52 protein-coding genes (2 of these 52 only partly in view) are annotated in these 56,333 nt (G+C 72.6%); 19 read left to right on the forward strand and 33 right to left on the reverse strand.

Features of this window, described 5'->3' with window-relative positions; translation table 11 throughout:
- A protein-coding gene (locus tag ABZ321_RS18830) for a GNAT family N-acetyltransferase (RefSeq protein WP_344498139.1) crosses the window boundary here: on the forward strand, nt 1-24 show its end. It extends 570 nt beyond the left edge of the window; the window shows 24 of its 594 coding nt (coding positions 571-594); the start codon falls outside the window, past its left edge; the stop codon is at nt 22-24.
- Between the two features lie 5 nt (nt 25-29).
- Here ABZ321_RS18830 and ABZ321_RS18835 read toward each other — a convergent pair whose 3' ends face one another.
- The 6 genes from ABZ321_RS18835 to ABZ321_RS18860 form a co-directional block, all read right to left on the reverse strand.
- Nucleotides 30-1,403, reverse strand: a complete 1,374-nt coding sequence (locus tag ABZ321_RS18835) for an SPFH domain-containing protein (RefSeq protein ID WP_354892688.1) — start codon at nt 1,401-1,403, stop codon at nt 30-32.
- Nucleotides 1,404-1,454: 51 nt separating this feature from the next.
- Nucleotides 1,455-3,197, reverse strand: coding sequence for a 4-alpha-glucanotransferase (gene malQ, locus ABZ321_RS18840; protein ID WP_344498135.1), 1,743 nt, complete (start codon nt 3,195-3,197; stop codon nt 1,455-1,457).
- Between the two features lie 112 nt (nt 3,198-3,309).
- Nucleotides 3,310-4,134, reverse strand: coding sequence for an MEDS domain-containing protein (locus tag ABZ321_RS18845; RefSeq protein WP_344498133.1), 825 nt, complete (start codon nt 4,132-4,134; stop codon nt 3,310-3,312).
- A gap of 40 nt (nt 4,135-4,174) precedes the next feature.
- The gene (ppk2, locus tag ABZ321_RS18850; protein WP_354892692.1) at nt 4,175-5,062 is read right to left on the reverse strand and encodes a polyphosphate kinase 2; all 888 of its coding nucleotides are present in this window, start codon (nt 5,060-5,062) and stop codon (nt 4,175-4,177) included.
- A 57-nt stretch (nt 5,063-5,119) separates the two neighbouring features.
- Nucleotides 5,120-6,748, reverse strand: coding sequence for a VWA domain-containing protein (locus tag ABZ321_RS18855; RefSeq protein ID WP_344498129.1), 1,629 nt, complete (start codon nt 6,746-6,748; stop codon nt 5,120-5,122).
- The gene (locus ABZ321_RS18860; RefSeq protein WP_354892695.1) at nt 6,745-7,749 is read right to left on the reverse strand and encodes a hypothetical protein; all 1,005 of its coding nucleotides are present in this window, start codon (nt 7,747-7,749) and stop codon (nt 6,745-6,747) included. Before ABZ321_RS18860 ends, ABZ321_RS18855 begins: the two co-directional genes overlap by 4 nt.
- Nucleotides 7,750-7,896: 147 nt before the next feature.
- Between ABZ321_RS18860 and ABZ321_RS18865 the strand changes: the two genes are divergently transcribed.
- Together ABZ321_RS18865 and ABZ321_RS18870 are read left to right on the forward strand one after the other, a co-directional pair.
- Nucleotides 7,897-8,931, forward strand: coding sequence for a phosphatidylinositol-specific phospholipase C domain-containing protein (locus tag ABZ321_RS18865; protein ID WP_354892698.1), 1,035 nt, complete (start codon nt 7,897-7,899; stop codon nt 8,929-8,931).
- A gap of 196 nt (nt 8,932-9,127) precedes the next feature.
- Nucleotides 9,128-10,777: a substrate-binding domain-containing protein gene (locus tag ABZ321_RS18870; protein WP_344498123.1), complete on the forward strand. Its 1,650-nt coding sequence runs from the start codon at nt 9,128-9,130 to the stop codon at nt 10,775-10,777.
- Nucleotides 10,778-10,780: 3 nt separating this feature from the next.
- Here ABZ321_RS18870 and ABZ321_RS18875 read toward each other — a convergent pair whose 3' ends face one another.
- Together ABZ321_RS18875 and ABZ321_RS18880 are read right to left on the reverse strand one after the other, a co-directional pair.
- Nucleotides 10,781-12,217, reverse strand: a complete 1,437-nt coding sequence (locus ABZ321_RS18875; protein WP_354892701.1) for a M1 family metallopeptidase — start codon at nt 12,215-12,217, stop codon at nt 10,781-10,783.
- Nucleotides 12,218-12,234: 17 nt separating this feature from the next.
- On the reverse strand, nt 12,235-13,098 hold the full coding sequence (locus tag ABZ321_RS18880) for a metal ABC transporter substrate-binding protein (protein ID WP_354892704.1): 864 nt from the start codon (nt 13,096-13,098) through the stop codon (nt 12,235-12,237).
- A gap of 203 nt (nt 13,099-13,301) precedes the next feature.
- Here ABZ321_RS18880 and ABZ321_RS18885 point away from each other — a divergent pair, with 203 nt between their 5' ends.
- Nucleotides 13,302-13,937 (forward strand): dihydrofolate reductase family protein, encoded by a 636-nt coding sequence (locus tag ABZ321_RS18885; protein ID WP_354892707.1) that lies wholly within the window; start codon nt 13,302-13,304, stop codon nt 13,935-13,937.
- On the opposite strand, the gene ABZ321_RS18890 is transcribed toward ABZ321_RS18885, so the two are convergent.
- Nucleotides 13,924-14,400, reverse strand: coding sequence for a GNAT family N-acetyltransferase (locus tag ABZ321_RS18890; protein ID WP_344498115.1), 477 nt, complete (start codon nt 14,398-14,400; stop codon nt 13,924-13,926). The genes ABZ321_RS18885 and ABZ321_RS18890 overlap by 14 nt on opposite strands.
- Before the next feature lie 164 nt (nt 14,401-14,564).
- Between ABZ321_RS18890 and ABZ321_RS18895 the strand changes: the two genes are divergently transcribed.
- Together ABZ321_RS18895 and ABZ321_RS18900 are read left to right on the forward strand one after the other, a co-directional pair.
- Nucleotides 14,565-15,932: a cytochrome P450 gene (locus ABZ321_RS18895; RefSeq protein WP_354892710.1), complete on the forward strand. Its 1,368-nt coding sequence runs from the start codon at nt 14,565-14,567 to the stop codon at nt 15,930-15,932.
- Between the two features lie 71 nt (nt 15,933-16,003).
- A complete protein-coding gene (locus tag ABZ321_RS18900) occupies nt 16,004-17,506 on the forward strand; it encodes a DHA2 family efflux MFS transporter permease subunit (RefSeq protein WP_354892713.1) in 1,503 nt (500 codons plus the stop codon).
- A 489-nt stretch (nt 17,507-17,995) separates the two neighbouring features.
- Here ABZ321_RS18900 and ABZ321_RS18905 read toward each other — a convergent pair whose 3' ends face one another.
- From ABZ321_RS18905 to ABZ321_RS18915, 3 genes are read right to left on the reverse strand one after another with little or no spacing between them, the layout of a single operon-like run.
- Entirely contained in the window at nt 17,996-18,676 is a 681-nt protein-coding gene (locus ABZ321_RS18905) for a TetR/AcrR family transcriptional regulator (protein WP_344498108.1), read from the reverse strand.
- 10 nt (nt 18,677-18,686) lie between these two features.
- Entirely contained in the window at nt 18,687-19,145 is a 459-nt protein-coding gene (locus ABZ321_RS18910; RefSeq protein ID WP_354892717.1) for a hypothetical protein, read from the reverse strand.
- A 4-nt stretch (nt 19,146-19,149) separates the two neighbouring features.
- A complete protein-coding gene (locus ABZ321_RS18915) occupies nt 19,150-19,311 on the reverse strand; it encodes a hypothetical protein (RefSeq protein WP_354892720.1) in 162 nt (53 codons plus the stop codon).
- Between the two features lie 144 nt (nt 19,312-19,455).
- Here ABZ321_RS18915 and serS point away from each other — a divergent pair, with 144 nt between their 5' ends.
- Nucleotides 19,456-20,748 (forward strand): serine--tRNA ligase, encoded by a 1,293-nt coding sequence (gene serS / locus ABZ321_RS18920; RefSeq protein WP_354892723.1) that lies wholly within the window; start codon nt 19,456-19,458, stop codon nt 20,746-20,748.
- A gap of 626 nt (nt 20,749-21,374) precedes the next feature.
- Here serS and ABZ321_RS18925 read toward each other — a convergent pair.
- Nucleotides 21,375-21,965: a TMEM165/GDT1 family protein gene (locus ABZ321_RS18925; protein ID WP_344498102.1), complete on the reverse strand. Its 591-nt coding sequence runs from the start codon at nt 21,963-21,965 to the stop codon at nt 21,375-21,377.
- A 228-nt stretch (nt 21,966-22,193) separates the two neighbouring features.
- Complete coding sequence (locus ABZ321_RS18930; RefSeq protein ID WP_344498100.1) at nt 22,194-22,598, reverse strand: transcriptional repressor; 405 nt, start codon at nt 22,596-22,598, stop codon at nt 22,194-22,196.
- 101 nt (nt 22,599-22,699) lie between these two features.
- Between ABZ321_RS18930 and ABZ321_RS18935 the strand changes: the two genes are divergently transcribed.
- Together ABZ321_RS18935 and ABZ321_RS18940 are read left to right on the forward strand one after the other, a co-directional pair.
- Nucleotides 22,700-23,056, forward strand: a complete 357-nt coding sequence (locus ABZ321_RS18935; RefSeq protein WP_354892726.1) for a hypothetical protein — start codon at nt 22,700-22,702, stop codon at nt 23,054-23,056.
- Nucleotides 23,057-23,059: 3 nt separating this feature from the next.
- On the forward strand, nt 23,060-24,166 hold the full coding sequence (locus tag ABZ321_RS18940; protein ID WP_354892729.1) for a YafY family protein: 1,107 nt from the start codon (nt 23,060-23,062) through the stop codon (nt 24,164-24,166).
- A gap of 482 nt (nt 24,167-24,648) precedes the next feature.
- Here the strand turns inward: ABZ321_RS18940 and ABZ321_RS18945 are convergent, their stop codons facing one another.
- Both ABZ321_RS18945 and ABZ321_RS18950 read right to left on the reverse strand, forming a co-directional pair.
- On the reverse strand, nt 24,649-25,563 hold the full coding sequence (locus ABZ321_RS18945) for an SDR family oxidoreductase (protein WP_344498094.1): 915 nt from the start codon (nt 25,561-25,563) through the stop codon (nt 24,649-24,651).
- Nucleotides 25,564-25,639: 76 nt separating this feature from the next.
- Nucleotides 25,640-25,984: a hypothetical protein gene (locus ABZ321_RS18950; RefSeq protein ID WP_354892732.1), complete on the reverse strand. Its 345-nt coding sequence runs from the start codon at nt 25,982-25,984 to the stop codon at nt 25,640-25,642.
- Between the two features lie 55 nt (nt 25,985-26,039).
- Between ABZ321_RS18950 and ABZ321_RS18955 the strand changes: the two genes are divergently transcribed.
- Nucleotides 26,040-27,320 (forward strand): CoA transferase, encoded by a 1,281-nt coding sequence (locus ABZ321_RS18955; RefSeq protein ID WP_354892735.1) that lies wholly within the window; start codon nt 26,040-26,042, stop codon nt 27,318-27,320.
- Between the two features lie 204 nt (nt 27,321-27,524).
- Here ABZ321_RS18955 and ABZ321_RS18960 read toward each other — a convergent pair whose 3' ends face one another.
- Complete coding sequence (locus ABZ321_RS18960; RefSeq protein WP_344498088.1) at nt 27,525-28,868, reverse strand: condensation domain-containing protein; 1,344 nt, start codon at nt 28,866-28,868, stop codon at nt 27,525-27,527.
- A gap of 196 nt (nt 28,869-29,064) precedes the next feature.
- On the opposite strand from ABZ321_RS18960, the gene ABZ321_RS18965 reads away from it, so the two are divergent.
- A complete protein-coding gene (locus ABZ321_RS18965; protein WP_354892738.1) occupies nt 29,065-30,219 on the forward strand; it encodes a monooxygenase in 1,155 nt (384 codons plus the stop codon).
- A 37-nt stretch (nt 30,220-30,256) separates the two neighbouring features.
- Here ABZ321_RS18965 and ABZ321_RS18970 read toward each other — a convergent pair whose 3' ends face one another.
- The 4 genes from ABZ321_RS18970 to ABZ321_RS18985 all read right to left on the reverse strand — a co-directional run bounded on the left by ABZ321_RS18970 (nt 30,257) and on the right by ABZ321_RS18985 (nt 33,341).
- Entirely contained in the window at nt 30,257-31,249 is a 993-nt protein-coding gene (locus tag ABZ321_RS18970) for a universal stress protein (RefSeq protein ID WP_344498084.1), read from the reverse strand.
- Nucleotides 31,250-31,354: 105 nt separating this feature from the next.
- Nucleotides 31,355-31,708 (reverse strand): GlsB/YeaQ/YmgE family stress response membrane protein, encoded by a 354-nt coding sequence (locus ABZ321_RS18975; protein ID WP_344498082.1) that lies wholly within the window; start codon nt 31,706-31,708, stop codon nt 31,355-31,357.
- An 80-nt stretch (nt 31,709-31,788) separates the two neighbouring features.
- A complete protein-coding gene (locus ABZ321_RS18980; protein WP_354892742.1) occupies nt 31,789-32,322 on the reverse strand; it encodes a YciI family protein in 534 nt (177 codons plus the stop codon).
- Nucleotides 32,323-32,345: 23 nt separating this feature from the next.
- On the reverse strand, nt 32,346-33,341 hold the full coding sequence (locus tag ABZ321_RS18985; RefSeq protein WP_354892745.1) for a PAS domain-containing sensor histidine kinase: 996 nt from the start codon (nt 33,339-33,341) through the stop codon (nt 32,346-32,348).
- A 113-nt stretch (nt 33,342-33,454) separates the two neighbouring features.
- Between ABZ321_RS18985 and ABZ321_RS18990 the strand changes: the two genes are divergently transcribed.
- Nucleotides 33,455-34,678: an ROK family transcriptional regulator gene (locus tag ABZ321_RS18990; protein WP_354892748.1), complete on the forward strand. Its 1,224-nt coding sequence runs from the start codon at nt 33,455-33,457 to the stop codon at nt 34,676-34,678.
- Nucleotides 34,679-35,340: 662 nt separating this feature from the next.
- Here the strand turns inward: ABZ321_RS18990 and ABZ321_RS18995 are convergent.
- The 5 genes from ABZ321_RS18995 to sthA all read right to left on the reverse strand — a co-directional run bounded on the left by ABZ321_RS18995 (nt 35,341) and on the right by sthA (nt 44,204).
- Nucleotides 35,341-36,591, reverse strand: a complete 1,251-nt coding sequence (locus ABZ321_RS18995; protein WP_354892750.1) for a pyridoxal phosphate-dependent aminotransferase family protein — start codon at nt 36,589-36,591, stop codon at nt 35,341-35,343.
- Between the two features lie 23 nt (nt 36,592-36,614).
- Complete coding sequence (locus ABZ321_RS19000; protein WP_354892752.1) at nt 36,615-39,677, reverse strand: EAL domain-containing protein; 3,063 nt, start codon at nt 39,675-39,677, stop codon at nt 36,615-36,617.
- A 1,192-nt stretch (nt 39,678-40,869) separates the two neighbouring features.
- Nucleotides 40,870-41,028 (reverse strand): hypothetical protein, encoded by a 159-nt coding sequence (locus tag ABZ321_RS19005; protein WP_354892754.1) that lies wholly within the window; start codon nt 41,026-41,028, stop codon nt 40,870-40,872.
- Nucleotides 41,029-41,196: 168 nt separating this feature from the next.
- Nucleotides 41,197-42,696, reverse strand: coding sequence for an NTF2-like N-terminal transpeptidase domain-containing protein (locus tag ABZ321_RS19010; protein ID WP_354892757.1), 1,500 nt, complete (start codon nt 42,694-42,696; stop codon nt 41,197-41,199).
- A gap of 104 nt (nt 42,697-42,800) precedes the next feature.
- Nucleotides 42,801-44,204 carry a Si-specific NAD(P)(+) transhydrogenase gene (gene sthA / locus ABZ321_RS19015; RefSeq protein WP_344502329.1) on the reverse strand — a complete coding sequence of 468 codons (1,404 nt, stop codon included), beginning with the start codon at nt 44,202-44,204 and terminating at the stop codon, nt 42,801-42,803.
- Nucleotides 44,205-44,266: 62 nt separating this feature from the next.
- Here sthA and ABZ321_RS19020 point away from each other — a divergent pair, with 62 nt between their 5' ends.
- On the forward strand, nt 44,267-44,782 hold the full coding sequence (locus ABZ321_RS19020; RefSeq protein WP_344502328.1) for a type II toxin-antitoxin system PemK/MazF family toxin: 516 nt from the start codon (nt 44,267-44,269) through the stop codon (nt 44,780-44,782).
- A 25-nt stretch (nt 44,783-44,807) separates the two neighbouring features.
- On the opposite strand, the gene ABZ321_RS19025 is transcribed toward ABZ321_RS19020, so the two are convergent.
- From ABZ321_RS19025 to ABZ321_RS19035, 3 genes are all read right to left on the reverse strand, one after another.
- The gene (locus tag ABZ321_RS19025; protein ID WP_354892761.1) at nt 44,808-45,470 is read right to left on the reverse strand and encodes a hypothetical protein; all 663 of its coding nucleotides are present in this window, start codon (nt 45,468-45,470) and stop codon (nt 44,808-44,810) included.
- Nucleotides 45,471-45,532: 62 nt separating this feature from the next.
- The gene (locus ABZ321_RS19030; RefSeq protein ID WP_354892764.1) at nt 45,533-46,354 is read right to left on the reverse strand and encodes a hypothetical protein; all 822 of its coding nucleotides are present in this window, start codon (nt 46,352-46,354) and stop codon (nt 45,533-45,535) included.
- Complete coding sequence (locus tag ABZ321_RS19035; protein WP_344502325.1) at nt 46,354-46,965, reverse strand: RNA polymerase sigma factor; 612 nt, start codon at nt 46,963-46,965, stop codon at nt 46,354-46,356. The genes ABZ321_RS19030 and ABZ321_RS19035 overlap by 1 nt, the downstream gene beginning before the upstream one ends.
- Nucleotides 46,966-47,096: 131 nt before the next feature.
- Here ABZ321_RS19035 and ABZ321_RS19040 point away from each other — a divergent pair, with 131 nt between their 5' ends.
- Complete coding sequence (locus ABZ321_RS19040) at nt 47,097-47,447, forward strand: STAS domain-containing protein (protein ID WP_344502324.1); 351 nt, start codon at nt 47,097-47,099, stop codon at nt 47,445-47,447.
- 46 nt (nt 47,448-47,493) lie between these two features.
- Here the strand turns inward: ABZ321_RS19040 and ABZ321_RS19045 are convergent, their stop codons facing one another.
- On the reverse strand, nt 47,494-48,159 hold the full coding sequence (locus ABZ321_RS19045; protein WP_344502323.1) for a DUF3159 domain-containing protein: 666 nt from the start codon (nt 48,157-48,159) through the stop codon (nt 47,494-47,496).
- Nucleotides 48,160-48,226: 67 nt separating this feature from the next.
- Nucleotides 48,227-49,357 carry an aromatic acid exporter family protein gene (locus ABZ321_RS19050; protein WP_344502322.1) on the reverse strand — a complete coding sequence of 377 codons (1,131 nt, stop codon included), beginning with the start codon at nt 49,355-49,357 and terminating at the stop codon, nt 48,227-48,229.
- A gap of 39 nt (nt 49,358-49,396) precedes the next feature.
- On the opposite strand from ABZ321_RS19050, the gene ABZ321_RS19055 reads away from it, so the two are divergent.
- The 3 genes from ABZ321_RS19055 to ABZ321_RS19065 all read left to right on the forward strand — a co-directional run bounded on the left by ABZ321_RS19055 (nt 49,397) and on the right by ABZ321_RS19065 (nt 51,922).
- Entirely contained in the window at nt 49,397-50,122 is a 726-nt protein-coding gene (locus ABZ321_RS19055; RefSeq protein ID WP_354892768.1) for a tyrosine-protein phosphatase, read from the forward strand.
- Nucleotides 50,123-50,165: 43 nt separating this feature from the next.
- Complete coding sequence (locus ABZ321_RS19060; protein WP_354892771.1) at nt 50,166-51,530, forward strand: DUF2252 domain-containing protein; 1,365 nt, start codon at nt 50,166-50,168, stop codon at nt 51,528-51,530.
- A gap of 209 nt (nt 51,531-51,739) precedes the next feature.
- On the forward strand, nt 51,740-51,922 hold the full coding sequence (locus tag ABZ321_RS19065) for a hypothetical protein (protein ID WP_354892774.1): 183 nt from the start codon (nt 51,740-51,742) through the stop codon (nt 51,920-51,922).
- 1,144 nt (nt 51,923-53,066) lie between these two features.
- Here the strand turns inward: ABZ321_RS19065 and ABZ321_RS19070 are convergent.
- A complete protein-coding gene (locus ABZ321_RS19070) occupies nt 53,067-53,999 on the reverse strand; it encodes a CU044_5270 family protein (RefSeq protein WP_344502318.1) in 933 nt (310 codons plus the stop codon).
- On the reverse strand, nt 53,996-54,562 hold the full coding sequence (locus tag ABZ321_RS19075) for an RNA polymerase sigma factor (protein WP_344502317.1): 567 nt from the start codon (nt 54,560-54,562) through the stop codon (nt 53,996-53,998). Before ABZ321_RS19075 ends, ABZ321_RS19070 begins: the two co-directional genes overlap by 4 nt.
- 138 nt (nt 54,563-54,700) lie before the next feature.
- Between ABZ321_RS19075 and ABZ321_RS19080 the strand changes: the two genes are divergently transcribed.
- On the forward strand, nt 54,701-55,582 hold the full coding sequence (locus ABZ321_RS19080) for a septum formation family protein (protein ID WP_354892778.1): 882 nt from the start codon (nt 54,701-54,703) through the stop codon (nt 55,580-55,582).
- Nucleotides 55,583-55,714: 132 nt separating this feature from the next.
- Nucleotides 55,715-56,333, forward strand: the 5' portion of a protein-coding gene (locus ABZ321_RS19085; RefSeq protein WP_354892781.1) for a LacI family DNA-binding transcriptional regulator. Its footprint extends 395 nt past the window's final position; the window shows 619 of its 1,014 coding nt (coding positions 1-619); its start codon is at nt 55,715-55,717; the stop codon falls past the right edge of the window.

Raw genomic sequence — 56,333 nt, forward strand, 5'->3', positions numbered from 1 at the left:
CGCCCGTTCATGCCCGTCGAGTAGGCCGGTTACGGCTTCTTCAGGGTCGCCTGGAGCGCGCCGACGACGCCGGCGAGCTCCGCGAGGAGACCGCCGACGGTGGAGGTGTCGTTGCCGCCGATGGTGACGGTGCGCAGCTCGGCGGGCTTCGGCAGCTTCGCGACGATCTCGGGCAGGGAGTCGACGAGCTTCGCCTGGATCGCCTCCGCGGACTGCGAGTTGTCGATCTCGCCGCGCAGCCGGGCCCGGTCCAGTTCGAGCAGCCCCTGCTCGTGGACGGCCTGGGCGCGGATCGCCTCGACGGCCAGCTCGCCGTTGACGGTGAGGCGGCGCAGCTCGGTGTCGCGTTCGATCCGCAGCCGGCCGATCTCCGCCTCCTCCGCGGCCCGGGACCGCTCCAGCGCCATGGCGTGCCGGGCGGTGGCGTCCTGCAGGTCGGCGAGGGCGCGGCTGTCCTCCTCCTGCCGTTGCGAGCGGCGCAGCTGCTCCTGCGCCTCCTGGTCGAACTGCACGGCGGCGTTGCGGGCGCGCAGCTCGGCCAGCTCCCGGTCGCTCTCGATCTGCTGGGTCTGCCGCAGCCGGGACGCGGCGAGCTCGCGGGCGCCGATCGCCTCATCGGCGGCGAGCTCGGCGAGCCGGGCGATGCGGCCCTGCTCGGAGCGGTACGGCTTCTGCAGGTTCTCCCACAGCCGCGACGAGCTGACCACGGCCTCCTTGATCTGCACGGTGACGATCCGCAGGCCGAGACCGGCGGAGGGGTCGGCGGCGGAGTTCCCGGAGGTGCCTTCGGCGACGGCCCGCAGCCGGGCGGTGAGCTCCTCGATGATGGGCTGCTTGTCGCTGAGGACGTCGCTGACGCCGAGGGTGGCGACCTTGTCCTTGATCGCGGCTTCGGCCTGCTCCTTGAGCTGCAGGTTGACGAGGCGCATCGGGTCCTCGGCGTCGCCGAAGTCGAGCTTGCGGTACGCGGTGGAGAAGTCCTCGATGATCCACTGCACGTACGCCTGGACGAGGACGCCCTGCAGCTCCCGGCAGATGCAGAAGGCGTTGATCAGGATGGTCTGCATGGCGCCGGGCACGACGAGGTAGGAGTCGGTCGCGGGGTTGTACCGGAACGACACGCCGAGCCCGACGTGCAGGGGTTCGCTGCGGCCGCGGCGGGTGTGCACGACGAACGCGTTCGGCGGGACGATGACGGTCTTCCACCGGCCGAACCCGGTGACGCGGACCTCGACGGCGTTCGGCGCCGGCTGGCTCACCTGCTGCCGGCCGCCGCCGCCGCGGGTCGGGCCGCCCGGCGCGGCGGGGGGCGGTGCCGCGACGCTGCGCTTGGACCTCAGGTCACTCTCGAGGCGCTCCTGCTGCGCGACGACCTGCTGAAGGTAGCTGTTCCCGCTCGACATCCGCCCGCTCCCTGATCGTGGGATTCCGGGCACCCATCTTGGGCGACCCCGTCAAGGGCGCGCCACCGATATGTCGCCGGAGAACAGGTCCGCGATCTGCTTCATCCGCGCGTCGGTGGTCAGCTCCTCCAGCGGCAGCGGCAGCGGGATCCGCCAGTTCGGATATTGCGTGGTCGTCCCCGGCAGGTTCGGCTGGCGGACCTCGCCGAGGACGTCGTACGGGGAGGCGAGCACGATCCGGCACGGGGTGCGCAGCAGCAGCTGGTGCATGGCCAGGACGATCTCCTCGTCGGTGCTGTCGGGGCCGGTGAGCCCCTCGGCGTCCAGCAGGTCCAGCAGCGCCGTGCGGTCGGCGGTGGCGGCGGCCCACTCGAGCTTCACGTCGCGGGTGAGGACGCCGGCCTCGGCGCGGGACAGGACGTGCTCGCCGGACAGGAACCCGGCGGCGGTCGGCAGGTCGTGGGTGGAGACGCTGGCGAGCGCGTTCTCGGGCCAGTCGCCGGGCGGCAGGAACCGGCCGTCGTCGTCGCGGGTGAACCACAGCACGGCCGAGCCGAGGACGTTGCGGTCCTGCAGGGTGGTGGTGACGACCTCCTCGACGGTGCCGAGGTCCTCGCCGACGACGACCGCGCCGGCGAGCTTCGCCTCCTCGACGAGGATGCCGAGCATCGCCTCGTCGTCGTAGTACACGTACGTGCCCTGCGCCGGGGTCTGGCCCGGCGGCACCCACCACAGCCGCCACAGGCCGGCGACGTGGTCGACGCGCAGCCCGCCGGCGTGCCGGAAGATGTCGCGCAGCAGGGTCCGCCAGGCGGCGTAGCCGGTGTCGGCGAGCCGGTCCGGGCTCCACGTGGCGAGTCCCCAGTCCTGGCCCTGCTGGTTGAACGCGTCCGGCGGCGCGCCGATCTTCGCCCCGGCGGCGACGACGTCCTGCATCGTCCACGCGTCGGCGCCGCCGGGGTCGATGCCGACGGCCAGGTCGTGGATGATCCCGACGGTCATCCCGGCGGCGGCGGCGTTCGCGGCCGCCAGCTGCTCCGCGCAGCGCCGCTGCAACCAGATGTGGAACGCGACCGCCGCGGGGTCGGCGACCGCGTACGCGGCCGGTCCGGGCTGCCGCAGCTCGGCGGGCCAGGTCCGCCAGTCGGGGCCGTGGTCGGCGACGAGCGCGCAGTACACGGCGAAGTCCGCCAGCTCGGAACGCTCCGGGCGCCCGGGACGCTCGGGGGCGGCACCCTCGGCCGCCGGGCACAGCAGGGCCAGCGCCGCGCGTTTCGCCCGCCACACGCCGTCGTAGTCGATCAGCTCGTCGGCCGGTCCGGCGGGGCGCAGCGCGTCGACGGCGGCGCGGACGTCCGGCGCGGCGGAGCGGTACTCGGGCAGGTCGGTGATCCGCAGGTACAGCGGGTTCACGAACCGGCGCGACGACGGCGAATACGGCGAGGACGGCAGCGGATCGACGGGCGCGACGGCGTGCAGCGGGTTGACGAGGATCGCCCCGGCGCCCGTCGACGCGGCCCAGCGGGTGAAGGCGGCGAGGTCGGCGAAGTCGCCGACACCCCACGAGCCGGCCGAGCGCACCCCGTACAGCTGCAGCATCCACCCCCAGGTGCGCGGCACCGCCGGCAGCGGCCCGGACGGCACCACCGGCGCCCCGCCCGCCGCCGGGCCCGGCACCGCGGCGGGCGGCCCGAGCAGCGCCAGCACCGTCTGCACGACCTCGGGCGCGATGTCGACGCGCTCGTGGCCGGAGGTCTCGTAGTAGGTCGCTACACCGCGGGGAAAGGCAGGCACGCGCACAGTCATACCCCGCCGGCCCGGCGGCGAAGCGCGCGACCGGTCATGCCGCCACCTCTGCTGCGCTCCGGGCCGGTCATGCCGCCACCTCTGCTGCGCTCCGGGCCGGTCATGTGCCGCCGACCCGGTCGCGGAGCACGAGGGTCGGCACCTCGTCGGCGCCGACGAGGTCGAGTGCCTGCCGGACGCCGCGGGTGCAGCGCACGACGGTGTGCCGGTTGGGCCGGGACGCGGCGAACCCGACGATCGCGTGGGCCGCCGCCGCGTCGAGGAAGAGCAGGTCGCTGGCGTCGAGCAGCACGGTGCTGTCGGCCTCGGTGACCATGCCGAGGATCGACGGCAGCGCGCCGGTGTTGGAGGCGTCGAGCTCACCGGACAGCCGCAGGTGCGCACCCCAGCCGCCGACGGTGAAGCGCAGCAGCGGTCCGGCGTGCGCGGCCGCGACCGCGCCGATGGTCGCCTTGTCGAAGCGGCGGCGGTCGTACAGGCAGAGCCCGCCGATCCGGACGTCGCCGAAGAACGCGTTGACCGCCGACTCGTAGGCGACGAGGTCGGCGGCGGCGAACCCGGCCCGCAGCGTCCACGTCATCTTCCCGGCGACGAACACCGTCTGGAACCCGTCGGCGAACGCCTCGTCGCGGACGGTGGTGAGCCCGTCGAGCATCTGCTGGACCCGGCCGTCGCCGGACGCGGTGAATCCGCTGCCGTACAGCAGGACGAGCAGCTGCCCGGCCGCCGCGTCGGGCGCGGCGGCGACGAGCTGCCGCGCCAGGTCGGTGTCGTCCGCGTCGAGGAACACGACCACCCGCTGGCCTGGGCGGACCCCGGTCCGCACGAACCCGGTGAGCAGGTCGCGGCACTCATCGGTGGCGGCGTAGGTGGCGCTGACGTGCTCACCCAGCCGCCACGACGGCACCGTCCGCCCCTCCGACACCGCACAAGCCTATGGACAATCCACCGCCCAGGCTAGACCGCTACAGCCGAGGTGCGTCACCGGTCGACTCGTCGGCCAGCGCGGCCGGGCCGATGATCAGCGGGTCGGGGTTGCGGACCAGGTCGGCGTCCTTGCCGTCGTAGTCGAAGCGGCTCAGCACGTGCCGCATCGCCTCGATGCGGGCGCGTTTCTTGTCGTTGGACTTGACCACGGTCCAGGGGGCGTCGGCGGTGTCGGTGTAGAAGAACATCGCCTCCTTCGCGTCCGTGTAGTCGTCCCACTTGTCCAGGGACGCGAGGTCCATCGGCGACAGCTTCCACTGCCGGACCGGGTCGACCTGCCGGATCAGGAACCGGGTCTTCTGCTCGTTGCGCGACACGGAGAACCAGAACTTGACGAGGTTGATCCCGGACCGCACGAGCATCCGCTCCAGCTCCGGCGCCTCCCGCATGAACTCCAGGTATTCGGCGCGGTTGCAGAAGCCCATCACCCGTTCGACGCCGGCCCGGTTGTACCAGGACCGGTCGAACAGCACGAACTCGCCGGCGGCCGGCAGGTGGTGCACGTACCGCTGGAAGTACCACTGCGTCGACTCGCGTTCGCTGGGCTTCTCCAGGGCGACGACCCGGGCGCCGCGCGGGTTGAGGTGCTCCATGAACCGCTTGATGGTGCCGCCCTTGCCGGCGGCGTCGCGCCCCTCGAACAGGATGACGAGCCGGTCGCCGCGGGCCTTCAGCGTGTACTGCAGCTTCAGCAGCTCGATCTGCAGGAGGCGTTTGGTGCGGTCGTACTCGTCGCGGGTCATCCGCTCGTCGTACGGGTAGTCCTCCCGCCAGGTGTCGACCGGCTGCCCGTCCTTGCGCAGCAGCACCGGGTCGTCATCGTCGTCGTCCTCGACCAGGTAGTCGTCGAGAGAGAGGTCAGCCATCCCATGGATGTACCCTCTCCCCCGCCGTTTCACCACTGCGGCAGTTTGAACAGCACGTTACTGGTACCCCCGGATCTCCTTGAACGCGCCGGCGAGGGCGCCGGTCGCCCGGGCGTCGAAGGTGCGGCCGCCGGTGAGGTTGCTGACCTCGGTCATCTCGCCGGTGTTGCTCTCGCCGAACAGGACGGTGAACACCGGCACCCGCGGCAGCTGCGGCACCTTCGCCCGGAACGCGGCGAGGTCGGCGCCGGCGGTGCGGGCACCGTCGGTGAGCAGCACGATCGACGTGACCCGGTCGTCGCCGCCCGCGCCGACCATGCCGTACGCGGCGAGCAGCGCGTCGTAGATGGCGGTGTCGCCGTCGGCCTTGAGCTGCTGCACGTGGGTGCGGATCTGCGCGAGGGTCGGCTCGAACCCGGCCTCCGGCAGGTCGAACGTCGTCGGGGTGCCGGGGCGGGTGCTGAACGGCAGCAGGATCACCTGTTCGCGGCCGTTGAACCGGCTGAACTGCCCGGACAGGCTCGTGTCGGCGCCGGTGAGCCCGGTCAGCGCGGTCTTGAGCCCGGCCAGCCGCTCACCCTTCATCGACCCGGACAGGTCCAGCACGTAGATGGTGCGGGCGGGGCGGCGCAGCGAGTCGCCGAACGCGCCGATGAGCGCGTCGGCGGCGTCGAGCTTGCCGGGGAACGGCAGCTCCGGCAGGTTGCCGCTCTTCGGCCCGAACGCGGCGTCCAGGGTGAGCGACGCGTCGGGCACGGCCGGGCGGCGCCACGTCCGCTGCATGATCTGCCGCTGGACCGACGGCCGGCGCAGGTAGTCCGTCACCGCCGCGTAGTTGGTGCGGGCCTGCTCCGACGCCCCGGACAGCAGCGTCAGCGGGTAGTCGGCGGTGACGACCCCGTCGGCCGGGTAGACGACGGTGAGCGGTTCGGTGAGCTTCCCGGACGCGTTGAGCGACAGGATCACCGACTCGTAGTTGACGAGTCCGTCGACGGGCCGGCCCTCGGCGCCGGCGCGCAGGTAGGCGTCCATGAGCCAGCCGGACGAGCCGGCGGTGAGGCTCTGCCCGGCGAAGAACGCCCGCAGCCGGGGCGTGATCGGCCCGATCTGGTCGGCGGTGAGCGCGGCGCCGGTCCCGGCGATCGCGGCGGCGACCCCGACCAGCGCCGCGAACCCGGAGTTGGACGCGGCCGGGTTCGTCATGCCGTAGGTGAACTTCCGCTCGCCGGCGGCGACGGCGATCTCGCTCCAGGTGGGGCGGGTCCCGCCATCCTGCACTGACCACCCCAGTTTCTCGGCGACGGAGCGGCGCAGGCCGAGCACGACCGGCGAGGTCGCGATCTTCGTGGCGGTGCCGGTGCGGGACGCGGCGTCCGGGTGCAGCTGCAGGTACCGGTTGCTGGCGAACCAGGTGGCGTCGTACTGCTTCGCCGCGCCGCCCTGCACCACCGACTCGACGCCGTCGAGGGTGCCGGTGGGGGTCAGCTTGACGGTGACACCGGTCGCCGCGGCCGCCTCGTCGAGGATCGGCTGCAGGTCGGCGAGCTCGCTGCCGGCCAGGACCCGCAGCACGCCGTCACCCTTGACGAACGGCTGCTCCCCCTTCGCGGCCTGCGGCGTGTCCGTGCAGGCGGCCAGGGAACCAACGACGACCAGGGCCAGGGAGGCCACCAGGAGCTTCCTCATGCGAGTCTCTCTTCCAGCGCGTCGAGCAGCGCTTGCAGGGTGGGTTCGTCCGGGGACGGGATGACGTCGGGGCCGCCGAGGGCGGCCGCGCCGGGCGCGAGGGGCGCGCCGGCGGTGCGGAACCCGTGCGCGGCGGCGAGGCGCTGCAGCTGCGGGTCCGTCTGCAGCAGCTTCGCCAGCTCGGCGCCGGCGGCGGTGAACGGCACCACCGTGTGCTCGCTGACGATCGTCGGCTGCGGGTAGAGCAGGACGTGGTTGTCGCCCTTGCCGCGGTCCAGGAACTGGGCCTCGTAGACGAGCACCAGCGGCGCGAAGTTGGTGGTGCGGCTCAGCCAGCTCTCGAAGGGCTCCTCGGTGGTGGTGTCGACCGCGCCCTGGTCGGCGAAGAGCTTGGTGACCGCGTTGAGGTTGCCGCCGGTGACCTGGTTGAGGATCGCGGCGTAGAGCGCGGCGGAGTTCGAGTCGGCGGGCCGGGTGGTGGCCACGAGGACGGCCTGCTTGACCTGGAACGTGGCGTTGCCGGGGATCTGGTCCCAGCGCAGCTGCCGCTGGTTCGCCTCGACGAGCGCCTTCACGTCCAGGGTCCAGTGCCCGCCGGCGGCGGCGCGGCGGGCGAGGCCGGCGCTCTGCAGCAGGTCGACGATCGGGCTGGTGCTGGCGACCGCGAGGGGTGAGCTGAACACCGTGACGGCGGGGGCGGCGGGCCGGCGGTGCCGGGCGATCTCCACGGCCGCCGGGGCGCTGCCGGGGAACGCGAAGTCGTAGTCGTCCAGCGGCATCCCGGCCATCCGGCGGGAGCCGGCCGGGTCGAGCCGCAGCCGGAGGCCGTGCTTGGCGAGGGCGGCCTTGACCTCGGGGTCGGCGAAGAAGCCGGCCTTCTCCGAGCCGATCACCCCGGTGAGCTCGCGGGGGTCGGCGTCGCGGCCGAGGAGGTGGCCGATCGAGGCGCCGGCGACGACGAGCAGCACCACGAGGACGATGAGCCATCCGGTCCGTCTCACGCCCGTGATTGTGCCCCGCCGCCGCAAGGCTCTTGCCGTATATCTGCTGTTCAGACCGTGTTCACTTAGTCCACAGTGGATGATCGTTCGGCAGCTGTTCACATCGCCGGTTCCGCCCGGACTCCATCGATGACTATCGTGCTCCGCATGCGCTGGAAGTCATTGACCGCTGTCACACTCACGGTCGTCGCCGCCGCCCTCGTCACCCCGTCCACGGCCCACGCCGCCGGCCCGACCGACGCCCTCAAGCTCTCCCACACCACCGCCGTCGGCGTCCACAACACCTACGACAAGGCGAAGTACGCCTACCTCGCCGACGCCCTCGACACCGGCGTGTCCCTGCTCGAGTTCGACATCTGGGTCGACACCGCGAGCCGCCGCTGGCGCGTCAACCACGAGCTCTTCGGCACCAGCAACAACTGCACCGCCGCGACCACCGCCGCCCAGCTGCGCACCGGCGCCCGCGACCAGCAGTTCGGCGTCTGCCTCGACGACATCCGCATCTGGAGCGACGCCCACCCCGGCCACCAGCCCCTGCACCTCAAGATCGAGCTCAAGGCCGGGTTCGACAGCCGGTACGGCCTGGGCCCCGCCGACTTCGACACCCTCGTCGCGAGCAAGCTCGGCACCAAGGTGTTCAAGCCCGCCGACCTGAAGGGCTCCTACGCCACCCTCGACGCCGCCGCGAAGGCCGACAACTGGCCGACCCGCGCCGCCCTCGCCGGCAAGGTCATGCTCGAGATCATCCCCGGCACGTTCGAACGCGGCAACCCGTTCGACAACCTCGACACCGACGTCGAATACGGCCGCCACCTGCGCGACCTCGCCGCCGCCGGGAACCTCGCCCGGGCCCAGTCCTTCCCGTCCGTCCTCGACGCCGCCGCCGGCGACCCGCGCACCCGCTACAGCGAGACCAACATCCGGCCCTGGTTCGTGATCTTCGACGGCAGCGCCAGCACGTACCTCAACGGGTCCATCGACACCACCTGGTACAACACCAACCACTACCTGCTCGTCATGACCGACGCCTCCGCGGTCCCGCCGCCGATCGACCCGACCGCGCCCACCAACGCCCAGGCCCTCGCCAGGATCAACCTCCTCGCCGGCCGCGGCGCCACCATCGTCTCCGCCGACTGGGCCCCGAGCACCGGCGTCCTCGGTACCGTCGTCCCGCGCGGCTGACCCTGCCCGGTAGCCGCTGCCCGGTAGCCGCTGCCCACCTGGTGGCAGACGGCCACGTGATCGACCGTCCGGACGGACACCCTGGCTGAACGGCTCAGGGTCACGGCCGGACGGTCGACCGGGACCGGAATCATCCTTGCTCAATGGCATACTTTCCGCGTTTCCACCCCCACTGACCTCGCGGATGGTTGCCACGATGGGCAAGCACATAGCCGGCACCCGCCTCGTCGGCACACTGCTGCGCGGGCTCGTGCTCCTCCTCGCCGTCGGACTCGTCGCCGGAGCCGGCTGGTACGTGCTGCGCAACAACAGCGCCAACGGCGCCGAAGGCAGCTGCCCCACCACCCTGCACGTCGTCACCGCGTCGTCCTTCGCGACCGTGGTCTCCGCCGCCGGCCGGACCCTGCGCGGCGGCGACGACTGCGTCCTCGTCGACACCACCAGCACCGACGGCCGCCCCGCCGCCGGGCAGCTCACCCAGAGCCGCGCCGACCTGTGGATCCCCGACGACGCCTCCTGGGACGTGATCGCACCACCGCAGTTCGTGGCGAAGAAGGACACCCTCAACGCCTACGCGACCCTCGCGTCCAGCCCCATCTACATGGTCACCGACCCCGCCACCGGCGACCGCATCAACGCCGGCGGCGGCGGCTGGCTCGCCCTGTCCGGCCTGCTCAACACCAAGAACTCCGGCGTCAAGCTGGTCGTGCGCAACCCCGCCATGTCCGGCGACGGCATGGTCGCCGCCGGCGCCGTCGGCGAGGCCGTCTGGCTGGAGAAGGGCATGGACGCGTCCTCGCTCGTGCTCACCAACGTCCTCAACGTCACCCGCACCGTCAACCACGACCTCGCCGCCATCCCCGAGGCCCCCGGCGAGGTCGGGCTCATCCCCGAATACGCGCTGCTGGCCACGCTCCGGCTGGCGAAGACCGACCGCCGGTACATCGTCGGCACCGACCACACGGCGCTGCTGCGCTACACGTGGCTGCCGGCCGCGACCGCCGCCGCCAACCCGAAGAAGGCCGCCGCGCTGCGCCGCCTCTACGCCGCGTTCACCAGCGCCGAAGGCAGCCGCGCCATCGCCGAGGCCGGCCTGCGCGGCCCCGACAACCTCCGGCCCATCTTCGACGGCGCCAACATCCTGCCCGAACCCACCGCCAAACCGTTCGAGGTCCTCCAGCCGCACCACGTGCAGCACATCTTCGCCACCTGGGACCCCGAGGACCGGCGCAGCAACCTGCTCATCGTCGTCGACCTCGCCAGCAACGGCACCAGCAGCGGCGCACCCACCTCACCGCCACCCGGCAAGCAGGTCACCCAGCCGATCGAGGTCCTCCGCAACGGCTGCCTCGTCCTGTCCGGCCTCATGCCCGTCGGGTCCCGCCTCGGCCTGTGGGAGATCAACCCCGGCAACCCCGGCTACCGCAAGCTCATGCCGACCGACCGCCTCGACGACGCCACCCGCGCCTCGTTCGAGAAGCAGGTCGGCAAGCTCGCCGCCCACCGCACCGGACCCGGGCTCTTCGACACGATCGCCGCCGCCTACCAGTCGGTCCGCGACGACTACCACGACGACATGTTCAACCAGGTCCTCGTCTTCACCGACGACCAGAACAAGGACAGCGCCAACACCGCCGCCGTCGACGCCCTCGTGCAGAAGCTCACCGGCCTGCAGGACCCCAACAAGCCCGTCACGGTCAGCATCGTCGTGCTCGGCAAGAAGGACTCCGCGGACCGGCTCAAGACCGCCCTCAAACCCATCGACGCGTACGTCGACAACGCCCTCAACTCCGATGACGTGCAGGCCGCGTTCATCCACGTCGTCGCCGGCGGCCTGCACGAATAGCGGCTACGCGGGGGTCGTCGGGGAGTCCAGCCAGGCGTCGATCAGCTTCGTGAAGTCACGGCCCGTCTGCTTGTTCACGAACGCGGTGAACGCCGCCCGGTCCTGCGCCGTCCCCGCGTGCTGCGACACCCACGCCCGGGCCAGGGCGAAGAACGCCGAGTCACCCAACGCCCGGTGCAGCTCGTGCAGCATCAGCGCCGGGCACACGTACACGTTGCTCTCCGCGAAACTGTCCGCCCGCGGGTTGCCGGGCGGCCCCAGCCGCTGCCGCGCGTCCGCGTCGCTCTTACGCGCCCGCCGCGCCCAGTCCTCGATGTCGTAACCGTCGCGCTCCGCCGTGTACAGCGCCTCCGCGTACGTCGCCCAGCCCTCGTTGAGCCACACGTCCTTCCACACCGCCGGGCCGACCGCGTCACCGAACCATTGGTGCGCGTACTCGTGCAGCATGATCCCGTCCAGCGCCGACACGTTCGTGCCCTGCGACAGCACGTCGCCGCCGATCGTCACCATCTGCTGCGTCTCCATCGCCGACCGCGACGGCACGATCACCGCACCCGCGCTCGGGAACGGGTACTGCCCGAACCGCGCCTCCAGCCACTCCAGCTGCTGCGGCGCCTTGCGCAGCACCGGCAGGAACCGGTCGTCCTTCCCCGGCCGCGTCCACAGCGAGATCGGCAGGTCACGCGGGCCCGTCAGCCTCGCCACCTGGTAGTCCTGCCCGACCGCCAGGGTCGTCAGGTAGGTCGCCACCGGCTGCGTCGACCTGTACGTGTACGTGCCGCCCGTCACCGGCCCCGGCGTGCCGCTCGCGACGGCCTCCCAGCCCTCCGGGACCGTGATCGAGATGTCGTACAGCGCCTTGTCCGACGGCTGGTCGTTCGACGGGTACCAGGTCGACGCGCCGAACGGCTCCTGCATCGTCCACAGCTCACCCGCGTCGGTCACCGTCAGCCCCAGCGGCTCGGCGTCACCGCGGTGCGACGGCATCGGCACCGGCGCCGGCGTCCCCTGGTACTCCACCACCAGCGTCACCGTGGTGCCCGCCGTCAGCGCCCGGTCCACGGTCAGCTTCCCGCCCGCGACCCGGCCCTGCGCCGCGACCCCGTCGACGCTGGTGGAGCTCAGCGTGTACGGGCTGCTCAGGTCGAGCTTCAGGGCCGGCTCGGCACGCAGCACCCGCAGCTTCACCGTCGCCTTCCCGGTGAGCGTCTTCGTCTGCGGCGCCCACGCCAGCGCCAGCCCGTAGTGCAGCACGTCGACCGACGGGTTGCCGTACGCCGGATAGACCGGATCGGCGACCGGGGTGGACGTGCCGTCGACGTTGCCCACCGCCAGCGGCTGCGGCGGCCGGTCCAGGTCGACGGCGCCGCTCGACGTGCAACCCGCCAGCAGGACGGCGGTGGTCAGGATGCTCAGGACGCGCAATGGAGGGCGACGCACCCGGCCAAGGATAGGACTCAGGTGCACCCGAGCGCCTCGCGCAGGGCTGCGAGGTTGCGCACCATGACCGACACGTAGTCGCTGCCCTCCTCGACGCCCTCGATCGGGTCGAGCACCGCCGCCTTCGCGCCGACCTCCTTCGCCACCGTCTCCGACAGCTTGGGGCTGACCAGCGCCTCGAAGAAGATCGTCGTCACGCCCTTCTCCTTCGCCAGCGCCGCGACCTCCGACACCCGCTGCGGGCTCGGCTCCCCCTCCGGGTCCAGGCCCGAGATCGGCACCTGCGTCAGGTGGTACCGGGACGCGAGATACCCGAACGCCGCGTGGCTCGTCACGATGTCACGCCGCGCGCACGTCCGCAGCCCGGCGGTGTACTCCTCGTCGAGGCGGTGCAGCTCGTCCTGCAGCTGGCCGGCCCGCGCCCGGATCGCGCCGGCGTTGGCCGGGTCGAGCGTGGCGAGCCGCTCCGCGAGCTTCCCGGCGATCTCGGCGAACCGGACCGGGTCGAGCCAGACGTGCGGGTCGTCGCCGTGGTCGGGGGCCACGTCGAACGCCTTGTCCTTCGCCTGCAGCTTGACGGCCTCGTCGACGGACGGCTGGAACCCCGACAGGTACACCACCAGAGCCGCGTCCGTGATCTGCGCCAGCTGGCTCGGCTTGAGCTCCAGGTCGTGCGGCTCCGCGCCGGCCTGGGTGAGGTTGGTGACCTTGACGTTCTCCTCGCCGAGGCGCTCCGACACGTACTGCAGCGGGTAGAACCCCGCCACGATCCGCAGCCGGCCGTCGCTCCCGCCCCGCGGGGCCTCCTCACCGCCGCAGCCGGCGGTGCTCAGCAACAGGGACCCGGCGGTGAGACCGGCGAGGACGGCGCGACGCAGCATGATCCCATCCTGTCGCCAGTTGACAATGATTGTCAAAAACGCATGGATGCCCCGACACTCGTGGCGTGGCTCGTCCGCGCGGCCCACGTCACGGGGTGCTAGGCTTCCTAGGAACCTAGTTCTCATTGCTTTCCTCGGTGATGTCGATCCGGGCCGTCCTGCTTCGACCTGGTGACGACATCGTCTTCGAAGGGGAATCCGCCATGCTGCGTGTGCACAACTTCTGCATCTCGGTCGACGGTTACGGCGCAGGGCCGGACCAGCGGCTCGAGGACCCGATCGGCACCGGCGGGGAGCGGCTGCACGACTGGCTCTTCGAGACCCGCACCGGCCGGCAGATGTCCGGACGCGACGGCGGCAGCGAGGGCATCGACGACGAGATGATCGCCGCCGGCCAGACCGGCCTCGGCGCGACCATCATGGGCCGCAACATGTTCGGCCCGCTCCGCGGTCCCTGGTCCCCCGGCGAGTCCTGGGCCGGTTGGTGGGGCGCCGACCCGCCCTACCACCACCCGGTCTTCGTCCTGACCCACCACGCCCGGCCCAGCATCACGATGGAGGGCGGCACCGTCTTCCACTTCGTCACCGACGGCATCGAGGCGGCCCTGGAGCGGGCCACCGAGGCCGCCGGCGGGCTCGACGTGCGGCTCGGCGGCGGCGTCTCGACGGTCCAGCAGTACCTGCGCGCCGGCCTGGTCGACCAGCTGCACGTGGCGATCATCCCGATCGTGCTCGGGCGGGGCGAGCGGCTCTTCACCGACGGCCTCACCGACGGCTACGCGTGCACGCGCATGGTCGCCTCCGACGCGGCGACCCACATGATCCTCAGCCGAGCATGATGGAGAACTGACGGGCGGTCAGGCCGAACCAGCGGTCGGTCAGCCCCTCGTCGGTCATGCCGAGACGCTTCGCGACCGCCTGCGACGCGAGGTTGTCGTCGTCCGTGAGCGCCAGGACCCGGCCGCTCGTGCGGGACAGCACCTCGCGGGCGGCGCGGGTGGCGAGGCCCTTGCCGTGGTGCGCCGGGTGCAGGTGCCAGCCGACCTCGACCTCGTCGGAGTCGGCGAGGGGCACCAGGAGGACCGTGCCCACCGGTACACCACCCTCCTCGATCGCCCAGAAGCCCCTTGGGCCGTCCTCCCGCTCGCGCATTCTGGCCAGCCTGGCGAGTGCCTCGTCGCGGTCCGCGACGACCCTGCGGGGGTGCGCGCCCAGGTGCCGCATCACCTCCCAGCGCGAGTAGATGTCGTAGAACGCCTCGACGTCGCCGTCCGTCCATCGCCGCAGCAGCATGTCCGCCATGATGGCAGCATGCTCGGTTCCGCGGACGCCGTCGCCTTCCTGCCCTCCGACCCGACGGCAACACGCTGTCGCTGACCCGGTTCGCGCCTCCGGTTCGATAGCATCGCTTCGATTTCCGCCTTGATCGCCGGCGGGTGCCGACGGACCACGGAAGGTCGACGCTCATGACTGTCACCGACGCCGCCCCGGCGCCGACGCGCCCCATCCCGGTGGCGAAGGGCCGCCCCCTCGTCGGCAACGTGCCGGAGCTGGCGAAAGACCCCGCGCGGTTCTTCGCCCAGGCGTACCGGGAGAACGGCCCCGTCTTCAAGATCAGGGTGTTCAACAAGTCCTACACGGTCATCGCCGGCGCCGAGGCGGCCGACTTCATGGGCTCGAAGGAAGGCCGCGAATGCCTGCGGTCCAAGGAGTTCTGGCAGGGCTTCCTCGACGAGTACGGCGGCACCCGCACGATCCTCGGCGAGGACGGCGACAGCCACAAGGAGCTGCGGGAGATCATGCGCCGCGGTTACTCCCGCGACGCGATCAAGGGCCGCGGCAACGAGCTCGTCGAGATCACCGACCGGGTCCTCGCGCGGGACTGGAAGGCCGGCGCGTCCGTCCCGGTCGTGCACGCGCTGCAGTACATGGTGACCGACCAGCTCGGCACGATCCTGACCGGCAACGCGCCCCTGGAATACGTGCCGGACATCCGCACCATGACGCTCTACGTGCTCAACGTCCTGGTCACGAAGCAGCGGCCGAAGATCCTGCTGCAGAATCCCCGGTACAAGAAGGCCCGCCGCCGCGTGTTCGAGCTCAGCGACACGATGGTCGCTTCGCTGCGCGCGAGCGCCGGCAGCAAGCCTCCGGAGGAGCGCAACCTGGTCGAGGACCTCATGGACGTGCACCTCAACCGCGAGGGTGTCCTGCCGGCCAACGATCTCGTGCTCGCGCTCACCGGCCCGTACGTCGCCGGGCTGGACACGGTCGCGAACACGACCGCGGCCTTCATCTACTCCGTCCTCAAGCACCCGTCAGTGCTCGAGCGGGTGCAGGCCGAGGCCGACGCGCTGTTCGCCGGCGGCCCGATCACCGACGACGACCTGCGCAAGATCCCGTCGATCCGGTACGCGCTGATGGAGACGATGCGGCTCTATCCGATCGCGGTCGCGCTGAACCGCACCGCGACGCGGGACTTCGAGTTCGCGGGGTACACCATCAAGGAAGGCGAGATGGTCTACGTCGGCACGACCGTGCCGCACTTCATGGAGGAGTACTACCCCTCGCCGGAGACCTTCGACATCGGGCGGTACGAGAAGCCACGGTCGGAGCACCTGCGGCCGGGCGCGTACTCGCCGTACGGGCGTGGGCCGCACACGTGCCTCGGCAAGAGCTTCGCCGACGTGCAGATGGCGCTGTCGATGGCGCGGCTGTTCCACCGGCTGGACCTCGCGCTCGACCCGCCCGGCTACACCCTCGTGACGAAGACCGCACCGACGCCGGGGCCGGCGATGAACTTCAAGGTCAAGGTGCGCGGCTACCGCCACTGAGTTTCTTGCCGTCGTTCCTTGCCATCGTTTCCTGCCGTCTTTTTGTCGGACCCTCGGGCTAGGTTCTCTGCATGGCAACGCTGTCGTACGGCACCGCGTCCGGGCGCTGGGTCCTCACCGCGACGATCCTCGGCTCCGGCATCGCCGCGATCGATGCGACCGTCGTCGGCATCGCCCTGCCGGCGATCGGTCGCTCGTTCGACACCGACCTCGAGACGTTGCAGTGGGTCGTCACCTCCTACACGCTCGCCCTGGCCGGGCTGCTGCTCATCGCGGGCGCGCTCGGCGACCGGTATGGGCGTCGGAAGATCTTCCTCGTCGGCGTCGTCTGGTTCGCCGTCGCGTCCGTCCTGTGCGGCGCCGCGCCCGACGCGCCGACCCTCATCGCCGCCCGTGCCCTGCAAGGCGTCGGCGCGGCCCTGCTCACCCCAGGCAGCCTCGCCATCCTGCAGGCGTCGTTCCGCCCCGAGGACCGCAGCCGCGCCATCGGCGCCTGGTCCGGCCTCGGCGGCGTCGCCACCGCGATCGGCCCGTTCCTCGGCGGCTGGCTCGTCGGCGCCGCCTCCTGGCGGCTCATCTTCGCGATCAACGTCCCGATCGCCGCCGCCGTCGTCCTGCTCACCTGGCGCCACGTCCCCGAGTCCCGCGACACCACCGCCACCGGCCGCGTCGACGTGCCCGGCGGCACCCTGGTCACGCTCGGCCTGATCGGCATCACCTATGGCCTGATCGAGGGCCACTCCCTCGGCTGGACCAGCCCCCTGGTGCTCACCGCCCTCGTCGGGGGCGTGCTGATGCTCGGCGCGTTCGTCTGGTGGGAGCGCCGCACCGCCCACCCGATGCTGCCGCTGGACCTGTTCGCGTCCCCGCAGTTCAGCGCCACCAACGTCGTCACGTTCGTCGTCTACGGCGCCATCGGCGGTGCCCTGTTCCTGCTGCCGATCCAGCTCCAGCAGGTCGCCGGCTACAGCGCCCTGCAGGCCGGCGTCTCCCTCCTGCCCGTCACCGTCATCATGCTGCTGCTGTCCGCCCGCTCCGGCGCGCTCGCCAGCCGCATCGGCCCGCGCCTGCAGATGAGCGCCGGCCCCGTCGTGGTCGGCCTCGGCATGGCGCTGTTCGCCCGGATCGACGCTTCCGGCTCGTACGTCACCTCGGTCCTGCCCGCCGTCGTCGTCCTCGGCCTGGGCCTCGCCACCACCGTCGCCCCGCTCACGTCGACCGCGCTGTCCTCCGCCCGCTCCAGCCACGCCGGCATGGCCTCCGCCGTGAACAACGACGTCGCCCGCGCCGCCGGCCTGATCGCCGTCGCCGTCCTCCCCGCCGCCGCCGGCATCACGGGCACCGCCTACCTGGACCCACCCCGCCTCTCCGCCGGCTTCCACACCGCCGTCCTCATCTGCGCCGCCCTCTGCCTCCTGGCCGCCGCTGTCGCCGCCACCACGATCCGCAACCCACCCCGCCCCACCCCCACCCCAGCTGTGCTGGAGAAGCCGTTGCGGCACTGCGCCGTCGACGCTCCCCCACCACCCCCGGCCTCAGCCGCCACCCCGACGACGGCCACCCACCACCACTGACCCCGCCCCGCCAGCAAGCCCCCGCCTGCCCTCCCCGGATCAGGTCAGCGCCGGCTCTCCGCCACCACCACGATCCGCAAACCACTCAATCCGCTCCCACTGCCGCCCCAGGCGGGGCCACCGCGCCCACCGCGGCACAGAAGCCGTTGCAGCACTGCACCACCGCCTCCAGCCTCGACCCCCACCTCGCCAGCAAGTCCCCCCGCCCAACCCGCCTGCCTACCTGGGTCAGGTCAGCGCCGGGCCGGTCGCCTGCTGTGACGGGTCGTGGAGCCGCCTGTCCCTTGCGGGCACAGCAAGCACGTCCGCCTCGACCTGCGGCTCCGCACAGACTCCACGCTGCCGGGGCCGTGGTTATGGTGCTGTTCCCCCATCGGGGCCAGGCCAGTCCTCATGATCCGGTAGACCTTGTGCACCTCTGACTGCACAAGGTCTACCGGATCATGAGGAAGGCTCTCGTTCGGCGGGCCCGCGGGCAGGGCTCGGCGGTCAGGGGGTGAGGAGGCCTCGGAGGACGCTGCGGACGGTGCGTTCGAAGAGGTCGGAGGCGGCCGGCGGCTGGGCGGGGCTGGTGAACGCGGCCGTCAGGTGCGGGTGCGCCTGCGGGTCCACCAGGGAGAACAGCTGCGCGGCAGAGGCGCGCTTCCGCTCCTCGGCGGCCGGGTCGCCGGGCGGCGGGTTGCCCGGCACCGGCTGGGCGAACAGCGAAACCACGCCGGTCAGGACACCCATCGTCTCCATCTTCGTGCTGGCGGCGGCGGGCAGCGGCGCCATGATGGCCATGCAGCGCTCGAAGTAGTTGACGGCGCGCGGTCCGAAGGTGCCACGGCGGGCGGCTTCGGTGAGCCAGGGGTGGCGGCGGTACAGGGCGAGTTGCTCGCGGGCGACCTCCACCAGGTCGTCGAGCCAGTCGCCGGTGAGCGGCCGGTCCAGCGGGAGCTCGGTGAGGACGGCGTCGGACATGAGGTCGAGCAGGTCGTCGCGGGACGACAGGTAGCGGTACAGCGAGCCGGCGCCCGTGGACAGGGCCGAGGCGACGGCGCGCATCGAAACCGCGGACAGGCCGCCGGCGTCTGCCAGTACAACGGCCGCCGCGACGATCTCGGCCCGGCTGTGCTGCGGGACAGGTCCCCGGGACCCGCGGTCGGGGCGGGTCCAGATCGTGTCCATGGCGACCAGCTTAAATCGCGAACGATGTTCCCGGTTCGCGCAGCGCCCAGCGGCGAGCGAGCAGGACGGCGCCGATGTGGGCGGCGACGACGAGGGCGCACTCGGTGAGCACGACCCACGGGCTGGTGCTGTAGCCGGTCAGCCGGGCGAACCCCACCGTCAGCGGGGCCGCGACGAGCGCGGCGGCCGGGATGAGGACGGCCATCGCGTTGGCGGTGTTTCCGGTGTACGGGAGATGCCGCAATCGAATCCGGACGGCCGCGACCGATCCGGTGACCGCGAACGCCACCGCGGCGCCGTAGAAGATGCCGGCAGCCAGCAGGATCGGCACCTTCACGGACCTCGGCAGGTCGAACAGGGCCACCAGCAGCGGGTGCACCACCATGGTGATCAGCGCGAAGCCGGCGGCGCCGCCGAGCAGCACGCCGGTGCGGTCGGCGGTCGCGATGGCGTCGTCGATGGTGTCCACGGCGTCAGCTCCTCGGCGTGTCGGTGGGCGTGTCGATGCCGGCGTCCCCGGACGCCCGGCTGGTGTCCTGGTCGGTCAGGGTGGCGTCGACGATGTCCACGAACCGCCTCCACTGCCGGCGCCACGCGTCCAGGCGCGCGGTGCCGGCGTCGGTCAGGGCGTACACCTTGCGGGGCGGCCCACTAGGTGACGCCTAGTAGCGTTCACTTGGAGTCGCGGGTGTACCGCGGCGGCGGGTCGGAAATTGTGTCGGACCCAACCGGTAACATCCTGAGCGTCCAGAAAATCTAGGCAAAGGTGCGCGGCAGACATGCTCGACATCGAGTTGATTCGCAAGGACCGGGCCTCCGTCGAGGCCGCACTGTCCAAGAGGCTCGATCCGTCTGAGGTGTCCCGCTCGCTGAGTGCCATCGCCGAGCTGGACAAGCAGCGCCGTGAGCTCATCGGCGACATCGACGCCGAGCGGGCCCGCCGCAAGGAGGAGGCCCGCGCCTTCGGCGCCGCGAAGGCGGCCGGCCAGGCGGTCGAGCCGACCACCCGCGACGCGAAGGCCGCGCTGCAGGAGCTCGAGGAGCGCCTCGCCGCGGTGCAGGAGCAGCTCACCACCGCGATGAGCGAGCTGCCCAACCTGCCGGCCGAGGACGTCGTGGCCGGCGGCAAGGAGGCGAATGTCGTCGTCAAGGTCTTCGGCGAGGCGCCGAAGATCGACAACGTCCGCGACCACGTCACCCTCGCCAACGAGCTGGGCCTCGTCGACTTCGAGCGCGGCGTGAAGCTCGGCGGCTCCGGCTTCTGGATCTACACGGGCTGGGGCGCCCGCCTCGAGTGGGCCCTGGTCAACTGGTTCATCGACCGCCACTTCACCGCGGGCTACCAGTTCATGCTGCCGCCGCACCTGCTGCTGGACTCGGCGGGCTATGCCGCGGGGCAGTTCCCGAAGTTCTACGACGACGTGTTCCACATCGCCACCGACGACGACGAGCGCGGCCGCTTCCTGCTGCCGACGTCGGAGACCGCGATCCTCGGCGCGTACCAGAACGAGATCTTCGATACCGCCGACCTGCCGCACAAGGCGTATGCGTACACGCCCTGCTACCGCAGCGAGAAGGCCGGCTCGCACTCCGACGAGCGCGGCACGGTCCGCGGCCACCAGTTCAACAAGGTCGAGATCTTCCAGTTCACCACTCCCGAGGACGGCGAGAAGACCCTCGAGGAGATGGTCGACTACGCGGAGGACCTGGTCAGCTCGCTCGGCCTGCACTTCCGGCGCTCGCTGCTCGCCGCCGGCGACTCCAGCGCCTCGATGCGCAAGACCATCGACATCGAGGTCTGGATGCCGAGCACCGGCAAGTACAAGGAGGTCTCCTCGGTCTCCTGGGCGGGCGACTACCAGGCCCGCCGCGCCGGCATCCGCTACCGGGTCCCGGGCTCGAAGAACAACCGCTTCGTCCACACCCTGAACGGTTCCGCCCTGGCCACCAGCCGCATCTTCCCGGCGATCCTCGAGCAGTTCCAGCAGCCCGACGGCTCGGTCCTCGTCCCCGAGGTCCTCCGCGACAAGGTCGGCACCGACCGCATCGTCAAGCCGACCAAGCGACGCTGAGCTCCGGAAGCCTTCCGCTTCCCGGGCAGGTCCGGCACCGACCCGCCGGACCTGCCCGTCTACGCCTCGCCGCCCGGTGCCATGCCCATCAGCGGCCTCGCGCCGTGGTTCCTGGCCGGGCCGGCTCTCCTGACCCGGCCGAGGTTCCTGGGCCGGCAGGTGTTCCTGGGCTGGCCCGGGGTTCCTGACCTGGCGGGGTTCCTGACCTGGCCGGCGCTCCTGGCCGTCTGTCGGCATGCGTCGCAGTGCTGTAGCCCGGGCACAGGCTCGTCCAAGTTGGCCTGGATGCTGAACGGGCCAGGTTGGGCAGCTCGCTCATCGCGGTGGTGAGCTGCTCCTGCACCGCGGCGAGGCGCTCCTCAAGCTCCTGCAGCGCGGCCTTCGCGTCGCGGGTGGTCGGCTCGACCGCCTGGCCGGCCGCCTTCGCGGCGCCGAAGGCGCGGGCCTCGCGCCGCTCTTTTCTAGCCCGCCGCGCCACGCGTCACGTTCCCCACGCCGCCGGGTCGCACTCCCGGGACGTCGGGCCCTCCTCCTGCGACGCCGGCGCACTGCGCGGCGGAGCGCCTTCCGCCCCAGTACACGAGCGCGTCCTCGGCGAGGTACTGGGGCGGAGGCGGCGTCCGTGGTTACAGGAGCTCGCCGAGGGCCTCGATGAGCAGCCAGACGCCGAAGAGGACGAACAGGGCGGCGGCGCCGTACTTGATGGTGCGTTCCGGAAGGTGCTTGCCGAGGAGGCGGCCGGCGAGGATGGCGAGGGCGTCGGCGGCGACCATGCCGATGGTGGAGCCCAGCCAGGTGCCGAACCAGCCGTGCTGGGTGGCGAGGGTGATGGTGGCGAGCATGGTCTTGTCGCCGAGCTCGGCCAGGAAGAACGCGACGCCGACGGTGAAGATGGCGGACCGGGTGGTGGGCTGGTTGACCTTGTCGCGCTCCTCGTCGGTGAGGGAGTCGCCGCGCAGCGTCCAGGCGCCGAACGCGAAGAAGGCGAGCGCCGCCACCAGGGAGATCCAGGCGGTCGGGAGGGCGGCGCCCAGGCCGTACCCCACGGCGACGGAAACCAGGTGGACCAGGGCCGTGGCGACGGTGATACCGATCAGGACCGGAACGGTCTTGAACCTGGTGGCGAACGTCAGCGCCATCAGCTGCGACTTGTCGCCCAGCTCAGCGACGAAGATGACGCCGAAACTGATGGCCAGGGCAGCGAGGAAACCGCTCATGTGGTTGCAGATACCTTCCCGGAGATGGCCGGGAGGAGGGCACGGACGACCTCGACCCGGCTTGTTCAGCCTGAGTCGAAGGTCTCGTCCGCCCTGTGCGGCACCGGACGGGTCCGGACGCCATGAGCACTGGGCCGCGTGGCCGGGGACGCGAGCGCCCCAGTATGTCGACCACGCAGTTGGAGGACTACTCCCCTTCGCGCTCCACCAGGGTAACCGACGGAGACGTCAGCGCGCGCAGCGTCCGCACGTGCCGAAGATCTCAAGCGTGTGGCTCACGTCGGTGAAGCCGTGCTCCTCGCCGATGCGGTCCGCCCAGCGCTCGACGGCGGGTCCGAGGACCTCGACGGTACGCCCGCAGCTGCGGCACACGAGGTGATGGTGGTGGCGGTCGCTGCAGCGCCGGTACCGGGTGTCGCTGCCCGGGACCTGCATGACGTCGATCTCGTTGGTCTCGGCGAGCAGCTGCAGGGTCCGGTAGACGGTGGTGAGGCCGACGTTGGCGCCGCGTTCACGGAGCATGACGTGCAGCTCCTGGGCGCTGTGGAACCCGTCGACGTTGCTGAGCAGCGTCATCACGGCGTCACGCTGGCGGGTGTTGCGCCGGGCAGGGTGCTGCTCCACGTCGTTCACCCGAAAAAGCTTAGCGTGACCTCACCAAAGCGCTGCAGCGGAGCCGAGAGCCAGCTGGAGCGGCGGCGAAAATTGTCGTACCTGCGCGGTACCGTGCCGTCGTGGAGATTCGCCTTGAGGTCGACGACGAGGAGTCGTTGCGTCAGCTGTACCGGTGGCTGCGCGACGACGAGATCATTCGCACGGTCCGGGTGAGCCTGACGCCGACGGCGCCCCGGCCCGGGGAGATGGGCGGCGCGTTCGAGGTCGTCAACGCCCTGGTGAGCAACGGCATCGCGCTCGGCGGGCTGCTGATGGCGGTGGTGACGTGGCGCGGGACCCGGCCCCGGCCGCCGCGGGTGCGGATCCGGCGCGGCGACGTGGTCGTCGAGCTGGACGGCTCCTCCTCCCCCGAGGACATCCGGCGGATCGTCGAAACGCTCGACCCACCGGCCGCACCCGATCAGGACCCGGCGTAGGCGATGCGCGCGTCGCGGCTCATCTCGCTCGTGCTGCTGCTCCAGGCCGGCGGCACGGTGACGGCGGCTGAGCTGGCCGAGGCCCTGGAGGTCTCCGAGCGCACCATCTACCGCGACATCCTCGCCCTGTCCGCGGCCGGCGTTCCCGTGTATTCGGAGCAGGGCCGCGCCGGTGGATACCGGCTCCTCGACGGGTATCGCACGAAGCTCACCGGTCTCAGCCGCGCCGAGGCGGAGGCGCTGTTCCTGTCGGGGCTGCCCGGCCCGGCCCGTGACATGGGCCTCGGCGACGTGCTCGCCGTAGCTGAGCTGAAGGTGGCCGCGGCGCTGCCCGCCCCGATCCGCGACGCGTCGAGCCGCGCACGGCAGCGGTTCCACCTGGACGTGCCCGGGTGGTTCGAGGACCCGGCCCAGCCGCCGCCCTGGCTGGCCGACCTGGCCCGCGCCGTCTGGGACGACCGGGTCATCCAGCTGCGGTATGAGCGCCGCGCCGGCCGACCCGACGCGGGCGGGCGCACCGACGCGGGCGGGCGCACCGACGACCGCACGGTGGCCGGGCGGCGGGAGGTCGTCGCGCGGACCGTGGAGCCGTATGGGCTCGTGCTCAAGAACGGAGGGTGGTATCTCGTCGGGCGCGTCGCCGGCGACCTGCGGGTGTACCGGGTGGACAAGATCGCCGAGCTGACCGTCGACGAGACGGGGTTCACGCGGGACGTGGAGTTCGACCTCGGCGCGTTCTGGGCGGAGCGCGCCGACGAGTTCGTGCGGCGGGTCCTCGCCGAGCGGGTCACGATCAGGCTCACGCCGGCCGGGCTGCGGACGCTGCGGCACGCGGTGGAGGCCCTCGCGGTGCGGGAGGCCCACTTCCACCCGCCCGACGAGCAGGGCCGGGTGGTGGTGGACCTGCCCGTGGAGTCGGTCGCCGTGGCGTACACACAGTTACTGCGGCTCGGGCCCGACGTCGAGGTGCTCGAGCCCGAGCCGTTACGCGACCTCATGCGCAGCGCCGCCGACAGGATGGCTGCCCTCTACCGGTCGCCGGAGCAGCCGAACACCGTCGCGCCTGGCGAGCCCGGTGGCGACGACGCAGACGTAGGCGACGCGGCGTAGGGCACCCACGTCTCCGGCGTGCGGTGGAGGTCGGATCCGTCACGCAAGACCGCGCGCCCGAAGCAGGCGGGACAGCCCCACCAGCAGCGAGCGTGAGGGCAGGTCGGACCTGTGACCCACGGCCGCGTGAGGGACAGGCACGGCCGCGATCGCAACGGACGAGATGGCGGCCCTCCACCGGCAGCAGCCGGTCCCGGCAGATCCCGGGCAGCGCCCCGCGGGCAGGCGACCCACGGCAATTCGGCGCGGACCGGATCGGGCGGCGCCGGCCACCCGACGGGGACCCGGGGCAGCGCTCCACCGGCAGCCAGCCAGCCACCGCAAACCGCGGACAGTTCGCCACCAGCGGTCGTCACGCACCGAGCGCTGGCAAGTAGCCGGTCAGCGCAAACCCCGGAAGCGGCCACCGTCGCCGGTCAGCGCAAACCCTGGAAGGCAGGCCACCGCCGCCCCGCCACCGCGACCTCCAGGACAGCGTGCGGCTACCGGTAGCCGGTGGCGTCGGCGGGCTTGCCCGGTTCGTGGACCTCGCGGAAGTAGCGCCACCAGTCGGGACGGCTGCCGTCGAGGTCGGTGAAGCCGTACACCTGCGACAGCTGGCCGCTGGACAGGGACTGGCCGGTCCAGCGGGCGACGTCAGGGTCGGCGGCGAGGGCGGCGACGGCGCGGCCGACGTACGCCGGGGACTCCGAGATGACGAAGTGTGGTTCCTTGGCCGTCGCGTCGAGCCAGTTGGACTCGGTGACGCCGAAGTGGTCGAGCATCTGCTCCGAGCGCAGCCAGCCGGGGGTGAGGGAGACCGCGGTCGCGCCGTGTGGGCGTAGTTCGTGGGCCTGGGCGAACGCGAGTCGCAGGACGGACATCTTCGCCAGGTCGTAGAAGAACGAGACGCGGTAGTTGTCCAGGTTGTACGCGAGGGTGCCGTCCGTCATCTCGACGACCAGGCCGCCGGGGTTGCGGATGAGGAGGGGCAGGGCGTGGTAGCTGGTGATGATGTGCGTGTCGATCGCCAGGCGCAGGATGTGCAGGCCGGTGTCGAGCGAGTCCTCCCACAGCGGCTTGTCCCAGGTGAACAGCTTCTCGGCGCCCCAGATGTCGTTGACGAGGACGTCGAGCCGGCCCTGCTCGGCGTCGATGCGGGCGACGAGCGAGCGCACCTGGTCGGGCACCAGGTGGTCGACCTGCACGGCGATCCCGGTGCCACCGGCGGCGGTCACCAGCTCGGCGGTCTCCTCGATGGTCTCGGGCCGGTCGATCTCGGAGGGTTGCTCGCGGGTGGTGCGTCCCGTCGCGTACACCGTGGCGCCCGCCGCGCCGAGCTGCACCGCGATCTGCCTGCCTGCGCCCCTCGTCGCGCCGGCGACCAGGGCGACCTTGCCTTTCAGCGGTTGTTCCATACAGACGACCGTGCCAGAAAAACCTGACAACCCGTGTCCGACTTCAGAGAAGGCCGGCTTCAGAGAAAGGCCGACTTCAGAGAAGGCTCTTGCCGGCGGTGCGCGGGCGGGGGACGCCGTCGACGGAGACGCAGATGCCGTACACCTTGGCGTGGCCGGTCCAACCGTTGACCCGGCCGCGGTTGTTGCTGATCTGCACCCGGCGGCCCGCGGCGTCGACAGCGGACACCAGGTGCAGGTACACCGTGCCGGCCACCTTCGCCAGGACGATGTCGCCGACCTCGACCAGCGCCGGGTCGACCGGATTGACCGTCACCAGCTGGCGGCTGCGCACCAGCGGCACCATCGACGACCCGCTGGGCCGGAACTGCACCGTCGCGCCGCCGGCGACCCGGGCGGCGACCATGTCGAGAGCACCCATCGTGCCCGTCAGCATGCACCCGCCCGCGCGGCGGCGTCGAGCGAGAATGGCGACCGTGAGCGTTGAGATCTCCGGTCCCGCTGTTCCTGCTGTACTGGCGGCGCCCCTCGCCGTCGCCGGGTGCGCGACCGCGGCCGTGACCATGTGCCTGGAGGCGGCCGCGGACCTCGCCGAGGCGCGCACCGGCCACCGCCCCGCCGTCTCCCTCGACACCGGGCACGTCGCCGCGGCCGTCCGCGCCGAGGCGCTGCTGCGGGACCCGCAGGGGCGCGGCATCGACGGGTTCGCGCCGCTGTCGCGCCTGTGGCCCGCCGCCGACGGCTGGGTCCGCACCCACGCCAACTACCCGTGGCACCGCGCCGCACTCCTCACCGCCCTCGAAGCGGAAAGCGCGGATGTGGAGAGCGTGGCCGAGACGATCGCCGGAATGCCCGCCTTGATGGTGGAGCGTCTGGTGTACGAAGCGGGCGGCCTCGCCGTCGCCGCCCGCCGACCCGGCGAACTGCCGGGACCGGCCGGCCCGCTGGTGCGAACCACGCCCCTCGGCACCGCGACCGGGCGGCCGGAGGGCACCGGTGCGCGAGGGTCGCTGCCGGCCGCCGGGATCCGGGTCCTCGACCTGACCCGGGTCATCGCCGGTCCCGTCGGCACACGGATGCTCGCCGCGCTCGGCGCCGACGTCCTACGGATCGACCACCCCGCGCGGCCCGAGCTGCCCGGGCTCGCCGTCGACGGGGTCCTCGGGAAGGCCAGCGCGCTGCTGGACGCCGGCGAGGACCCGGCGACGCTGCACAGGCTGCTGGACGGCGCCGACGTGCTCGTCACCGGGTACCGGCCGGGCGCCCTCCGCCGGCTCGGCCTGGACGCCGACCAGATCGCCGAGCGGCACCCCGGCACGGTCGTGGTGACGCTGTCCGCGTGGGGCACCGGCGGGCCGTGGGGCGCGCGGCGCGGCTTCGACAGCCTGGTCCAGGTCGCGACCGGGATCGGCTGGCTGACCAGGGACGCGTCCGGCCGGCCCGGGGCGCTGCCGTGCCAGCTGCTCGACCACGCGACCGGATACCTCGTCGCCGCCGGAGCCCTGACCGCCCTCGCCGAGCGGGCGCGCACCGGGGTCGCCGCGCACGTCGAGGTGTCCCTGGCCCGGACCGCCGCCTGGCTGATCGGTGCGCCGCTCGACGGGACGCCACCGGTGGAGACGCCGGTCGCGCCGCACCTGGTGCCGCTCGGCAACGGCTGGACCGGCGTCGCCCCGCCCGGCGCGCTGGACGGCGTGCCGCTCAGCTGGCCCCGCCTGCCCCCGTCCTACGGGACCGCACCCGCCGCCTGGAGCTGACCGCCCCGCCACCCCGGCCGCCACGGAAAGCCCCGCAACGACCGCCGCGGAAGCCCACCCCGGTCGCCACGGAAGCCCCACCCCGGTCGCCGCGGAAGCCCCGCGACGGCCGCCACGGAATTCGCCGCAGCGGCCGGGTGGAAGCGCCTGCCGCCACCGCGTCGAGTCGCCACGAAGGACTCCACGAGCACCCGGCGGGCGTTCCTACAGCGCCGCGGGCTGGAGGGCGGCGGCCTTCGACGCGAGCTCGTCCATCGCCTGCAGGACCGCAGCCGCGGACGCCGGGGTGACGTGGGCCGTGTCCAGGTACGCGGTGAGCCGCAACGCCTCGGCGCCGTCGCTGGTCGCGTCGTCGACGTGCACGAACAGCGGCTCGAACGTCGGCGCCTCCTGCGCGGCCACCCACCGGAACGCCGCCGGCGCGTCAGGGGCGGGACCGGCGCCGCGGCGGTCGTTGAAGTAGCAGCCGAGCTCGATCGGCGCGCCGCGCTCGCGGCCGACGCGGTCGACGAGGTCGGCCATCTCCGCCTGGTGGAAGTACGCGTACTTGTACGCCGACAGCGCCGCCCGGCCCGCCCGGGGCAGCAGGTCCTCGAACGAGCCGCCGCCGACGTCGATGCGGAACAGGCCGGCCTGCGCGAGGGTGCAGACGACGTCGGCGAGGCCGGGCCTGAACCGGTTGCTGGTGATCGGCCGGATCACGACGGGGTCGACGCCGAGGACGCCGTGCAGGGCGGCCGCGTACAGGGTGAGCAGCACCGTCGCGGACTCGACGCCGCTGCGGTCGCTGATCGCCCGCACCGCCGCCGGCAGCGACGGGGAGGTGAGCTCGCCCTGCCGGTACCGTGGCGAAACCACCTCGGCGGGCGGCGGGAACCTGACCGGGTCGACGTCCCGGACGATCCGCTCCCAGTGGCGCTGGGCGTGCTCGTTGTGTCGGCGGCCGGCCGGTGACGTCTGCCATCCGGCCTGCGCGAGGGGCTGCAGCCCGGCGACCGGCGTGGCGGTGCGGGCGGCGACCTCGGTCATCATCGTGACGGCCCCGGCGGCGTCGGTGACGAAGTGGCTCACCAGCAGCACCACGTGGGTGAGCCGGCCGCCCTGCCGGACGACGGCGTACCGCACCGGCCACTCGGCGGCGAAGTCCATCGGCGTGTCCCTGAGCCGCTCGTGCACGGCCGCGGCGACCAGATCCGCGCTGTCCGGTCCTGCGCCGGTCCCACCTGCGTCATTGTCGGCGTCGGTACCGACGTCGTGGACCTCGACCGTGAGCTCGCCCGACGCGTGCACGACCTGCTCGGGCCGGCCGCCGGCGCCGGTGTGCACCCGGGTCCGCATCGGCTGGTAGCGGCCCATCAGGTACCGGACCTCGTCGACGACCTCGTCGAGCGTCGTCCCCTCGGGCAGCGGCCGGACCCCGCCGAGCGGCAGCCAGGTGCCCTGCTTGACGATCGCCGACCAGTTCTCCAGCTGCCCCCATGACAGCGGCCCGGTGCCGGCGCCGTCACCTTCGAACCGCACGACCACCCGTTCCGGCGCAACAACCATCGCCGGTCCTCCTCAGTTTTCGACTTTCGGCGGCAAAGTTTCCACATAGTGCCGCAAGAAGTCCTCATCCACCATTACCCATCGAGTCGATTGACCCCGAGGGGCACTATCAGGGAGAACCCCGGATGTGTCGCCCGAATCCGGAGAGAATCATCAACATCGATTCATAACCGGCGCCGTCCACGGGGAGGCAACGATGAAGAGACTGGTCGCGCTCGCGGCGGTGGTCCTGCTCGCGGCGTGTGGCGGGTCGAAGGACCCGGAATCGGCACCGTCGGCCGCGGCGCCGGCGAGCGGGGCGCACAGCGGGCACCTCTCCGCGCCGCCCGCCGAGCCGCTCCGGGCCGGGGAACGCTTCCAGAGCCTGTCGATGCCGGCGTCGTACACGCCGAAGGCACCCAACGGCGGCACCGACGAGTACCGGTGCTTCCTGGTCGACCCGAAGCTGACGAGCGAGGCGTACCTGACGGGCGGCCAGTTCCTGCCGCAGAACGCCGACATCGTGCACCACGCGATCTTCTTCCGCATCGCGCCCGGCTCCGCCGACGAGGCCCGCAGACTCGACGCCGGCACGCCCGGCGACGGCTGGACGTGCTTCGGCGACTCGGGCGTAGAAGGCGACACGTGGGTCGCGTCCTGGGCACCGGGCGCCAACGAGACGCTCCTCGCGCCCGACCTCGGCTACCAGATGCCGCCCGGCAGCCTCATCGTCATGCAGATCCACTACAACCTGCTCGCCACCGGCGGCCCGGCGGGCGGCGCGGACCGGTCGAGCATCCGCCTGCGGCTCAACGACACCACCTCGGCGATGACACCGCTGCAGACGTCGCTGCTGCCGGCGCCGATCGAGCTGCCGTGCACGCCGGCCGAGTCGGGCCCGCTGTGCGACCGCGCCGCGGCCGTCGCCGACGTCGGCAAGCGCTTCGGCGAGGAGATCGGCGGCCAGGCCGACCGGCTGCTGCGGCTGTGCGCGAAGGGCGCCCCGCCGGCCGCGGGCCCGACCCAGCACTGCGACCGCCCCGTGCCCGGCAGGTCCACGGTGTACGCGGTGGCCGGCCACATGCACCTGCTGGGCCGGTCCATCAAGATCGAGCTCAACCCCGGCCGGGCCGGCGCGCAGACGCTGCTCGACGTCCCCCGGTACAACTTCGACGACCAGGCGATCCACCCGCTCGCCAAGCCCGTCGTGCTGCAGCCGGGCGACACGCTGCGGGTCACCTGCACCCACGACGCGGCCCTGCGCGGCCAGCTGCCCCAGCTGAAGGGCACCGCGCCCCGTTACGTGGTCTGGGGCGACGGCACCAGCGACGAGATGTGCCTCGGCCTCGTCATCATGACTCCCAGCGCCTGACGTCCGACCGTCCCGGCGGTCCGCGGCGGGGGGATGGTCACACGCTGCGGGTGACGAGGACCGGACTCGCGGCGTGATGGACGATGAGCTGGGTGCGGGGGTTGGGGCGGGGGTTCTCGAACCAGCTGTCCCGGTGCGCGCCCAGGACGAGCAGCAGGGCGGAGTCGGCGGCGCCGGTGAGGGCCTCCACGACCGGCTCGTCGGAGCCGGCGAAGCTGGCGTCGACGTCGCCGTGCCCGCGCAGCCACGGGGTCAGCTCGGCGTGGACGGCGGCGTGCGACCGGGCCCGCCCGGCGTGCAGGGCGACCATCGGGACGTGCCGGGACAGGGCCTCGTCGTAGGCGAACTCGAGCGCGCGCCAGGCCGACGGTGAGCCGTCGACGCCGACCACGACCGGGGCGGCGCCCGGCAGGGCCGTCATCGGGTCGGCGCCGGGGCCGGCCAGGTCCGGGCCGGGCCGGCCACCGACATGCCGCACGCCGCGGCGCGGGACCGCGCTGACCGGCCCTAGCCCGTACCTCGTCTGGCCGTTCCCGGCCGCGGCGTGACCGGCACCGCTGCCGAAGTGCGGTGACAGCTCCGGCATGCTCAGGAACTGGCTGGGTTCGGGCAGCTCGGGGGTCGGGGGTCCGGCGGCGGACTCGGGGATCCAGCGTTCGCCGCGGTTGACGACGAGGATGGGGCAGTGGGCGTACGCGGCGAGCTGGGCGCCGACCGACGAGTTCAGCTGGCCGCCGTCGTGCGTCCTGCCGCCGATCGCCACCAGGCTCGCGGACCGGGACTGCTCCTGCAGGACCCGGCCCGGCCGGCCGCCCACCGTGACCGTCTCCACCGAGATGCCCGGCTGCCAGGCCCGGGCGTCGTCGGCCGCGTCGAGGACGATCCCCTGCCCGTCGGCGTGGCCTTCCCAGCTCATCGCGTGCACGATCCGCAGCGTCCGCCCGTGGCGGGCGGCCTCGTCGGCGGCCCACCGGACCGCGCCGAGACTCGCCATGGACCCGTCGACGCCGGCGACCACTGGTCTGTCCATGCATCCAACGTCCCTCGCCGGACCGGCATCGACCACCCCTCGGGATGAGGAAACCGGCCCGGACGACGGGTGGGCGCCGGCCCCGCAGCGCCTGCCCAGGCCCGCCTAGTCCTCGGCCTTCTTGCGGCGGCGGGGGCGGCTGGCGCGCTTGCGGGGCTTCGGGTTGCCGGAGGCGAGCCTGGTGTAGGTCAGCATGTTGGCCAGCCCGATGCCGATCGTCGCGAACAGCACCTGGATGCCGAGCTCCCACCAGCTCCACTCGATCTTCCAGAGCTTCACGAGGGCCTTGTCGTCGACGTTGACGAGCTCGGCGACCAGCGTGCCGAGCAGGGCCGCGCCCACGCCGATGAGGAACGTGATGAACAGGCCGATCGACTGGCGGCCCGGCAGGACCAGCCGGCCGAGGACACCGATGAGCAGACCGATCGGGATCGCGCTCAAAAAGTCGTTGATGTGCATGGCACCCGCGCTCCCCTCGCGTTGAAGCAATCGACCGGCACCGTACACGTCCGCGGCAAGATCCGCAGGATTGGGAGCCGCTACCGGCGGCCGCCCATCTGCCACGGGTGGATCTCGACCTCCTCGTAGCCGTCCGGCAGGAACGACCCGTCAGCCCGCGACGCCTCGACCAGCACGGCGGTGCCGAGCCAGCCGCCGTCGTCGTGCGAGAACAGCTCGCCGCGGGCCAGGGTGCCCGGCCTCGGCGGCACGGCGGCGGAAGGGGACGCGCCGGGGGTGGCGTGGCCGATGAGCAGGAAACCGGAGCCCTCGCCGGAGGCGTGCTGCCACATGGTGCCGCCGAGGGTGTCCTCGTACCGCAGCAGCAGGACGGGATCGTAGACGCCGGCCCGGTAGTTGGGCTCGTCGAACGCGAACGCCCGGGCGGCGGCCAGGTCCGGCAGGTCGACGATGTGGATGCTGCCGGTCGCCTCGCTGCGGTCCTCGCTCAGCGTCGGGCCGCGGGCGGTGAGCTCCTTGACGTAGCCGTCCATGTACGCCCAGTGCTTCTCGACGAGCTCCTCGCGCAGCGGCCCGGTGCCGGGAACGTCGATGCCCCATACGAAGTGCAGCATGGTGCCGCAGTCTTCCATGCCTGTTAACCGGGCAGATGCGCGGCCAGCACCGTGGCGCCTTCCGGGTCTGTATCGGTGGTCAGCCGGCCGCCGTGCCGGGCGATGATGGCGCGGCACAGCATCAGCGCGGTCGAGTCGTGCCGGACGCCGTCGCCGGTCAGTGGGGACGACGTGAAGAGCCGGTCGCCGCCGCGGCCGCCGATGGGCACGGTGACCCGCCAGCCGCTGCCGGTGGCCGTGACGCCGACGGTGAGCAGCGCGCCCGGCTCGGCCGCGGCGAGCCCGATCCCGATCATGGCGTCGACCAGCCGGCGCAGCAGCACCCGCTCGCCCTGCACCGTGGCGTCGGGGTCGGCGTGGGCGGTCAGGTGCACGGCGGCGGCCTTCGCGGCACCGGTCCAGCCGGCCAGCGCCTCGGCGACGATCCTCTCCAGTTGCACTTTCTCGCCGGTACCGGTGGGCGCGGCGTTCTCGATGCGGGCCAGCTCCGTCACGTTGTCGATGAGGCCCAGCAGCCGCTGCGCGTTTCGGGCGACGGCCGCGACCGGCGCGGCGAGGGGATCCGGCTCGGTCACCTCCTCGCCGAGCAGCTCCGACATCGCGGCGATCGACGTGACGGGGGTGCGCAGCTCGTGCGACACGGCCGCGGTGAACTCGGCCTTCATCGCGACCAGCTCGGCGAGGGCCCGGTTCTGCCGGCGGAGCCTGGCCCGGTCGGCGATGCGGTGCGACACGTCCCGCAGCACCAGGCAGCGCCCCTCGTGCGGGGTGCCGGGCAGCAGCGGGCCGCTCCAGCTCCACTCGACGACCAGCCCGGGCCGCGGCGACCAGCGCCCGCTGTCCTCGGCCGCCATCGCCGCCGCGACGGTGTCGCCGACCTTCTTCCCGGTCGCCTGCTCGCCGAGGAGGTCGCGGGTCGCCTGGTTGGCCGCCACGACGGTGCCATCGGCGCTGGTGACGAGCAGCCCGGTGCCGAGCTGGTCCAGCGCCGCCGCCAGCAGCTCCGGATCGACCGTCATCCTCTTGACCCGCTTTTCGTCGCTTTGCCCCGTTAGTGAGCTTAAGTGACGGCCACCCGACCGCGCGTGGCGATTGACACCCGCCGACGGACGCCCATACGGTTCGAGCCACCATGACGCACCTCGGCGGATCGTCCAAGCTGCTCAGGGCCATGAACGACGCGGCGGCCCTGAGTCATGTCCTCGAACGCGGCCCACTCACGCGCGGAGACCTGCGTGAGCTCACCGGCCTGTCCAAGCCCACGATCTCCGAGGCGCTGCGCCGGCTCACCGAGGCGAAGCTCGTCACGGTCGTCGGCTACGTCAGCGCCGGCCCCGGCCCCAACGCCGAGGTGTATGCGGTGAACCCCGACGCGGCGTACTCCGTCGCGCTGTCCGTGCGCGACCGGACCTTCGGCGAGACGTCCGACTCGTCGCTGCCGGCCGTCACGGCCGCGGTCACGGACCTCGCGGGCGCCGTCCGTGGCCGGCTCGACCTGGCTGTGGACTTCACCCGTACCGACCCCGTCTCCGCCGTCGTGGACGCCGTCCAGGACGTGTGCAAGGAGGCCAGGATCGCGCCGGACCCCGTCGCGCAGGTGCAGATCGCGGTCGCCGGGTCGTTCGACCCGCGCACCGACGTCCTGCACCACGTGGAGGTCCCCGGCTGGAGCCGCCCCGGGCTCATCGACGACCTGCGCCGCCGCCTCGGCGTCCCCGTCGGCGTCGACAACGACGTCAACCTGGCCGCCGTCGCCGAACGCGCCCACGGCGCCGGCCGCGACGCGGAGAGCTTCGCCCTGCTGTGGCTCGGCGAGGCGGGCCTCGGCCTCGCCATCGACCTCGGCGGCACCCTGCTGCGCGGCGCCCGCGGCGGCGCTGGCGAGATCGGCTACATGCCGATGATGCTGCCCGGCGTCACCGGCGGCCGCGGCTTCACCGGCCGCGTCGACTTCCAGGATCTCGTCGGCGGCGGCGCCGTGCTCGACCTCGCCGCCGAGTACGGCATCCGGGAGCGCACCGCCGCCGGCACCATGGCCACCGCCGTCGCCCGCGCCGCCGACCGCGACGAGGCCGCCCGCAGCTTCGTCACCACCCTCGCCGGCCGGATCGCGATCGGCCTGTCGGCCGTCGTCGCCGTCCTCGACCCGCCGCTCGTCGTCATCGGCGGCGAGGTCGGCCAGGCGGGCGGCCCCGTCCTGAGCACCGCGGTCGCGACCGCCCTGGCCGAGGCGGCGCCGCTGGAGACGTCGATCGCCACCAGCACCCTCACCGACGACGCCGCCCTCCTCGGCGCCCAGGAAGCCGGCCGCTCCGCCGTCCGCGACTCGATCCTCGCCACCCTCCGCCGCCCGTAGTAACGAGAACCCTCCGCAACCGAACACAACCCCCTTCCGTTGCCGGACATTTCGGATTTGCTCAGCGCCCGATTCCATGAGCCGGAAGACCTTTTGCTGCCAGAGCGACACAAAGTCTTCCGGATCATGAGAAACCACCGCGCCCTAGCGCCGCTCGCTTCCAGTGCCGGACATTCCGGTTTTGCGACGGAAGGTGCTCAGCGCTGAGCCGCCACACCCGCCCACCCCATGATCCGGTAAAGGTTGTGCAGCCAGGGGTGCACAAGGTCTTCCGGATCATGAGAAACCACCGCGCCCTGGCGACACTCGCTTCCAATGCCGGACATTCCGGATTTGCGACGGAAGGCGCTCAGCGCTGAGCCGCCACACCCGCCCACCCCATGATCCGGTAAAGGTTGTGCAGCCAGGGGTGCACAAGGTCTACCGGATCATGGAGAACCCGGCAGGCCCGCCATGATCCCGTGCGGTTCCGGTAGCCAGAGCTACCGGAACCATTCGGGATCACGGAAGGCACGGCGGGCGACCACCGGATGCGGCGCGCACGCGCCGCTTGCTCTGCCTCGCGTCTCAGCGTGGGCAGTGCGTCGCGGAGCGGCGCATTGGGGTGCGGGTGAGAATCCCCGCCGGGCCCCGCCGCGGCAGCGGTGGGGGGAGTTACAGCGTCAGCTGGCGCTGGTTTCGCGGGCGGACTGGAAGACGTCGGCGGCGGCCAGGTCGGTGATGGCGGCGTTCAGCTCGTCGATCTGGGCGTCGGTGTTGGCGGCCGTCACCTGCACGCGGAAGCCCACCTGGTCGCGGGGCACGCCGGGGTACGGGGCGAGGGTCACGAACAGCCCGCGGTCCCACAGCTGCTCCGACACCTCGACCAGGTCGCGGTCCAGGGCGATCGGCAGCTCGATGATGGGCGTGTCGTCGACGTTGGGAGTGAAGATGCCAAGGCCGCGGACGTGCTGCAGGACCCGGGTGGACATGCGGTACAGGTCGGCGCGGAGCTTGTCACCGCGGTCGGCGTTGACGTCGAAGCCTGCCAGGACGGTGGCGAGCGACGCGGTCGGGGACGGGCCGGAGTACAGGTACGGGGCGGCCGACGCCTTCAGGCGGTTCTTCAGGACCGTCGGCACCGCGAGGAACGCCAGCAGCGACGAGTACGCCTTGGAGAAGCCGCCGACGAGCACCAGGTCGTCGTAGGACTCGCCGAAGTAGCGCACGATGCTGTTGCCGCCGGAGCCGTAGGGCGACGTCTCGTCGGCGGTGCGGGAGCCGATGATGCCGAAGCCGTGCGCGTCGTCGACGTACAGCACGGCTCCGTGGGCGCGGCACAGCGACAGGTACTCGGCGATGCGCGGGATGTTGCCGGTCATGCTGTTGACGCCGTCCATGCAGACCAGGACCGGCCCGGGCAGGTCGGAGGCGAGCAGCGAGGCGAGCTCGTCGATCGTCTTGAACCGTTTCAAGGTGGCGCCGAGACCACGGGCGTGGACGCAGCCGTCCCAGATGGTCTTGTGGGCGCGGGCGTCGACGAGCACCGTGCCCTGCTGGACCAGGACCGGGATGACCGACAGGTGGATCTGGGTGATGGTGGGCAGGACCAGGGTGTCCGGGGCGCCGAGCAGGCCCGCGAGGCGCTCCTCGATCTGCGGGTACAGCGCCGGGTTCCCCAGCATCCGGGACCAGCTCGGGTGCGTGCCCCAGCGGCGCAGCTGCGCCTCCACGGCGTCGATGATCTGCGGCTCGAGGTCGAAGCCCAGGTAGTTGCACGACGCCCAGTCGGTGAGCCAGTGGTCCCCCACGCGGATACGCCGGCCGTCGATCTCGTCGATGACGGCGTCGTAGAAGCGACTGCTGGCGCGCAGGTGGGCGATACCGCTGAACCGGGGGTCGTCATCGACAGCGGCGGCGAGGTGTTCGAGCACAAATCCTCCGAGGGCCGTGGTGCTTAGGCCGCCGTCTGACTTCCCCGTTGAAGCCCCGACGCTTCCTCCAACAACCATTGACTCGCGTCACCGTAGCTCAACGGCCGCGAGAACAAGTACCCCTGCCCGAGATGACAACCCATCGTCATGAGGAGATCACGTTCAGCCGATGTCTCGATTCCTTCAGCTACAATCTGCAACTGCAGAATCGCTGCGAGCTGCACAATCATGTCGACGACGGCGTGCTGCTCGGCCGACGACGCGATGGTGTCGATGAAGCTCTTGTCGAGCTTCAGCACGTCCACCGGGAGGCGGCGCAGGTAGGACAGCGACGAGAAGCCGGTGCCGAAGTCGTCGATGGCGATCCGCACGCCGGCCTCGCGCAGCGCGGCGAGCTCGGCGGTGACGTCGCCGTCGTCGTGCAGCAGGAGGCTCTCGGTCATCTCCAGCAGCAGGCTCGCCGGCGGCAGGCCCATCCGGTCGATCTCGTCGAGCACCCAGCGGGCGAAGCCCTGCTCGCGGCCGCGGAACTGGCGGGCGGAGACGTTGACCGACACGTACACCTCCTCGCCGGGGTGCAGCAGGCGCCACTGCGCGGCGGCCTCGACGGCGTTGCGCAGCACCCACGCGCCGAGGGGCACGATGAGGCCGCTCTCCTCCGCGACGGAGATGAACTCGGCCGGCGACACCATGCCGCGGGTCGGGTGGTTCCAGCGGACGAGGGCCTCGAAGCCGTGTGTACGGCCGTCGCTGATCGCCACGATCGGCTGGAAGTGCAGCAGGAACGCGCCGTCGGCGATCGCCCGGTCCAGGTCGGCGCGCAGCTTGTGCCGCTCGACGACGGCGCTGTGCAGCGACGACTCGTAGCGCCGCCAGCGGTCCTTGCCGGCGTCCTTCGCGACGTAGACGGCGAGGTCGGCGTGGCGCAGCAGGTCCTGCGCGTCGGCGGCCTCCGCGGTCGTGGAGACGCCGATGCTGGCGGACGCGGTGACCTCGCCGTGCGGCAGTTCGAACGGCGCGGCGAAGCTGGCGAGGACCTTCTCCGCGACGCGTTCGACGTCGGCGGCGCTGCCGGCCCGGCGGACCAGGGCCGCGAACTCGTCGCCGCCGAGCCGGGCGACGGTGCCGGCCGCGCCGTAGGAGCCGTCGACGGCCCGCAGCGCCTCGGTGAGCCGGTTGCCGACCGCGACGAGCAGCGCGTCGCCGGCACCGTGGCCGAGGGTGTCGTTGACCACCTTGAAGTCGTCGATCTCCATGATGAGCACGCCGACGGTCGCGCCGCTCTCCGCGCCGGAGCTGACCGCCTCCTGCACGCGTGCGAGGAACACCTCCCGGTTCGGTAGGCCGGTCAGGGCGTCGAAGGTGGCACGCTGGTACAGCTCCGCCTGCAGCCGGCTGCGTTCGGTGACGTCGCGGAGGGTGACGACGACGCCGCCGACGGTCGGCTCGCCGCGCAGGTCCCGGAATGTCGCCTCGACCAGCGCGGGCCGCCCGTCGGCGCCGACGACGCGCAGGTCGTCGCCGGGCCGGTCGACGCCCCGGGTGCGCAGCTCGTGCAGCCGCCGGTCGACCTCGACGACGCTCTCCTTGGCGAACGCCATCGGCAGCGGCGTGCCGTCGAGCTCGTCGCTGCCGAACAGGGCGTGGGCGGACGGGCTCGCGTACCGGATCTGGTCGTGGTCGCCGACGATGAGGATGACGTCGGCGGTGTTGAGCACCAGGGTGCGGAAGTACGCCTCGCTGTTGCGCCGGCCGATCTCCTCGCCGAGCGCGATCCGCTCCAGGGCGAGGGCGGCCTGGGTGGCGAGGATCTGCGCGGCCTCCTGCACGCCGACGAGTGTGACCTCGTCGGCGGCGACGTACAGCGCCCGCCCGGACTCGCGGCCCTCCACCGGCGCCAGGGGGCAGCACAGCGTGACCTCGAAGTCGCCGAGCTCCTCGGCGAGCGCCGGGGCCAGCTTCCGCGTGTACGGCATCGACACGGCACCGTCGGCCGCGGCGGTCGTGTCGCCCATTGGCGCGAGCACGACCCGGTGCGGCCGGCCGAGCGGCAGCAGCTCGGCGATCGCGGTCCGCACCGTCGCGGTGACGCCCGGCTCGTCGGTCGCCATGAGCAGCGCCGCACCGGCCCGGCGCAGCCGCCGCTCCCGTTGTGCGGCCCGCCGCTGGACGTTGATCGCGCGGCCGAGGCGCAGCAGGACCATCCCGGACAGCAGCGCCGACGAGCCGGCGATGACCGTGGCGTCGCGGACCTCGCCGCCGCGCATCTCGAAGTACAGGACGCACGGCGCGATGAACAGCGACAGGCCGAGCATGAGCAGGCGGCCGAAGTGCTCCTCGCCGGCGCGGTGGACCTTGGGCTCGGTGAGGTCCCGCATCGACGGGTGCAGCGCCGCGAAGCCCCACAGGACGTAGAACGTGGCCCAGCCGAGGTCCACCGGGCCGCCGGTCTCCCAGACGCCGTTGAGCTGTTTCAGCCCGTACCCGACGTCGGCGCTGAGCAGGCCGATGCCACCGGCGGCCAGCAGCAGCAGCGCGGAGCCGCGCCGCACGGCGGTGATCAGCCGCGCACCGACGGCGAGCACGAGGATGTCGGCGAGGGGGTAGGCGATGGAGATGCTCTTCTCCAGCACCGACAGCGCGGGATCCTCGACGTATGGCCGGATCAGGAAGATGTACGACAGCAGCCCGAGCCCGGCGGTGACGGTGACGGCGTCGTAGAGCCCGTTCGGGTCGCGGCTGGCCACACCCATGCGGATCAGCCCCACCATGGCGGCGGCGATCAGCAGGTAGACGGCGAGGTAGAAGCCGTCGGCGACGGACGGGAACCCGCGCTTGTCCAGCACGAGCGTGAGGACATCGGCGATGAGGTCGCCGGTGATGAACGACGCGACGGCGCCCGCGAGCAGGAACCATGGGGCGCGGCGGCGGGGCTTGTGCAGGTGGACGCCGGTCAGGATGGCCGCGACGCTGGTGAGACCGATCGCCGACCACAGGATCAGGTGCAGCGCGGGCAGCGCGAAGTTGGCCGCCACGAGGGCAGCCATGATCCCGCAGTAGCCGGCCAGCACCCTTTGCGGCGACACGCATCCCTCCCGACCGTCACGGTGGCGGCCCCGACGCTACCCAGTGACACCCGTAAACACCCCATCGGCGTGGGGCAGGTCCTATTTAGGCTTTTTGGCGAGGGGAGCCATCGGCCTGCCCTCACCGTAGATTGTTCGCTGCCTAATGAGGAATACCTTGCAAGGACATGCCACCACGTCCTGACCAGCCGCTTCGCGCCATTCGAGCGCTTTGCGAAGTTCGCCGCACACGCACCCGTACAGGCTGCGATCACCCCCTCTACGGTGCGCATCCGTTCGCGAATTCATTCACTTCATTCGGCAAAAGGTAACTTTCACGCCATATTCCCCGCCGACCAGCCACCCCACCGCCACCGCCGCTTCCTGGCGCTTCCCGGCTCTTCCTGGCACCTCGCGCCGACGACCGGCACGACGGCGACCAGCGCGGGCGGGCGGGCGGGCGGCGCGGGCGGCACAACGGCAAGCAGCGCACTCAGGGCGGGACGCTCGGCACTCCCCGGCCACCCACGCCCCGAGCAGCTCCGCCGCCGGCAGCTCCGTCGCCAGGGACGCCAGCGACGTGGCCGTGGCCCGCGCCCGCCGCCGATCACGCGCGGGCGAGGCAGCGGCATCCATGGGACGGCAGGCGCGTTGCGACGGCCCGCCGCGCACCGATAGCCGGCGACGCTCGCCCGGCCGACCAGGGCATAACCGCCGACCGGGAACGACAGACAGCAGCGCCAGCCGCAGGCACCCGCGCGACCGGCCCAGCCCGCTTCGGCGCACGCTCAGCGGCACCGCGTCCGCCAGCAGCGCCCACGGCACGACCCGCCCGGCGGGCCAGGTCGTGCCCGCGCCTGGCCAACCGAACCGCGTGCGGCGCGTCCCTCAGGCGCTCAGGGGCTTCAATAGGCCTCGGCGACGGGGCCGGTGACGTCCTGGCCGGCGCATTCGACGTAGACGCAGCACGCGACGCCACCGCGCACCGGCAGACGGCGATGCTCGCACCGCAGACCAGGGCGTAGCCGCCGACCGGGAAGGGCAGCACGGCAGCGCTGACCGCAGGCACCCGCGCGACCGGCCCGGCCGCGTCGACGCACGTACAGCGGACACAACGGCACCGCATCCGTCGGCAGAGCCCGCGGCCCGACCCTCCCGGCTGACCGCCGGGGCGGGCCGTGCCTCGCCAACCGAACCGCGTGCGGCGCGTCCCTCAGGCGCTCAGGGTCTTCAGGAAGGCCCCGGCGACCGGGCCCGTGACGTCCTGGCCGGCGCCCTCGACGTAGACGCAGCACGCGACGCCACCGCGCACCGGCAGACAGCGACGCTCGCCCCCGCCGACCAGGGCGAAGCCGCCGACCGGGAACGACACACACAGCGACGCCGGCCGTGGGCACCCGCGAGAACAGTCCAGCCACGTCGACGCCGTACAGCGGGCACAACGGCACCCCCGTCCGCGAACAGCGCCTGGTAGCCCGACCCGCCCGCTGAACCGGGTCGTGCCTGAGCCGCGTCGACCGAACGGCGTGCGGCGAGGTTCTCAGGCGCTCAGGGTCTTCAGGAAGGCCTCGGCGATCGGGCCGGTGACGTCCTGGCCGGCGCCTTCGACGTAGACGCAGTACGCGACGCCGCCGCGGACGCCGACGGACATGGTCGGGACGGTCAGCGTGCCGGTGACCGGTGGGCCGTCGGCGGCGGGTGGGCCGGGTGACGGCTCGGTGAGCAGGACCGGCTGGCGCCACTGGCCCCGGGAGGCCGCCGCGGCGGCGCCCGCGTAGACGAGGGGCGAGCCGACGACGCCGGCCGCGGTGGCCTTGCCGGTGTACATGTCGGCGCCGAGCTTCCACAAAGCGCCGAAACCGGCCGCGGCGCCGTCGACGCCGAGCGGTGGGCTGGGCAGCTCGGCCTGGAAGGCGAGGTTGTAGCCGGCGGCGTCTGGGCCGTTGGCGACGGCGAGCACCGCGCCGTCGGCGACCCGGACCGCGACCAGCGCGGAACGCTTCGTGGTCGCCGCGAGGGCGGCCTCCGCCGCCTGCTGCGTCTTCACCTCGATCGTCGTGCGCACCCGGGCTCCGTCGACGGCGGACGCGGTGTAGAGGACCTTGTCGGCCGCCTTCGCCCCTTGCGGGTCGGCCGCCACGATCTCGACCCGGGGCGTGCCGCGCAGCGCCGTGTCGTAGCGGCGTTGCAGGCCCGTGAGCCCGGTGATGTCGCCGGCCTTCAGCACGCCGCCGCCGGCGTCGATCAGCTCCTTCGTCGCCGGGCCGGAGGTGCCCAGCAGCGCCCGCCCGAACGTGCGGGTCAGCGGCAGGGACAGGGTGCCCGCCCGCGTGGCGATCCCGTCGGTGGCGGCGAGGTCCCGCTCGATCTCGGCGTAGTCGGTCTGGCGCAACGTGACGAGGTCGACGAACGCGTCGGGCTTCGCGGCCGCGAGCCGCCCCGGCAGCGCCGAGGTGTCGACGTCGACCCGCACGGACCGGAACACCAGGTCGAGCCGCTGGACGAGGGCGTTGACGTCGCGGACCAGCCGCGGCTCGACCCCGACATACACGACGGGGATCTCCGACACGATCGGCGTGCCGTCGGCGGCGAGGACGACCCCGCGGTTCGCCGGGGTGGAGCGCAGCGTCAGCCGCCGGCCGTCGGGCAGGTCGGGGTGCACGACGGACGGGCCGAGATAGACCGCCCACCGGCCGTCGATCCGGCGGGCGTCGACGGTCGTCTCATACGCCCAGTGCCGGCCGTCGGGCAGCGTCCAGTCGACGCCGAGCCTGGTGCTGGCGTCGTCTTTGCGCACGGTCGCCGCGCCGCTCCTCGTCAGCGCGGGCCGGCGGGCCGCGAGGTCGCCCTCGGTGCCCGCCAGCAGCTGCTTGGCGGCGTCGGCGGCCAGGGGCTGCCCGGCCGGCGTGCGCAGCTCGACGCCCGTGAGGTCGGCCCGCTGCCACCCGGCGACGAACGCGGCGAACGGATCCTCGGCCGGCTTGTCACCCGTACAACCGGCCGAGGCAGCCAGGAGCACCGCCACCAGCACCAGTCTCACGTGTCGCAGCATGCGCGCCTTCCCCCGTGTCGTCGTCCGCCTCCCTGTAACTTCATCGGCCGTGCCCGAGGTTGGAGTTCTGCGGTGTGGTGCCCGTCACATCGTCACGCCGTCAGGCGCGACACCGAGCGCATCTTGTTCATCGCGTCGAGGGCGGCCACCTTGTACGACTCGGCGAGCGTCGGGTAGTTGAAGACGGCGTCGACGAGGTAGTCGACGGTGCCGCCGCAGCCCATGACGGTCTGGCCGATGTGGACGAGCTCGGTGGCCCCGGTGCCGAAGACGTGCACGCCGAGGATGCTGCGGTCCTCCGGCGAGACGATGAGCTTCAGCATGCCGTACGAGTCGCCGATGATCTGCCCGCGGGCGAGCTCACGGTAGCGGGAGATGCCGACCTCGAACGGGATGTTGTTGTCGGTGAGGTCGTCCTCGGTACGCCCGACGAAACTGATCTCGGGAATCGTGTAGATGCCGATCGGCTGGAGCAGCTGCATGCCGCGCACCGGCTCGTCGCACGCGTGGTGGGCGGCGAGGCGGCCCTGCTCCATCGAGGTCGAGGCGAGGGCCGGGAAGCCGATGATGTCGCCGACGGCGTAGATGTGCGGCACCTCGGTGCGGAAGTGCTCGTCGACGGTGATCCGGCCGCGCTTGTCGGCCTCCAGGCCCGCCTTCTCCAGGCCGATCTGGTCGGCGGCGCCCTGCCGGCCCGCGGAGTACATGACGGCGTCGGCGGCGATCCGCTTGCCGCTGGCGAGGACCGCGACGGCGGTGCGGCCGTGCCGCTCGACGGCGGCGACGGACTCGCGGAAGCGGAACGACACCGACAGGTCCCGCAGGTGGTACTTGAGCGCCTCGATGATCTCCAGGTCGCAGAAGTCGAGCATGCGGTCGCGCCGCTCGACGACGGTGACCTTGGTGCCGAGGGCGGCGAACATGGACGCGTACTCGATGCCGATGACCCCGGCGCCGACGACGACCATCGACGCGGGGATCTTGTCGATGTTGAGGATGCCGTCGGAGTCGATGATCGTCGTGTCGTCGAACTCGACACTGTCGGGGCGGGCCGGCCGGGTGCCCGCGGCGAGAATGATCTTCTCGGCGGACACCAGCGACGAGTGCCCCTGTTCGTCGGTGATCGACAGCGTGTGCGGGTCGACGAAGACGCCGGTGCCCTGCAGCAGCTTCACCCGGTTGCGGGCCAGCTGGCTGCGGATGACCTCGATCTCCCGGCCGATCACGTGCTGCGTACGCGCGCCCAGGTCGCCGACGGTGATGTCGTCCTTGACGCGGTAGCTCTGCCCGTACATCTCCCGCTGGCTCAGGCCGGTCAGGTAGAGCACCGCCTCGCGCAGGGTCTTGCTCGGGATGGTGCCCGTGTTGATGCAGACACCACCGATCATGTGGCGCCGCTCGACGACGGCGACCCGCCGGTCGAGCTTCGCGGCCGCGATGGCCGCCTTCTGCCCGCCGGGGCCGGAACCGAGCACGAGGACATCGAAGTCGTACATGAACGACAGTGTCCAGTGCGCTGGCAAGCGCCGTCCAGACGATCGGGACTATGGTCGTCCGCGTGAAACGACTTCTTCGCAACCTGGCTACCCGGCTCGGCGGCCGGCCGTCCGCCCCCGCGCCCACGCAGCCGGTGCCCACGCCACCCCGCTCGGCGCCGGCCGGCAGGGCGACGCTGCACAAGCCGGGACCGCCGCCGAAGCACGTCAGCGACAAGCTGCTGCAGTACGCCCCGCAGCTCGACGGCGCCGCCGATCCCGGCGAGGTCGTGTGGACGTGGGTGGAGTACGAGGACGACCCCAACCAGGGCAAGGACCGGCCGGTCCTCGTCGTCGGGCGCAAGGGCACGGAGCTCGTCGGGCTGATGCTGTCCAGCCAGAGCGAGCGCGACGGCCAGCGCAACTGGTTCGCCCTCGGGCCCGGCTCGTGGGACCGCGACCAGCGACCCAGCTGGGTCCGCCTCGACCGGGTCCTGACCGTCGAGGAGCACGGCATCCGTCGTGAGGGCGCCATCCTCGACCGGGAGCGCTTCGACCGGGTCGCCGAGCGGCTGCGCTCCTCCTACGGCTGGGACTGAGTACGGCTGGGACCGACGCCGGCCGTCAGGTCTGGGGCTGGGGCTGGAACACCGGCAGCATCTTGGCCAGCTCGTCGCGCATGAGGGCGGCGGCCTCGTCGAAGCTGTCCACCACGGTGGCGGTCTCGTCGGTGCCGTCGCTGCCGACGAAGCGCCACGTGCCGTCGGTCGCCGACGCGAGGGTCGCCCGGGCCGGGGCGTTGCCGCGGGCGACGTCCTGCACGGTCGAGGTGTTGAACGTGGCGACGGCGGGCCGGTGCCGGTGCAGGAACCGGTCCGCGATCCCCAGCAGCGGCTCGCGGACGTCGACGTCGGCGCCGATCGGGGTGATGTCGTAGCAGCGGTACGCGCGGGCGGCGACCAGGAACCGGGTCATCTCCGCCTCGAACAGCAGCGCCCCGTCGGCGTGGTCCTCCGCGGTCAGACCGACCTGCACGAACGCGCGCGGCCGGTGCAGCCCGGCGGCGACCGCGGCGACCGCCGGCGCCATCTCCAGCTTCTGCCCGTCGACGGGCGCGGCCAGGTGGCGCAGCAGCAGCGACCCGAGCCCGGCGCTGAGGACCGCGTCGGCCCGGTCGGCGTCGGTCAGGCCCAGCAGCCGGGGCGCCTCGCCCGGCTGGCCACCGCTGGCCAGCAGGAACGACAGTTCGGCGGCGGTCATGCTCAGCTGTTCCGTGGTCCCGTCCATGGCGTCCACTCCCGTCGCGATCGTCCGTCGTCGTGGTGCTCAACGCCGGTCACGCGATCACGTCACGCGTTCTTGGACGACCGGCTGTTTTTCGATTTGGTACCGGTCGGCGCCGGCGACAGGCCGCAGAACGCCTCGATCCGGTCCGCACCGCCCGCGGCGGCGGTCAGCACGTTCAGGTCCTCGGGGTCCATCGGCTTGCGGTGCGGATCGTCGCGGACCTTCTGCCACTCGCTGCAGAGCTTCCGCATGTCCTTGCCGGCCGTGGCGGTCGGGGCCGCCGGGCTCGGGGTCACCGCCGGCTCGCTGGACTGCTGCGCGGCGGGCGTGGTCGGCGACACGGTCCGCACGGTCCGGGTCGGTGCCGCGGGCGCGGGCGCCGGGTCGTGGTCGGGGACCTGGTCGATCCAGTCGTGCGCGGCGCTTTGCAGCGGCGCGGGCAGCCTGCCGGCACCGGCGGCGACCCCGACCCCGGCGAGCACGCCGGCCGTCAGCGCCGCCGCGAGCACCGCGACCCGCCGCCTGGGCGGCCTGGCCCGCCGCGACGCCACCGGCGCACCGGCGCCGCCGGCGGCGAACTCCCGCCGGAACGCGTCCACTGCGGCCTGCTCCCCCGCCAGCTCCCCGGGCCGCGCCGGACCGGCCGCCGCCCGGAGCAGCCCCGCCAGCGGCGAGTCCCCGAGGTCGCCCGTCCGGCCCGGTCCGCTTTGTCCGTGGGCGTCACCGTGGCCGCCGGCCTTGCCGTGGCCGCCGGTCTCGCTGTGGTCGCCGATCTCGCGACGCCCGTGGGCGCCGCCGCGGCCGCCGGGCTCGCCGGTCATGCGCTCGAGGAGCCGCTGCGACTCCGCCTTCAACCGCGCCCGCCGGCGCCACCAGCCCAGCATCAGGCACCTTCCAGGTGGGCGTGGGGAAGGTCGGCGCCGGCGCCCGCGCCGGTGGTGCCGGCGGGGACGCGGCGGGCGCTGACCTGGGGGTGCGCGGCGAGGCGGCGCAGGCCGCGCATGGCGGCGACGCGGACGGCGCCGGGGCGTTTGCCGAGGACCTCGGCGGTGCCGGCGACGTCGAGGCCGGCGACGACGCGGAGCAGGACCGCCTCGGCCTGGTCCTGGGGCAGCTCGCCGATGAGCCGCAGCGCCCACTCGGTGCCGGCGTGCTCGATGACCTCGGCGGCCGCGTCCGGGGCGGGGCGGCCGGACTCGACGTGGTCGCGGCTCTCCTCCCGGCGGCGCCAGACCCGGCGGCCGTCGTCGATGGCGCGGTGCCGGGCGATGCGAAACAGCCAGACCCGGAACGCGGTCGGGTCCCCCGCGAAGCGCGGCAGGTCCCTGACGACCTGGAGCCACGTCTCCGACGCCACGTCCTCCGCCGCGTCGCCGCACACCGCGTGCAGGTACCGTAGGACCGCCGGCTGCAGGGCGCGCCACAGCACGGCGAAACCGGTCTCGTCACCGCTGGCCGCCGCCCGTAACGGCGCGGCAAGGTCGGCGTCACGCACCGGCGTCGCCGAAAGGGTGTAACGCGTCGCGAGCGCGGGCCGCCCCTTCGGGGACGAGCACCATCCGCGCATCGAGGGGGATCACCGTTGAGGGACCGACTGCCGCACCGAACAGGGCCGTGGGAGCGGACATGACCGATGCCTTCGCGACCGCGACCGTCGACGGCTGTGTCGTGGTCACCCCGACCGGGGCGCTCGACGTCGCCACGTCGCCCGCGCTGCACACGTGGGTGCACCGCTGCCTGGACGAGGGAGCGACGCTGCTCGTGCTGGACCTGTCGGAGGTGGAGTTCATCGACTCCACAGCATTGCGGGTCCTGGTGTCAGTACACAAGCGGTTGCGGGACACCGAATCGGGTGGATTCGCGGTGGTCTGCCCGCATGCCCGCATCCGCCGGATCTTCGACCTGACCGCGCTCGACCGCGTCTTCACCCTCACCGACACCGTCGACGAGGCCGTCATCGCCCTCAAGGCACCCTGACAGAGGCCGCGCGCCGGGGGCCTGGTGAGGCGCCGCGGCACCGGCGTCACTGGTGGGTGGCGCCGGCGTCGGTACCGGTCGGCGCCGCCTGCGGATGGCGCAGGCCGGGATGGCCCGGCGGCAGGCTGCGACGCAGCACCCACCAGCTCACGGCCAGGCACGCCGCGACCAGGGGCCAGGTCAGCACCACCTGCGCGGTGGCCAGCCACACCACGTGACCGGTCCACCACAGCGGCACGAAGATCAGCAGCCGCACCAGGTACTGGCAGACCCACACCCAGCTCGCCGCCTGGTACGCCCGCAGCAGCGCCGGGTCGCGCCGCCACCTGGCCTTCTGCCCCAGGACGGTGCCGACGATCAGGCCCAGGAACGGCCACCGGACCAGGATGCTGCCGGCCCACGCCAGGGCGCTCGCCGCGTTCGTCAGCAGCCTGACCAGGAAGAAGTCCTCGGCCCGGCCGGTGCGCAGCGCCACGATCGCGCCCAGGCAGACCAGCAGCAGGCTGACGACGGTCGCCGCGGGCGGGCGCCCCTGCCGCAGCCGCCAGACGGCGACGGCCGCGCCGGCGAGGACCGCGATCCCGGCCCCCAGGGCGATCGACCGGCCGCCCGCGAGCCAGCCCGCCACGAACCCGGCGACAGGGACGACGCTGTCGAGCGCCGCTCGCCGCCCACCGAGCAGGGTGGCGAGTGACTCGTCCCCGTTGTGCACCGTCCACACCTTTCAGCGGCCAGACCCAGGTAAGCCTGCCCTATCATGCCTGGTGCCGGACGGAGAGTCACGATCGCGGCAGGGTGTCCGGGTCGATGAGGGCGGTCGCGTCCTCGCCGCCGATGTCCTGGCGCAGCTGGTCGAGCCGGCCGAGCAGGCTGACGGAGTCGAGGACCACGACCGCGCTCGGGAAGACCTGGTGGGTGCGCTCCACGGCGCCGGTCAGCGCCTCCCGCAGCAGCGTGTCGTCGGTCTCCTTGCCGTCGAGGAGCTCCTCGAGCAGCGCCGCGATCGACCGCAGCAACGCGGCGAGGGTCTGCCGGTCCAGGGCCGGCGGCTGCCCGGCCCGGTCGTAGAGCCGGTCGACGGCCAGCGACACCGACCTGATCTGCAGGCTGATCCGGACCAGGAACACCTGCTCCTCGTGCAGGGCGACGACCCGCTCCCCGAGCCGGACGGCGGCGACGTTGAGCCGGGCCGTCTCCTCGACCGCGGCGACCTCGGCCGCGGCGGCGGTGCTCAGGTCGGTCAGCCCCCGCGACGCCGGGATCCAGTCGTGCCCGTCCCGGGTGTCCAGGGGCGGGGTCCCGTCGCGACGGTCGAGCTCGTCGGCGATGTCCCGCAGCACCGACACGCACCCCGCCGCCCAGACGGAGATGGCCTCGCAGGCCTGCCGCATGCGCGGCCGCTCCGGCACGACCACGGCGACGACCAGCCCGACCACGCTGCCGATGGCGACGTCGATGAAGCGCCACTGCCCGTACCCCTTGGCGACCGGCGCCAGCATGATCACCGCCAGCACGGCGATGGTGAGCTGGTTGCGCGCGAGCGGGGTGTTGGTGACCCGCCGGGCCAGGGCCAGGGCGCCGAACGCGGCGAGGGCGAGCGACCACCAGCTGAGGCCGAGGAACTTCACCCACCCGATCGCGACGGCCGTGCCGACCAGGTTGGCGAAGAGCAGCTGCACGCCGGTGGCGATCGAGCCATACACACTGGCCTGGAGCGTCAGGATCGCGACGATCGGGGCGAAGAGCACCGCGACGTTGTCACCGAGCTGGCGGGCGAGGACCCAGGCCGTGGTCGCCGCGACGGTCGTCTTGACGACGGTCAGCCAGCTCGGGCGGCTCTTCGGCACGCTGGCCAGCAGCACGCCGAGCGGCTCGGTGACCGACGCACGCTTCGACCTGGCCGGATCCACAGAACCTAAGCCTACCGGCGCACCCGATAAGGTCGCAGCGTGCGCAGCTACGACCACCCCAACCTGTTCAACTTCCGCGACCTCGGCGGCTACACCGGCACCGGCGGCCGGCCGGTGCGCTGGCGGCGGCTCTTCCGATCGGACTCGCTCAGCCGGATCGACCCCGCCGACGCCGCGTCGTTCGCCGCGGTCGGGGTGCGCACCGTCATCGACCTGCGCCGCCCGCGGGAGATCGCCCGCGACGGGCGGGTGCCCGAGTTCCCCGGCCTCGCCTACCACCACCTGCACCCGGAGCACGCCGAGTGGGAGGACGCGCCCGACCACGACGAGCCCAGCGACGCCCGCTGGCTGGCCAACCGGTATCTCGACATCGCCTACACCGGCGCCGCCGCTATGGTCGCCGCGGTCGCCGTGATCGCGGAGGCCGACAACGCGCCGGTCGTCGTGCACTGCACCGCCGGCAAGGACCGCACCGGCGTCGTGTCCGCGCTGACCCTCGGGGCGCTCGGCGTCGCCGAGGACGACATCGCCGAGGACTACGCGCTCACCGCCGGGGCGACCGGCCCCGCCATGGCGTACCTGCGCCGGATCAACCCGGAGATCGCGAAGATGCCGGAGCGGTACCTGGCCGCGCCCGCCGAGGCGATGCGGCTGTTCCTGCGCGACGTGCACGGCCGGCACGGCTCCGTCCGCGGGTACCTGCTGGAGATGGGGCTGCCGGAGACGCACCTCACGGCGCTGGAGGAGCACCTGCTGGAGCCATGAATCTGACACCGCCGTGTCACCTGCGGGCCGTTACCGTAAGGGCATGATCGGCTCCACCGGATGGGCGGCCCCCGAAGCACTGCGTGCCGAGGGCGTCCAGCGTCGCACCAGCACCCCCGCCAAGTCGCTGACCGAGCCCCGCACGGCGGCCGGCCGCGATCCGGTCGCCGTGATCGCCGCCTCCAACGCTGAGCGCGTCGCCGAGCTGGTGCCGATCCGCGTCGGCCGCATGATCAGCTCCCCGTTCGCGTTCCTGCGCGGCTCCGCCGCCGTCATGGCCGCCGACCTCGCCGGCGGCGCCGACACCGGGCTCCACGGGTATATCTGCGGCGACGCGCACGCGGCCAACTTCGGCTTCTTCGCCTCGCCGGAGCGGCGGCTCGTGATGGACGTCAACGACTTCGACGAGACCGTCGTCGGGCCCTGGGACTGGGATCTCAAGCGCCTCACCGCCAGCATCGTCAGCGCCGGCCGGGAGGCGGGCCTGCCGGAGGACGAGTGCCGCGACGCCGCCCGCGACTGCGCGACCGGTTACCGCACGGCCCTCGCCGAGCTCGCCGACATGTCGCTGCTGGAGGCGTACTACCTGACCACCGACCACTCGACGCTGGAGCACTTCGGCATCGGCGACCTCGCCGACGTCTTCGACCGGGTCCGCAAGAAGGCGAAGAAGAACACCAGCCGCCGCGTCGCGCAGAAGTTCACCCAGCGCCTCGACCACGACGCGTGGCGCTTCACCCCCGACCCGCCGATCCTGGTGCCGCTCGACTCCACCGACTCGTTCCGCGTCATCGAGTCCCTGGAGGGCTATGCCGCCACGCTCGAGGAGGAGATCCGCACCCTGTTCGGGCGCTATGCAGTCGTCGACGTCGCCCACCGCATCGTCGGTCTCGGCAGCGTCGGCCTCCGCTCGTATGTGGTGCTCCTGCACGGCAACCACGACGAGGCGCTCGTGCTGCAGGTCAAGCAGGCCCGCGCGTCCGCCCTCGCCCCCTACCTGACGCCCGTGCCCGAGCAGCACGCCGGCGAGCGGGTCGTGCGCGGCCAGCGCTGGATGCAGACCGTCAGCGACGTGCTGCTCGGCTGGACGAGCATCGACGGCGTGCCCTATCTGGTGCGCCAGTTCCGCGACATGAAGGGCTCGATCGACCCGACGACGCTGCGCGCCGGCCAGCTCGACGACTACGCCCGCGTCTGCGGCGTCGTCCTCGCCCGCGCCCACGCCCAGTCGATCGACCCGCGCACCCTGTCCGGCTACTGCGGCGCCCCCGACACCGCCGACGGCGACGAGTTCGACGAGGGCTTCGCCACCTTCGCCGCCGCCTACGCCGACCAGACCGAAGCCGACCACGCCGCCCTCGTCGCCGCCGTCAACGCCGGCAAACTCCCCGCCACAACCGGCGTCTAGGTTCCGCCTCACGGATCATCGCGTCGGCTCGTTCCCGCCTGTGGCACGCGAGGGTGCCGAGCGGGCTGCGCTGGCACCGTCACCGGCTCAGCCCGTCCGCTACGTCCGGTGGCGGGATCACCGCCACGCGGTCTGCCGGGGTGAAGCGGACCGGGTCGCCGGGGCGTGACCTGCCGGAACGGTACGGCGCCGCATCAACGGTTGCGGCGGTGGACCGCCGACGGCGCTGGGCGATGCTGAAGGACCGGGACGTCGCCCTCCCCGACGCGGACGGCAACATCGACTGGGAGGCTCAGGTCGACTCCACAGTCGTGCGGGTCCGGCCGGTGCTCCTTCAGGGGCGCAACGCCGACAGGCACGCCAACGGATCGCCCGGTCCCGTGGCCACCTGACCAGTGGGAGGCGGACCTCAGCCGGCCAACTGTCTGCTGCTGCCGTGCTCGGCGCCCGGACTGTCGCCACTGGCAGCGGCCAGGTCCCATGTGACGGAAGCCTGCGGGGATCACGTCGGCCAGTCCAACACCGGGACGCCACCACCGCGGCCCACGCACAACCGCGTGCTCAGCGCCCGGACTGTCGCCACTGGCAGCGACCGGGTCCCGCGTGGCGGGAAGCTTGCGGGGACTACGCCGGCCAGTCCCGCACCGGAAAGCCACCACCGCGACCCACGCACACCCAAGTGCCCGTCGCCCGGACTGTCGCCACTGGCAGCGGCCAGGTCCCATGCGGCGGAAGCCTGCGGGACCACGCCGGCCAGCCCAACACCGGGACGCCACCACCGCGGCCCACGCACAACCGCGTGCTCAGCGCCCGGACTGTCGCCACTGGCAGCGGCCAGGTCCCATGTGACGCAAGCCTGCGGGGATCACGCCGGCCAGTCCCGCACCGGGAAGCCACCACCGCGACCCACGCACACCCAAGTGCCCGGCGCCCAGGCTGTCACCGCTAGTAGAGGCCGGTCCCGTGTGGTGGAAGCAGGCGAGGGTCACGCCAGGACAGCCCCAGCACCGGGAAGCCACCGCCGCGGCTCACGCACAACCGGCTTCGGGGCGCGGTCGCGCGGCGGCCGTGCTTCGTGTCGGCCAGGTGCATGCGATGCTCGGGGTGGACCGCGCGGCCGGAGACGAGCAGCCCACGCCCGTCAGGGCCGGTCCCGGCGGCGGCCCCCGACGACCGCCGCGCGATGATCGCCGCCGCCGCACTGCCCCTCGTCGGCGGTGGGATGGCACCGAGATCGGCCCGTCGGCGACCTGGCCGGAGACCGGGCCCGTGCCGAGCGCGTACGTGGTGATGCGTGGCCTCAGCAGTCACCCCCCGCCCACAACCGGTCGCCCTCACAGCAGTGTCGCCGAGCCGGCCGGCTCCACCGGATGGGGCCCGGTGCGGTCCAGGCGCAGCCACGACGGCGGGCAGCCCTGGAGCGTGAGCGGCGCGGCGTCGAGGCATACCGACACTCAAGCACAGGGGTACGACAGAAAACCCTGGCCGACGTTCGGGAACACGGCACCAAGCGCTGCGGCCGGTCCTGGGCCGGGGCTAGCGCTTCGGGCGGGCGCCGAGGTCGGGGACGACGGCTCGCTGGGTGACTGCTGACATGCCCAGGACCGTGCCGGCTGGGCCGTCGACGGTGTCCTGCACGAGGTAGCTGCGCTCGCCCAGGTAGTCGTACGTGCGCTCGTCGAAGATCCATTCATGGCGCCAGCTCTGGTCGGTGTGGGCGACCGCGATGCCTGGGCGGCCGGCCGCGTCGGTGACGCCGCGGACCACCTCGACGTCCGGGATCTTCGCCGCGGCGCGGTACAGGGCGGCCCTGATCTGTGGGGGGACGAGGGACTCGCGCAGGATGTCGCCGATCGCGGTGAACACCGCGCTGTCCGGGTCGTAGCCCTGGCCGGTGTGCCGTTGGTAGAGCTTCGCCAGCAGCTCGTCCGGGTCGGCGGGCAGGTCCACGACCTGCGCGTTGGGTGTCATGTCCGGCAGCTTCCGCGTCGACGGGATGGCGCCGAGGAGCGGCACGATGTAGAACGGCTGGCGGACCTGGCCGTCGCCGCGGTGGAAGAGCGGGATCCAGATCTCCCGTTCGTGCACCGGCTGGAGGCGGGCCGGGCCGTCGCCCACGTCCGAGTACGCGACCCGGCTCTTGACATAGAGGTACTCGCCGCCGCTGGGCGAGGGGCCCGGCTCGCCGGTCGCCGCCGCGGCCATCCGCTGCAGCAGCAGCGTCGCGGCGCCGTGGTCGCCCTGGGCGACGGTGACGACCAGCGGCGCGCTGACCGGCGCCAGCGCATGGGCGACCACGCCGGCGGCGAGGGCGACGGCGAGCACGCCCGCCGGCACGAGCAGCAGCGTCCGCCGGGAGCGCCGGGCCGGCCGGTGGAGCTCGTTCACCAGGTGGTGCCGCAGCGCCTGCCGGCGGGCCGCGGGCAGGACGGGCACGGGCGGGGCGGCGGGGGTGGTCGGGTCGTTCATCGGTGCTCTCCCTGCTCGACGGAGTCCGGCTGCTGTGTCAGGGCCCGCAGCCGGGTCCTGGCCCGTGACAGCCGGGAGCGCACGGTCCCGACGGGGACGCCGAGGGCCTCGGCCGCCGACGCGTAGTCCAGCTCCGACCACACGCAGAGCAGGAACACCTCCCGGTCCGCCCGGCTCAGCGCCCGCAGGGCCGCCACCGCGGCGGCCAGCTGGTCGGCGTCGTGCATCCGGGCGATCACCTCGTCGGCGAAGTCCGGGACGGTGTCGCGCGGCGGGAGCCGGCGCAGCGCGTCCCGGTGCCGGCGGGCCGCGCGCCGGCGGTTGCGCAGCACGTTGGTCGCGATGCCGAGCAGCCAGGGGCGCAGGCTGCCGCCGTCGGGGTGCAGGGTTCCGCGGATCCGCCACGCCTCCAGGAACGTCAGCGACACCACGTCCTCGGCGTGCGCCGGGTCGCCGGCGCTCCACACGGCGTGCCGGTGGACCGCGTCGGCGTGCTCGTCGAAGAGCGCGCCGAAGGCGTCGGCGTCACCAGCCCGGATCCGGACCCGCATTTCAGCTGTCACACCTGATACCTGTCCGCGGCCGCCGCCGGGTTCCCTCCCCTGCGGCACGAATTCTTCTCGCTTGTGGGATCGATCGACTGCTGACACACTGCACACCGCGCACGTTCGCGGGGAGGCATTGACGTGGTGCGATCACGGATGGTAGCTGTCGCGGTGGTACTGCTGGCGGCGGTGACGGGTTGTGCGGCCAGTGTGCCGGCCGGGGTCGACAAGGACCTCGTCAACGGGTGGGCCATGATCCCCGAGGCGAAGGTGCCGGAACCGAAGGTCGGTGACTGCTGGAGCACCTCGACCCCGACCGTCGACGACATCGTGACGGTGCCGATCGCCACGGTCGCGGCGTCGTGCAGCGGCTCGCACATGGGCGAGACCGTGCACGTCGGGCACTTCACCGGGGCCACGGCCGACGCCGAGACGCCGCCGACGCTGGACAAGATCGCCGACACCTACGCCGCGTGCGAGGCCGAGGTCACGAAGTTCCTCGGCGGGTCCTGGAAGCTCGGCAGGGCGCGGCTGCTCGTGTACCCGCCGACCACCACCCAGTGGCGGGGCGGCGCGAGGTTCTTCCGGTGCGACGTGGCGGCGCTGAAGAGCCACGACGGCTACTTCGAGGAGGGGACCGCGTCGTTGCAGGGCAGCCTGCGGGCCGGCAGCGAGCGGCTGTACGGGTGCATGGCTCTCGTCGGCGGCATCGACAGCTGGAGCGACCTGACGCCGGTGGCCTGCACCACGCCCCACGACGCGGAGTTCATGGGGCTCATCGCGTCGAAGTCCGGCACGTACCCGGCCAGCCGGGACGCGTCGAAGGCGGCGTTCGACGCGGCGTGCGTCGACCAGATCCGCAGCTTCACCGGCGGCGCCATCAACCCGCTCGCGAGCGCCAAGGCGCGCTACTGGTACCCGCTGGTCGCCGTGAACGCGCAGGAGTGGGGCGCCGGCAACCACAGCGCGCACTGCTTCGTGCTGCTGCCGAAGAAGATCAGCCGCACGTTGAAGGGCAACGGCAGCAAAGCCATCTGAGCGGATGCTGAACGTATTCAGCAGCGTCGACGTCCCTCCGGACGGTGACACCGGTCAGACCGTGCGCTCGTTTGCGGCAGACTGGTCCCGGGCATCGCTGTGCTGGAAGGGGTTCGTCTTGGATGGGGGCGGATGACGGCCGGTCGGGTGACGCTGCTGGACGTCGCGCGGCGCGCCGGCGTCTCGCGCACGACCGCCTCGTTCGTGCTCACCGGCCGCCGCGACATGCGCATCTCCGCCGACGCCGAGCAGCGCGTGCTGCGCGCCGCCCGCGAGCTGGACTACCGGCCCAACCTGACCGCCCGCAGCCTGCGCACCCGCGTCACGCAGACCATCGGCCTCGTGTCGGACACGATCGCCACCGACGCCTTCGCCGGCGAGATCATCCGGGGCAGCACCGCCACCGCGCTGACCCGCCAGCACCTGCTCTTCATCGGCGAGACCGAGGGCGACCCCGCCACCGAGCAGCGGCTCATCCAGGACATGCTCGATCGTGGCGTCGACGGATTTCTCTACGCCGCGATGTACACCCGCGAGATCCGCATCCCGTCTGCCCTGCGCGGCCATCCCGTCGTCCTCGTCAACTGCGTCACCGGCGGCCGCCGTGCCGTCAGTGTCGTCCCCGACGAGCTCGCCGCGGGCCGCTCGGCCGCGTCGGCGCTCCTGGCCGCCGGTCACACGGGCGGCATCCACATCGTCGGCGAGTCGGCCGTTCATGTGTACGCCGCCCGCAACCGCCGCACCGGCATCG

The organism is Dactylosporangium sp. NPDC006015 (assembly GCF_040614215.1).
Lineage (GTDB): Bacteria > Actinomycetota > Actinomycetes > Mycobacteriales > Micromonosporaceae > Dactylosporangium > Dactylosporangium maewongense.

Excerpts from the sequence above, each read along its gene's own strand:
- ABZ321_RS18835 (WP_354892688.1), bottom strand. The coding sequence starts at position 1,403 with ATGTCGAGCGGGAACAGCTACCTTCAGCAGGTCGTCGCGCAGCAGGAG.
- ppk2 (WP_354892692.1), bottom strand. The coding sequence starts at position 5,062 with ATGGCTGACCTCTCTCTCGACGACTACCTGGTCGAGGACGACGACGAT.
- ABZ321_RS18855 (WP_344498129.1), bottom strand. The coding sequence starts at position 6,748 with ATGAGGAAGCTCCTGGTGGCCTCCCTGGCCCTGGTCGTCGTTGGTTCC.
- ABZ321_RS18865 (WP_354892698.1), top strand. The coding sequence starts at position 7,897 with ATGCGCTGGAAGTCATTGACCGCTGTCACACTCACGGTCGTCGCCGCC.
- ABZ321_RS18870 (WP_344498123.1), top strand. The coding sequence starts at position 9,128 with ATGGGCAAGCACATAGCCGGCACCCGCCTCGTCGGCACACTGCTGCGC.
- ABZ321_RS18880 (WP_354892704.1), bottom strand. The coding sequence starts at position 13,098 with ATGCTGCGTCGCGCCGTCCTCGCCGGTCTCACCGCCGGGTCCCTGTTG.
- ABZ321_RS18885 (WP_354892707.1), top strand. The coding sequence starts at position 13,302 with ATGCTGCGTGTGCACAACTTCTGCATCTCGGTCGACGGTTACGGCGCA.
- ABZ321_RS18890 (WP_344498115.1), bottom strand. The coding sequence starts at position 14,400 with ATGGCGGACATGCTGCTGCGGCGATGGACGGACGGCGACGTCGAGGCG.
- ABZ321_RS18895 (WP_354892710.1), top strand. The coding sequence starts at position 14,565 with ATGACTGTCACCGACGCCGCCCCGGCGCCGACGCGCCCCATCCCGGTG.
- ABZ321_RS18900 (WP_354892713.1), top strand. The coding sequence starts at position 16,004 with ATGGCAACGCTGTCGTACGGCACCGCGTCCGGGCGCTGGGTCCTCACC.
- ABZ321_RS18905 (WP_344498108.1), bottom strand. The coding sequence starts at position 18,676 with ATGGACACGATCTGGACCCGCCCCGACCGCGGGTCCCGGGGACCTGTC.
- serS (WP_354892723.1), top strand. The coding sequence starts at position 19,456 with ATGCTCGACATCGAGTTGATTCGCAAGGACCGGGCCTCCGTCGAGGCC.
- ABZ321_RS18925 (WP_344498102.1), bottom strand. The coding sequence starts at position 21,965 with ATGAGCGGTTTCCTCGCTGCCCTGGCCATCAGTTTCGGCGTCATCTTC.
- ABZ321_RS18940 (WP_354892729.1), top strand. The coding sequence starts at position 23,060 with ATGCGCGCGTCGCGGCTCATCTCGCTCGTGCTGCTGCTCCAGGCCGGC.
- ABZ321_RS18945 (WP_344498094.1), bottom strand. The coding sequence starts at position 25,563 with ATGGAACAACCGCTGAAAGGCAAGGTCGCCCTGGTCGCCGGCGCGACG.
- ABZ321_RS18950 (WP_354892732.1), bottom strand. The coding sequence starts at position 25,984 with ATGGGTGCTCTCGACATGGTCGCCGCCCGGGTCGCCGGCGGCGCGACG.
- ABZ321_RS18960 (WP_344498088.1), bottom strand. The coding sequence starts at position 28,868 with ATGGTTGTTGCGCCGGAACGGGTGGTCGTGCGGTTCGAAGGTGACGGC.
- ABZ321_RS18965 (WP_354892738.1), top strand. The coding sequence starts at position 29,065 with ATGAAGAGACTGGTCGCGCTCGCGGCGGTGGTCCTGCTCGCGGCGTGT.
- ABZ321_RS18970 (WP_344498084.1), bottom strand. The coding sequence starts at position 31,249 with ATGGACAGACCAGTGGTCGCCGGCGTCGACGGGTCCATGGCGAGTCTC.
- ABZ321_RS18975 (WP_344498082.1), bottom strand. The coding sequence starts at position 31,708 with ATGCACATCAACGACTTTTTGAGCGCGATCCCGATCGGTCTGCTCATC.
- ABZ321_RS18980 (WP_354892742.1), bottom strand. The coding sequence starts at position 32,322 with ATGCTGCACTTCGTATGGGGCATCGACGTTCCCGGCACCGGGCCGCTG.
- ABZ321_RS18985 (WP_354892745.1), bottom strand. The coding sequence starts at position 33,341 with ATGACGGTCGATCCGGAGCTGCTGGCGGCGGCGCTGGACCAGCTCGGC.
- ABZ321_RS18990 (WP_354892748.1), top strand. The coding sequence starts at position 33,455 with ATGACGCACCTCGGCGGATCGTCCAAGCTGCTCAGGGCCATGAACGAC.
- sthA (WP_344502329.1), bottom strand. The coding sequence starts at position 44,204 with ATGTACGACTTCGATGTCCTCGTGCTCGGTTCCGGCCCCGGCGGGCAG.
- ABZ321_RS19025 (WP_354892761.1), bottom strand. The coding sequence starts at position 45,470 with ATGGACGGGACCACGGAACAGCTGAGCATGACCGCCGCCGAACTGTCG.
- ABZ321_RS19030 (WP_354892764.1), bottom strand. The coding sequence starts at position 46,354 with ATGCTGGGCTGGTGGCGCCGGCGGGCGCGGTTGAAGGCGGAGTCGCAG.
- ABZ321_RS19040 (WP_344502324.1), top strand. The coding sequence starts at position 47,097 with ATGACCGATGCCTTCGCGACCGCGACCGTCGACGGCTGTGTCGTGGTC.
- ABZ321_RS19060 (WP_354892771.1), top strand. The coding sequence starts at position 50,166 with ATGATCGGCTCCACCGGATGGGCGGCCCCCGAAGCACTGCGTGCCGAG.
- ABZ321_RS19070 (WP_344502318.1), bottom strand. The coding sequence starts at position 53,999 with ATGAACGACCCGACCACCCCCGCCGCCCCGCCCGTGCCCGTCCTGCCC.
- ABZ321_RS19080 (WP_354892778.1), top strand. The coding sequence starts at position 54,701 with ATGGTAGCTGTCGCGGTGGTACTGCTGGCGGCGGTGACGGGTTGTGCG.